The organism is Nodosilinea sp. P-1105, assembly GCF_012911975.1.
GTDB lineage: Bacteria > Cyanobacteriota > Cyanobacteriia > Phormidesmidales > Phormidesmidaceae > Nodosilinea.
This window is the reverse complement of record NZ_SMDQ01000039.1, coordinates 1-52,233: the sequence shown is the minus strand read 5'-3', so window position 1 is coordinate 52,233 and position 52,233 is coordinate 1. Positions and strand designations below refer to the sequence as shown.

At 56.4% G+C, this 52,233-nt stretch carries 41 protein-coding genes and 3 pseudogenes; 25 read left to right on the top strand and 19 right to left on the bottom strand.

What is annotated here, in order from left to right:
• Positions 1 to 294 precede the first annotated feature (294 nt).
• A complete protein-coding gene (locus tag E1H13_RS16445) occupies positions 295 to 696 on the top strand; it encodes a VOC family protein (RefSeq protein WP_169614612.1) in 402 nt (133 codons plus the stop codon).
• 56 nt (positions 697 to 752) lie between these two features.
• Positions 753 to 929, top strand: a pseudogene (locus tag E1H13_RS28035) (dihydrofolate reductase family protein); the annotation flags it as partial.
• Positions 930 to 990: 61 nt separating this feature from the next.
• On the opposite strand, the gene gghA reads toward E1H13_RS28035, so the two are convergent.
• From gghA to E1H13_RS16425, 3 genes are all read right to left on the bottom strand, one after another.
• The gene (gghA, locus tag E1H13_RS16435; RefSeq protein WP_169614610.1) at positions 991 to 3,516 is read right to left on the bottom strand and encodes a glucosylglycerol hydrolase; all 2,526 of its coding nucleotides are present in this window, start codon (positions 3,514 to 3,516) and stop codon (positions 991 to 993) included.
• A 138-nt stretch (positions 3,517 to 3,654) separates the two neighbouring features.
• Positions 3,655 to 5,904 carry a 1,4-alpha-glucan branching protein GlgB gene (gene glgB / locus E1H13_RS16430; protein ID WP_169614608.1) on the bottom strand — a complete coding sequence of 750 codons (2,250 nt, stop codon included), beginning with the start codon at positions 5,902 to 5,904 and terminating at the stop codon, positions 3,655 to 3,657.
• Positions 5,905 to 6,280: 376 nt separating this feature from the next.
• A complete protein-coding gene (locus E1H13_RS16425) occupies positions 6,281 to 7,693 on the bottom strand; it encodes an amidase (protein ID WP_169614606.1) in 1,413 nt (470 codons plus the stop codon).
• 181 nt (positions 7,694 to 7,874) lie between these two features.
• On the opposite strand from E1H13_RS16425, the gene mutS reads away from it, so the two are divergent.
• From mutS to E1H13_RS27330, 3 genes are read left to right on the top strand one after another with little or no spacing between them, the layout of a single operon-like run.
• Complete coding sequence (gene mutS / locus E1H13_RS16420) at positions 7,875 to 10,562, top strand: DNA mismatch repair protein MutS (protein ID WP_169614604.1); 2,688 nt, start codon at positions 7,875 to 7,877, stop codon at positions 10,560 to 10,562.
• Complete coding sequence (locus tag E1H13_RS27335) at positions 10,549 to 10,818, top strand: hypothetical protein (RefSeq protein ID WP_240966676.1); 270 nt, start codon at positions 10,549 to 10,551, stop codon at positions 10,816 to 10,818. The genes mutS and E1H13_RS27335 overlap by 14 nt, the downstream gene beginning before the upstream one ends.
• A gap of 52 nt (positions 10,819 to 10,870) precedes the next feature.
• Positions 10,871 to 11,134: a Uma2 family endonuclease gene (locus E1H13_RS27330; protein WP_347404174.1), complete on the top strand. Its 264-nt coding sequence runs from the start codon at positions 10,871 to 10,873 to the stop codon at positions 11,132 to 11,134.
• A gap of 266 nt (positions 11,135 to 11,400) precedes the next feature.
• Here E1H13_RS27330 and E1H13_RS27325 read toward each other — a convergent pair.
• Positions 11,401 to 11,511, bottom strand: a pseudogene (locus E1H13_RS27325) (IS1 family transposase); the annotation flags it as partial.
• A gap of 826 nt (positions 11,512 to 12,337) precedes the next feature.
• On the opposite strand from E1H13_RS27325, the gene E1H13_RS16400 reads away from it, so the two are divergent.
• The 6 genes from E1H13_RS16400 to E1H13_RS16375 all read left to right on the top strand — a co-directional run bounded on the left by E1H13_RS16400 (position 12,338) and on the right by E1H13_RS16375 (position 19,302).
• Complete coding sequence (locus tag E1H13_RS16400; RefSeq protein ID WP_169614600.1) at positions 12,338 to 15,064, top strand: glucosidase; 2,727 nt, start codon at positions 12,338 to 12,340, stop codon at positions 15,062 to 15,064.
• Between the two features lie 355 nt (positions 15,065 to 15,419).
• Positions 15,420 to 15,893 (top strand): hypothetical protein, encoded by a 474-nt coding sequence (locus tag E1H13_RS16395; protein WP_169614598.1) that lies wholly within the window; start codon positions 15,420 to 15,422, stop codon positions 15,891 to 15,893.
• A 96-nt stretch (positions 15,894 to 15,989) separates the two neighbouring features.
• Positions 15,990 to 16,649 carry a DUF1269 domain-containing protein gene (locus E1H13_RS16390; protein ID WP_169614597.1) on the top strand — a complete coding sequence of 220 codons (660 nt, stop codon included), beginning with the start codon at positions 15,990 to 15,992 and terminating at the stop codon, positions 16,647 to 16,649.
• 110 nt (positions 16,650 to 16,759) lie between these two features.
• Positions 16,760 to 17,836, top strand: coding sequence for a hypothetical protein (locus E1H13_RS16385; RefSeq protein WP_169614595.1), 1,077 nt, complete (start codon positions 16,760 to 16,762; stop codon positions 17,834 to 17,836).
• 13 nt (positions 17,837 to 17,849) lie between these two features.
• A complete protein-coding gene (locus tag E1H13_RS16380) occupies positions 17,850 to 18,905 on the top strand; it encodes a succinylglutamate desuccinylase/aspartoacylase family protein (protein WP_169614593.1) in 1,056 nt (351 codons plus the stop codon).
• Between the two features lie 52 nt (positions 18,906 to 18,957).
• On the top strand, positions 18,958 to 19,302 hold the full coding sequence (locus E1H13_RS16375; protein ID WP_169614592.1) for a hypothetical protein: 345 nt from the start codon (positions 18,958 to 18,960) through the stop codon (positions 19,300 to 19,302).
• A 178-nt stretch (positions 19,303 to 19,480) separates the two neighbouring features.
• Here E1H13_RS16375 and E1H13_RS16370 read toward each other — a convergent pair whose 3' ends face one another.
• The gene (locus E1H13_RS16370) at positions 19,481 to 20,548 is read right to left on the bottom strand and encodes a hypothetical protein (RefSeq protein WP_169614590.1); all 1,068 of its coding nucleotides are present in this window, start codon (positions 20,546 to 20,548) and stop codon (positions 19,481 to 19,483) included.
• 126 nt (positions 20,549 to 20,674) lie between these two features.
• On the bottom strand, positions 20,675 to 21,019 hold the full coding sequence (locus E1H13_RS16365; RefSeq protein WP_169614588.1) for a PadR family transcriptional regulator: 345 nt from the start codon (positions 21,017 to 21,019) through the stop codon (positions 20,675 to 20,677).
• Positions 21,020 to 21,322: 303 nt separating this feature from the next.
• Between E1H13_RS16365 and E1H13_RS16360 the strand changes: the two genes are divergently transcribed.
• From E1H13_RS16360 to E1H13_RS16325, 8 genes are all read left to right on the top strand, one after another.
• Positions 21,323 to 21,637, top strand: coding sequence for an NfeD family protein (locus E1H13_RS16360; RefSeq protein WP_169614586.1), 315 nt, complete (start codon positions 21,323 to 21,325; stop codon positions 21,635 to 21,637).
• Positions 21,638 to 21,641: 4 nt separating this feature from the next.
• Positions 21,642 to 21,866 (top strand): hypothetical protein, encoded by a 225-nt coding sequence (locus E1H13_RS16355; RefSeq protein ID WP_169614585.1) that lies wholly within the window; start codon positions 21,642 to 21,644, stop codon positions 21,864 to 21,866.
• 112 nt (positions 21,867 to 21,978) lie between these two features.
• Positions 21,979 to 22,875 (top strand): DUF4230 domain-containing protein, encoded by an 897-nt coding sequence (locus E1H13_RS16350; protein WP_240966675.1) that lies wholly within the window; start codon positions 21,979 to 21,981, stop codon positions 22,873 to 22,875.
• 56 nt (positions 22,876 to 22,931) lie between these two features.
• A complete protein-coding gene (locus tag E1H13_RS16345; RefSeq protein ID WP_169614583.1) occupies positions 22,932 to 23,729 on the top strand; it encodes a glutathione S-transferase family protein in 798 nt (265 codons plus the stop codon).
• Positions 23,730 to 23,738: 9 nt separating this feature from the next.
• Entirely contained in the window at positions 23,739 to 25,049 is a 1,311-nt protein-coding gene (locus tag E1H13_RS16340) for an FAD-binding oxidoreductase (RefSeq protein WP_169614581.1), read from the top strand.
• Positions 25,050 to 25,127: 78 nt separating this feature from the next.
• Entirely contained in the window at positions 25,128 to 26,351 is a 1,224-nt protein-coding gene (locus E1H13_RS26940; RefSeq protein ID WP_206070601.1) for a YbaY family lipoprotein, read from the top strand.
• A 176-nt stretch (positions 26,352 to 26,527) separates the two neighbouring features.
• The gene (locus E1H13_RS16330) at positions 26,528 to 27,238 is read left to right on the top strand and encodes a PAP/fibrillin family protein (protein WP_206070599.1); all 711 of its coding nucleotides are present in this window, start codon (positions 26,528 to 26,530) and stop codon (positions 27,236 to 27,238) included.
• 144 nt (positions 27,239 to 27,382) lie between these two features.
• On the top strand, positions 27,383 to 27,886 hold the full coding sequence (locus tag E1H13_RS16325; RefSeq protein ID WP_169614579.1) for a cupredoxin domain-containing protein: 504 nt from the start codon (positions 27,383 to 27,385) through the stop codon (positions 27,884 to 27,886).
• Positions 27,887 to 28,347: 461 nt separating this feature from the next.
• Here the strand turns inward: E1H13_RS16325 and E1H13_RS16320 are convergent, their stop codons facing one another.
• The 4 genes and pseudogenes from E1H13_RS16320 to E1H13_RS16305 form a co-directional block, all read right to left on the bottom strand.
• Entirely contained in the window at positions 28,348 to 28,689 is a 342-nt protein-coding gene (locus tag E1H13_RS16320; protein ID WP_169614577.1) for a DUF4870 domain-containing protein, read from the bottom strand.
• A gap of 71 nt (positions 28,690 to 28,760) precedes the next feature.
• On the bottom strand, positions 28,761 to 30,665 hold the full coding sequence (ftsH, locus tag E1H13_RS16315) for an ATP-dependent zinc metalloprotease FtsH (protein WP_169614575.1): 1,905 nt from the start codon (positions 30,663 to 30,665) through the stop codon (positions 28,761 to 28,763).
• A gap of 261 nt (positions 30,666 to 30,926) precedes the next feature.
• A pseudogene (locus E1H13_RS27320) lies at positions 30,927 to 31,022 on the bottom strand (DUF1232 domain-containing protein); the annotation flags it as partial.
• A 185-nt stretch (positions 31,023 to 31,207) separates the two neighbouring features.
• Positions 31,208 to 31,594: a hypothetical protein gene (locus E1H13_RS16305; protein ID WP_169614572.1), complete on the bottom strand. Its 387-nt coding sequence runs from the start codon at positions 31,592 to 31,594 to the stop codon at positions 31,208 to 31,210.
• A gap of 245 nt (positions 31,595 to 31,839) precedes the next feature.
• Here E1H13_RS16305 and E1H13_RS16300 point away from each other — a divergent pair, with 245 nt between their 5' ends.
• Positions 31,840 to 32,421 (top strand): DUF721 domain-containing protein, encoded by a 582-nt coding sequence (locus tag E1H13_RS16300; RefSeq protein WP_169614570.1) that lies wholly within the window; start codon positions 31,840 to 31,842, stop codon positions 32,419 to 32,421.
• Here the strand turns inward: E1H13_RS16300 and lipB are convergent.
• Positions 32,393 to 33,100, bottom strand: a complete 708-nt coding sequence (gene lipB / locus E1H13_RS16295; protein ID WP_169614568.1) for a lipoyl(octanoyl) transferase LipB — start codon at positions 33,098 to 33,100, stop codon at positions 32,393 to 32,395. The two genes, E1H13_RS16300 and lipB, sit on opposite strands and share 29 nt — an antisense overlap.
• A 159-nt stretch (positions 33,101 to 33,259) precedes the next feature.
• Between lipB and raiA the strand changes: the two genes are divergently transcribed.
• Positions 33,260 to 33,904 (top strand): ribosome-associated translation inhibitor RaiA, encoded by a 645-nt coding sequence (raiA, locus tag E1H13_RS16290; RefSeq protein ID WP_169614566.1) that lies wholly within the window; start codon positions 33,260 to 33,262, stop codon positions 33,902 to 33,904.
• A 328-nt stretch (positions 33,905 to 34,232) separates the two neighbouring features.
• On the opposite strand, the gene prfC is transcribed toward raiA, so the two are convergent.
• The 4 genes from prfC to E1H13_RS16270 all read right to left on the bottom strand — a co-directional run bounded on the left by prfC (position 34,233) and on the right by E1H13_RS16270 (position 39,833).
• Positions 34,233 to 35,879, bottom strand: coding sequence for a peptide chain release factor 3 (gene prfC / locus E1H13_RS16285; RefSeq protein ID WP_169614564.1), 1,647 nt, complete (start codon positions 35,877 to 35,879; stop codon positions 34,233 to 34,235).
• A gap of 141 nt (positions 35,880 to 36,020) precedes the next feature.
• The gene (locus E1H13_RS16280) at positions 36,021 to 36,638 is read right to left on the bottom strand and encodes a Uma2 family endonuclease (RefSeq protein ID WP_169614562.1); all 618 of its coding nucleotides are present in this window, start codon (positions 36,636 to 36,638) and stop codon (positions 36,021 to 36,023) included.
• Positions 36,639 to 36,885: 247 nt separating this feature from the next.
• On the bottom strand, positions 36,886 to 37,605 hold the full coding sequence (locus E1H13_RS16275; RefSeq protein ID WP_169614561.1) for a hypothetical protein: 720 nt from the start codon (positions 37,603 to 37,605) through the stop codon (positions 36,886 to 36,888).
• A gap of 101 nt (positions 37,606 to 37,706) precedes the next feature.
• Positions 37,707 to 39,833: a pentapeptide repeat-containing protein gene (locus tag E1H13_RS16270; RefSeq protein WP_169614559.1), complete on the bottom strand. Its 2,127-nt coding sequence runs from the start codon at positions 39,831 to 39,833 to the stop codon at positions 37,707 to 37,709.
• A gap of 275 nt (positions 39,834 to 40,108) precedes the next feature.
• Between E1H13_RS16270 and E1H13_RS16265 the strand changes: the two genes are divergently transcribed.
• On the top strand, positions 40,109 to 43,771 hold the full coding sequence (locus E1H13_RS16265; RefSeq protein ID WP_169614557.1) for a CAAX protease: 3,663 nt from the start codon (positions 40,109 to 40,111) through the stop codon (positions 43,769 to 43,771).
• A gap of 68 nt (positions 43,772 to 43,839) precedes the next feature.
• Positions 43,840 to 44,655, top strand: coding sequence for an FkbM family methyltransferase (locus tag E1H13_RS16260; protein WP_169614556.1), 816 nt, complete (start codon positions 43,840 to 43,842; stop codon positions 44,653 to 44,655).
• Between the two features lie 16 nt (positions 44,656 to 44,671).
• On the opposite strand, the gene E1H13_RS16255 is transcribed toward E1H13_RS16260, so the two are convergent.
• On the bottom strand, positions 44,672 to 45,256 hold the full coding sequence (locus E1H13_RS16255; RefSeq protein ID WP_169614554.1) for a hypothetical protein: 585 nt from the start codon (positions 45,254 to 45,256) through the stop codon (positions 44,672 to 44,674).
• A 520-nt stretch (positions 45,257 to 45,776) separates the two neighbouring features.
• Between E1H13_RS16255 and E1H13_RS16250 the strand changes: the two genes are divergently transcribed.
• Positions 45,777 to 46,187: a hypothetical protein gene (locus E1H13_RS16250; RefSeq protein WP_169614552.1), complete on the top strand. Its 411-nt coding sequence runs from the start codon at positions 45,777 to 45,779 to the stop codon at positions 46,185 to 46,187.
• Between the two features lie 4 nt (positions 46,188 to 46,191).
• Positions 46,192 to 47,448: an aldehyde dehydrogenase family protein gene (locus tag E1H13_RS16245; protein ID WP_169614550.1), complete on the top strand. Its 1,257-nt coding sequence runs from the start codon at positions 46,192 to 46,194 to the stop codon at positions 47,446 to 47,448.
• On the opposite strand, the gene E1H13_RS16240 is transcribed toward E1H13_RS16245, so the two are convergent.
• The 3 genes from E1H13_RS16240 to E1H13_RS16230 form a co-directional block, all read right to left on the bottom strand.
• Entirely contained in the window at positions 47,445 to 48,401 is a 957-nt protein-coding gene (locus E1H13_RS16240; RefSeq protein WP_169614548.1) for an RNA polymerase sigma factor, RpoD/SigA family, read from the bottom strand. The two genes, E1H13_RS16245 and E1H13_RS16240, sit on opposite strands and share 4 nt — an antisense overlap.
• 220 nt (positions 48,402 to 48,621) lie before the next feature.
• Positions 48,622 to 48,759, bottom strand: coding sequence for a hypothetical protein (locus E1H13_RS16235; RefSeq protein ID WP_169614546.1), 138 nt, complete (start codon positions 48,757 to 48,759; stop codon positions 48,622 to 48,624).
• 275 nt (positions 48,760 to 49,034) lie between these two features.
• Positions 49,035 to 52,043, bottom strand: coding sequence for an SMC family ATPase (locus tag E1H13_RS16230; protein WP_169614544.1), 3,009 nt, complete (start codon positions 52,041 to 52,043; stop codon positions 49,035 to 49,037).
• Positions 52,044 to 52,233: the final 190 nt, after the last annotated feature.

Below are 52,233 nucleotides of genomic sequence, written 5' to 3'. Positions count from 1 at the left end.
TCAACTTCCCGGTGAGTATTTACACTCGGCTGGGGCCAGAATCTGAGGAACCTCCTTAGAAATGAGCGAACCGGGAGTGCTGGCTACCGGCGACATCAACAGGGATGGCAGAGTATCCACGAACATATTTCGGTGCCCATCGAGCCAGAGGCTGACTGAGGACAGAGCAAACCTACAGTGGACGTGACTATTCCTGTCGAGATCCAGAGAACCACCTGTGGAATTTTGGCACCTACAACCCCTGGAATCCCCATTCATTCTCTGAAGTTACTCACTAAATCAAAGGAGACCATCATGCAAGTGAATCCCTATCTTTTTTTCGATGGCCAATGCGAAGCGGCCTTCAAGTTCTATCACCAGACCTTGGGGGGCCAACTCGATGCCATGATGCCCCATAAGGGTTCACCCATGGAAAATGAAGTCCCCCCTGAATGGGCCGATAAAATCATGCACGCTCATCTCACCCTGGGTGATTGGGGTCTGATGGGGTCTGACTGCCCCCCCGGCACCTATGAAGTTCCCAAGGGTTTCTCGGTTTCACTGCAACTGTCTGACCCCGCTGAGGCTGAGCGGATCTTCAACGCTCTAGCCGCAGGCGGCACCATCCAGATGCCCCTAGAAGAAACCTTCTGGGCCAAGCGCTTTGGCATGGCGATCGATCAATACGGCATCCCCTGGATGATCAACTGCGGATAGGTCTGAACAGATATTGTTGGGAGGGAAGCACCCCTATGTGAACTCTAAAACTTCAGATCCAAATGTCGATTGATGGTTATATTGCTGGCCCCAACGGCGAAATGGATTGGATGATATGGAATTGGGACGATAATTTGAAGCGGTACGTTGATCAAATTATTGAACCTATTGACTGTATTATTCTTGGCCGCAAGCTTGCTGAAGGCTTTATTCCTCACTGGGCTGCCGTGGCGGCAGATCCAAACAACTCGGAAGTTGGTAGTGCATTAATGCACGGGACAGAGGAAAATCAGGCTACGCCACCACCCGCTCTAACAACACCGCCTGGCTGTCGGTCAACTCAAACGCCTTAAGCGCATCCCCAGGGCTGGTCAGCGCTACCCCGGGCGAACACACCGCCAGGCGCCAGCTATCATCGTCCTCAAGCTGAAGCCAATCCCCTAGGGTCACAGTGAGTGGATCGCCCCCCATGTGGGTCACCATGGCCACCTGCATGGCTGTACCCGCCTCAGCGGGGGCGGTGCGCAGACCATAGAACACCGTCTGCTGCTCCGTATGGATGCGGTTAAACCGGTCTAGGGGAGATAGATTGTGACGCAACCAGGGATGGGAGCGGCGAAACCGGCGCAGGGCTAAGTTAAAAGCAACGCGATCGCGACTCAGATTGTCCTGCTGGAGCCACACATTGCACATCTCGTGGGTGTCTTCCATAAAGTTTTTGGCCAGTTCTTTCAGCTTAGCCACATCCAGTTGGGCCAACACCTCCGATTTATCCGCTACATTCAGTGCTTTCAGGGTCTGAGCCGATTTACGCTGGGTGATCTCCTCTGGCAACGTATCGGCGTCATGGGTGAGCAACGTCTGGCACAGGTGAGCCACCTCATCAAGGTCATAGTCGGTCTCATTAATGGCATCATGGAGACCCTGCATAAACTGGCGCAACTCCCCCAGCTTGGTAAAGCCCATCGCCTTCAACCGAGGAAACAACTCGGGCCAATCGTAGGTTTCTGGAATAATCTGCCAGTCGAGAAAGCCTACCGCCTCTTCCGCCACTACCTTGACCCCGTAGCGGTCATCGGTGTTGCGCAAAAAGCCCCAGGGAGCATGCATGGTGCAGTTAATGAAGTCCATTGGCAACCCGGGGCTAAAGCCATAGGTCATCAGGTTAATGGCCGGATTATCGTAAGCATTGTTCAGCACCTGGGGCAGACTATCCCCCAAGTTCCAGTTGATATCGAGGCTGGGATCCACCTGGGTACCCCGACGCAGGGTGTCGTGGTTGCCGCAGCCGGTGATCCAGCATTCGCCGGTATGCATTTGTTCCACCACCCGTCGCCATTTGCGATCCCAAAACCGCTTTAGGCTGGGGGTATTGTGGGCAAAGATCAGCGGCCCCCACTGAAACGCGTCGGGCTTAAATTCGACAATATCTCGATAGGTGGATACTTCTTCCCAGTTTTCCGCAGGCCAAGGACGACCATCCTCAAAAATCGAAAACAAACGGCGTTTGCCATCACCGATGTGTTGCAACACCTCGGCCATGTCGCTGAGGTAGTTATCGTCGTACTCCACCTCCCCTGACAGGGGGTTAAAGAATTTGAAATCCTGGGCTCCATCGACGCGAATGCCATCGACGCCAGTGTTGTTCTTGCGCCGCTGCATTTCCAGCAAAATGGCCCGCACGGTGGGATTTTGATGGTTAATGTCTTGGCCGTACATGTTGGGGCCTTTCATAAAGCGCCCATTCAATAGCTCAATCGCCTGGTTGTCGGCATGGCCATAGACAATGTCAAAAATCACCTGAATCGGCCCGGTGGGAAAGTTGTGCAGGGTGGCGATAAAGTCTACAAGCTCTTGAGGCCGAAGGGTTTCAAGCACCGCAGGGTTAGTGGCAGAGGAGCCAAAAATGACAATGTCGTAACCCCAGTTTTGGGTGTCCGGCTTTTTCAAGGCCACCTGCACATCGTCGGCTTCGCGATCAATTTCTTCGGTTTCCGGGTCCATCTCAGCCATGTCATCATCCCGCAGGCTAAAGAAGCCATGGCCCACATCATGCTGCCCCAGATATTCCACCGTGGGTTCGATGGGTAAGAGCTGGACCGCGTCGTAGCCCACGAAATTTTGCTCGGCTAAGGTCAAAGGCTGTTGAGCTTTTAGCTTCTCGGCAATCCCCTGATACAGGGCGGTTAACCCACTGATATAGCCATTGGGGGAAGCGGTGTTGACATGCAGCTGCAAAATATTGCTAGGGGCATGAACTTGCACCACCCCCTGGTCATCCACATCCCCCTGGGTGAAGTAGTCTAGGTCAGCCCGATCGCGCTGCAAGCTGTTCATGTCATAGACCTCAGCTGGGGCATAGACCCCATAGGGCAGCGAATAGGCTAAACAGTCGCCAATCACTCGCACCTCGTCGTGAGCATCCAGATAGCGCAGCCAGTAGAAGGAACCCAACTCGTCTTTGGTGCCCGGCTTCAGGCCCGATAGCACTCCCCAGAAATATTCGCCCTGCTTCGCGAGCTCCACCGTGTCGCGGCGAAAGCGTGCCCTTTGGCTGGGTCGGGTGGGATCTATAGCCTGCTTTGGGGTAAAGATTTCCAGATAGATGTTTTTGGGCTGTACCATATCAGCCCCTAGCTCAGGAGCCCAAATGCCAATTTCAGTCAGGCCATCGGGCCGATAGTGAGCCCCTAGCCGAGTCGCCAGGGTTTGGGCTTTATGCAACAAGGTTTCTTCTGAATGATCTACCTGGTCAGCCCAGTCCAACAACGCCTGGGTTTCACTGTCCAGTAGTTGAATACGAGCAGCGGTGGCAACCATAAGGGGGTAGTTTCCTTTCTTTGCTATGGATTACAAGGGGAGGGTGGGGAAGATGGGAAGATGGGGAGATGGGGGGAAGGGGTAGATCTTTGGGTCTTTACCTCTTTACTCCTTCACCCTCTTCACTTCTTCACGCCTTCACGACTCCAACTTCAGCACTACCACACCCAAGGGCGGCAGTGTCAGACTTAGGGCGTGGGGCCAGCAGGGGTTATCCCAGTCATGGCTCTGTTGACCGCCATCGTTATCAATCCCACTGCCGCCGTAGGCGGTGGCATCGCTATTCAGCAGTTCTCGGTAATAGCCAGGTTGGGGCACTCCCACCCAATAGTCATATTGGGGTTGAGGCATGAAATTACACACCGTCACCACAAACTGATCGGAGTGTTGATCCCGTCGCAGGAAGGACACCACACTGTTACCAGCATCGTTGCAGTCGATCCACTCAAAGCCATCGGTGGAAAAGTCGTCAGTATACAGGGCCGGTTCTTGCTGATAGAGGCGGTTGAGGTCGGCCACAAACTGCTTCAGCTGCTGGTGGGGTGCGTATTTGAGCAAGCCCCAGTCAAGATCTAGCCAGCTATTCCACTCGGTGGTCTGGCCAAATTCCATGCCCATGAACAAGGTTTTCTTGCCGGGGTGGGTGAACATGTAAGCATAGAGGGCGCGCAGGTTGGCCATCTTTTGCCACTCATCCCCAGGCATTTTCTGGTACAGGCTGCCCTTGCCATGTACCACCTCGTCGTGGGACAGAGCCAGCATAAAGTTTTCGCTAAAGGCGTACCAGATACTAAAGGTAATGTTGTTCTGGTGGTAGCGGCGATAGATTGGATCCTGGCTAAAGTAGTGGAGCATGTCGTGCATCCAGCCCATGTTCCACTTGAAGTTAAAGCCCAGGCCACCTATGTAGGTAGGCCGTGACACATTGGGCCAGGCGGTCGATTCTTCTGCTACCGATAGCACGCCGGGATAGTAGCCAAAGATCAGCGTGTTGAGCTGGGTCAGCAGGTCCACGGCTTCCAGATTTTCGTGGCCGCCAAACTGGTTAGGGACCCATTCTCCGTCTTCGCGATCGTAGTCGAGGTAAAGCATGGAGGCGACGGCATCCACCCGAATGCCGTCAATGTGGTATTTGTCGAACCAGAAGAGGGCGTTGGCAATCAAGAAATTGCGCACCTCGTTGCGGGAGTAGTTGAACACCAGGGTGCCCCACCCTTTGTGCTCCCCTTTGCGGGGATCGGCGTGTTCGTACAGGTGGGTACCATCAAAGAAGGCCAGCCCATGGGCATCTTTAGGAAAGTGGCCGGGTACCCAGTCCACAATTACGCCAATGTCGTTGGCGTGGCATTGGTCCACAAAATACATAAAGTCTTGGGGGCTGCCAAACCGGGAGGTGGGGGCAAAGTGCCCGGCCACCTGGTAGCCCCAGGACCCGTCGAAGGGGTGTTCGGCCACGGGTAGCACTTCGATGTGGGTATAACCCAGTTCTTTGACGTAGGGGATCAATCGGTCCGCCAGCTCTCGATAGGTGAGGAACCGGGCATCGGGCTTTTGGCTCACCCGCACGGCGGTTCCAGATGCGGGGGGGTTCTCCATGCTGTCGTGCAACCAGGACCCCAAATGCACCTCATAGACCGATACCGGCTGCTCTTGGGGATCGCTGTGGCGACGCTGGTCAATCCAGGTCTCGTCCTGCCACTCATAGCTTAAATCGGTCACCACCGAAGCGGTGTCGGGGCGGACCTGTTGCTGAAATCCGTAGGGATCAGACTTGAGATAAACGTGACCTTCTGGGTTCTTGATCTCGTATTTGTAAATCTCCCCCTCCCCTAGCTCGGGGATAAACAGATCCCAAACGCCGCCCTGGAGTAACCGCATTTGGTGCTTACGGCCATCCCACTGGTTGAAGTTGCCCACCACTGAAATATTGCGGGCGTTGGGGGCCCAGACGGCAAAGTATACCCCTGTTACCCCGTCCACCTCGACTAGATGGGCACCCATCTTTTCGTAGATGACGTGGTGATTCCCCTCATTAAATAGATGAATATCAAAGTCGGTCAGTAGCGGCGACCTAAAGGCATAGGGGTCACGAATCACCCGCTCATGGCCATTCTCCTTGATCTTCAGCAAATAATTTCTATCGGCTGACCCAGTCATCCGGCACTCAAAAAAGTGGGGATGGTGAACGGCCTCCATGGCATACTCTTGCTGATCCTCAGGTCTGACGACCCAAGCGGCTTCGGCATCAGGAAGGTAAGCCCGAATCACCCATTTGGGGTGACCATTAACCTGCTCTAAAAGATGGGAACCTAAAACTTCAAACGGGTTGTTGTGCCGATTTTCGACGACACGGTACACCTGGTCAGAGGAAACTGTGGCTGAAGACATAAGAATTGAAATAGCGTCTGGTCAATTCTGCCACCTAGAACTCAGGGAATCTCTAGAAAACTTTCTCCCCAGCGATGGGATATGCCCTACTGCAGCTGCGATCGCTGGCTGAACGTGAGGATTCGCTTTCTCCGAAGTTTCCTGGGGTTAGATGGTAGCAACCGAATCTATGGCTAAACCTAGGGGATGATTTGCCATTTAAGCATCTATCTCAAGAGAGAAGTGCAACGGTCAGCCCCCTAGAGATCCCGCCAGCCAGTGCTTTGGCCATCTACCCTAGTACTGGCTGGCAACCATGCGGCGACCTTTCAAGTACTCGAAAAGGGTTGGCCGACCGATGGCCTAACGAATTAGGGGGCCGTCAATGTCAAATGCCTTAGCTGTCTGCCAGGGGAGGACGCTGATGGTGCCAGGGTTTGGCGGATTCTAGTTGAGCCGCTAAGGCTAACAGGGTGGCTTCAGCAGCAGGCCTGCCAACCAACTGGACTCCCACGGGTAAGCCATTGTCATCGAAGCCCGTAGGGATGGCCAATGCTGGCTGACCACTGGCATTGAAAAGGGGACAGGGCGCCACCCAGTTGATCACCTTATCCAACGTCTTAGCGGGTCTCAGCCGCTTCCATGCCCCCACTGGAATCACGGTGTGCATGTAGACGGGCAGCACCATGACGTCATAGGGGTAGCAGAACTGGACAACTTGGCGGGCTACCTGCTGCAATTGGGCCACCGATCGCAAGTACGACCCGCTATTGATCCAACAGGCTCGCCAGTATAGCCAGCGGTTCATTTTGTCTAGGGCAAACCAGGGGACTCCCAGTTCTGCAATCACACATTGCCAGACCACAATAAACGGCTCGATTAAATCACTTAAATCGGGAAAATCAACGGCTTCGATCTTATGGCCCAGATCTTCGAGGGCCTGTACCGTTGCCTGGACCGCCTGGCCACAGGCAGTATCCGCCTCACCAATGGGTTCAAGTCGGGTGGTATAGCCAATGCGCAGGGGTGGCGGCGCTTGGGATAGCCCCTGCAAGAAGGAGGGGTCTGGGTCCGGTAACCAGTAGGGATCGCCCAGCTGATACCCACTGAGTAAATCGAGCATGGCGGCCGTATCAGCCACAGTGCGGGTGAGGGCACCATTCACCGCTAACCCGTTCAATCGCTCCCCCAGGGGAGTAAAGCTAATTCGTCCCCGGGCCGCTTTCAGGCCCACTAAGCCACAGCAGGCCGCAGGCCCCCGTAGCGAGCCACCACCGTCAGAGCCCTGGGCAATGGCACAGAGGCCGGCGGCTAGGGCAGCGGCCGCCCCCCCACTGGACCCACCGGGGGTATAGTTTGGGTTCCAGGGATTGCGGGCGGGCGGAAACCCCGGCGGCTCTGTATAGGGCAGAGAGCCCAGTTGGGAGGTGGCGGTTTTCCCCAGAATGACCATGCCCCCCTGGCGTAACTTGCGGACAATGTAGTCGTCTTGCTCGACCACGCGATCGCGAGCAGCTTTAATACCGTAGGCACAGGGCACCCCAGCCACGGCATTTAAGTCTTTGACAGATACCGGCACCCCAAATAAAGCAGGCAGGTCGTCGGGATGACTGGCTAACTGCTCGGTCTTAGCCTTCGCATCGGCTAACGCCTGGTCGGCCATGACGGTGACATAGGCCCCAAGCTTGGGGTTGAGTCGCTCAATCCGCTCCAGATACAACTCCGTTAGTTCTAGGGGTGAAATGTCTTGGTCACGAATCAGCTGAGCTTGGTCTAGGGCGGGCAAAAAGGCGATATCGACAGGCGTCATAGAATCGCTGGGGCAGAGGGGTTGAACCCAGGATATCGCAAGACTTGCAGGAGATTGGTTGAGGGATTGAGGATTTTTGGGGTGTTTGATCGATAAAATATGCAACGATGTCGAAACTGCCTGGCTCCGTCAAGTTAGGAGGCCATGGGACAACGCTGAACGCTAACCTCGCACGCCATCCATGTCTGGTTCTTCCCCCGCCACCGACGGTCAGCCGCCAATTCCCGAGCGCCTAGCTAAGCATACGGTGCGCTACGCTGATCACCACTCCGTCAATTGGGATGACCTCACCCCAATGATGCGGCACTATGTGGAGATGAAGGAGCAGTACCCCCACGCTCTGGTGCTGTACCGGGTGGGAGATTTCTTTGAGACCTTTTTTCAAGATGCGATCGCGATCGCCCGGGAGCTAGAACTGGTGCTCACCAGCAAAGACGCCGGTAAGGCCATTGGCCGGGTGCCCCTGGCGGGTATTCCCCACCACGCCCTCGATCGCTACTGCACCCTGCTGGTGGAAAAGGGATTTGCGATCGCCATCTGCGACCAGGTGGAAGACCCGGCCGTTGCCCAAGGTTTGGTAAAGCGGGAAGTCACCCGGGTGATTACCCCCGGCACGGTGATCGAAGAGGGCATGCTCAGCGCCAGTCAGAATAACTTTCTGGCCTCGGTGGTGGTGGCGGGGCACCACTGGGGCTTGGCCTACGCCGACGTGTCCACCGGAGAATTTCTCACCACCCAGGGGGAAGACCTGGATCAGCTCAGCCAGGAGTTGTTGCGTTTGCAGCCCGCCGAGGTGCTGTTCCCGGTGGATGCGCCCAACTTGGGGGCGATGCTGCGGCCCGGCGATCGCTCGGAGCAACTGCCCGATTGCCTGCCGCGCCAGTTTTGCTACACCCTGCGGTCCCAAGGCCCCTATAGCCAAAGCGAGGCCCGCCAACGGTTGCTGCAACGGTTTCGGCTACGCTCTTTGGAGGGGCTCGGCTGCGACCACCTGCCTCTGGCGGTGCGGGCTGCTGGGGGGTTGCTAGACTACGTGGAAGATACCCAAAAGACGGTCCAGGCCCCGCTTCAGCCCCTCTGTACCTACACCCTGGCCGCCTATCTGGTGATCGACCACCAGACCCGCCGCAACCTGGAAATCACCCAGACCCAGCGGGATGGCACCTACAATGGCTCTCTGCTGTGGGCGCTGGATCGTACCGTCACCGCCATGGGCGGGCGCACCCTGCGCCGCTGGCTGCTGCAACCGCTGCTGGATGTGAAGGGTATCCAGGCCCGGCAGGCCACCATTCAAGAACTGTTGCAGGACGGCAACCTGCGGCAATTGCTACAGCACAAGTTGAAGCAGATCTACGACCTGGAGCGGCTGGCGGGACGAGCCGGGTCGGGCACCGCCAATGCTCGGGATTTGGTGGCCCTAGCGGACTCTTTCTGGCGCCTGCCGGACTTGGCGGCCCTGGCAGAACAGGCCCAATCCCCTTATCTTCAGGCGCTCCAGTCTGTACCGCCAGAGCTGGAACAACTGGGCCAACGGCTGCGATCGCATCTGGTGGAAACCCCGCCCCTCTATCTGACCGAGGGCCACCTGATCCGCGACGGGGTCAACCCCCAGTTGGACCGTCTACGCCAGCAGGCCAAAGACGACCAGACCTGGATTGCCGAACTAGAGCCCGCAGAACGCCAGCGCACGGGCATTCCCACCCTCAAAGTCGGTTTCAACAAAGCCTTTGGCTACTACATCAGTATCTCCCGGGCCAAAGCTGACCAGGCCCCGGACGACTACATTCGCAAACAAACCCTGACCAACGAAGAACGCTACATCACCCCCGAACTGAAGGAACGGGAAGCGCGGGTGTTCAACATTGAGTCGGAAATCAATGCCCTGGAGTACGAGATTTTCAATCAACTGCGGGACACCGTCGGCGAGCAGGTGGAACTGATTCGCAAAGTCGCCGCCGCCGTCGCCGCCGCCGATGTGTTGTGTGGGCTAGCGGAAGTGGCGGTGTTCCAGGGGTACTGCTGTCCAGATATGGAGGACAGCCATATGGAGGACAGCCGCGCGATCGCCCTTACTGACGCCCGCCACCCCGTGGTCGAGCAGCTCTTGCCCGCCGGGTTCTTTGTGCCCAACTCCACCTACCTGGGGACCATACCGGATGACCGCCAGGCCCCTACCCGCCAGGACCTGATTATTCTCACTGGCCCCAACGCCAGCGGCAAAAGCTGCTACCTGCGCCAGGTGGGGCTGATTCAGTTGATGGCCCAAATGGGCAGCTTTGTACCGGCCAAGGCGGCGCGGCTGGGGGTCTGCGATCGCATCTTTACCCGGGTCGGTGCCGTGGATGACCTGGCCACAGGCCAATCCACCTTCATGGTAGAGATGAACGAGACGGCCAATATTCTCAACCATGCCACCCCCAGATCCCTGGTGCTGCTGGATGAAATTGGTCGCGGCACCGCCACCTTCGACGGTCTCTCCATCGCCTGGGCTGTGGCCGAGCACCTGGCCGTGGATATCGCCGCCCGCACCATCTTCGCCACCCACTACCACGAACTCAACGAGCTCGCCGCCCTGGTACCCAACGTGGCCAACTACCAGGTCACAGTCAAAGAAATGCCGGACCAGATCATCTTTCTGCACCAGGTGCAGCCCGGTGGGGCCGACAAATCTTACGGCATCGAAGCCGGTCGCCTGGCCGGACTGCCTCCCTCGGTGATCCAGCGGGCCCGAGACGTCATGCAGGAAATTGAACGCCACAGCACCATCGCCGTGGGCCTGCGGGGCGAGGTGCCCAAGGCCAGTCGGCCTCGCCGCCGGGTTAAGGAAACCAACCCCGCTGACCAGCTCGATTTATTTGGCAAGTCGTGAGCTGGGGAAAGAGCAGGGTGGGGCGATCGCCTACACTGACAGTAGAGTGTCTTGCTACAATCCCATGGTTGCTATTGCCCCCGAACCCAAATCAGACCTGCGCCCAGTGGGAGAACAGCGGGCGGTACTGCATAGCTTGTCGTGGCACGGGTATCTGCAAATTTTAGACGCCCTGCCCTCCTGTCGTGGGTCACGACTCACATTCGACGATGGGCTCCACTACCATGATCTACCCTCACCTGCGCCAGAGGGCTGAGCCTGACAACGCCTACTAAATTCAGAATTAACCACTGGTAAAGGGGCGCAACGTGGTGTTTGACGAAGACCCACCCCCCGACCTGGTGGTGGAGGTGGACATCACCCACACCGATATTGCCAAAAACCAGTTCTATGTCAGCCTGAGGGTGCCCGAGTTTTGGCGTTTCAACGGCCAGGTGTGGCGGGTGTATGTGCTGCGAGAAGGCGTCTACCAGGAGGTAGAGAGTAGCTCCACCCCACCAACCGCGCCCCACCGTAACCCACCGCCCACCCATACCGAGGAACCCGATGATCGCTTGTGCCCACGCTGGTGAGACGCTCCTGCGACTGGTGGGGCCGGGGCGCAGAGCGCCAGAGGCGGCGTTCCCACGCGGAGCGTAGGGACGATGGGAAGACAAGGCCACACCGAGAAACGCGCGCACATTATCGAACCTTGATTCAAATGGGCGATTGCCAGAGTGACCGCCCTGTAACAACTATCAGAGACGTCGGTGGCTCTGGCGATGCCGGCTAGGGGAATCTTCTCTAGCAGCAGCAGGTCGACCAAAGACCGAGTGTCTTTGTCTTTCGGCTTCCACTGGGGATCCTCGACGAATTGGCGGTTACAGTCTCGGCACTTGTAGTTTTGCTTACCGCGTCTGGTCGTGCCGTTCTTGGAGATGTCGTGAGACCCACAGGTTGGACAGGTCATCTCGATTGTCATGGATCCTACTCCCTTAGAATCTAGAAATGCGACGGCGATGCCTTGTTTTTCTCTATCCTTTACACTAATCCACTACCTAATTTGGATCAACACTTAGAGTGCTGATTAAACTCTCAATAGATGAGTCAAAGGATGGATCGAATTCATATTCTCCATGAAAAATATCCAATTCCTTTCTCTGATAATTGGGTGAATTTCCTCACGCGAAGTATCTCTGTAGTAAATCTGTAGTAAATAGGAATAATACGCTTGCCGAACCTTGCTGCATTTTCTACATCATTCTCTAGAAAGCCTGACTTTACAGAATCTGGGCTAATAATAAAAACTAGATTGTTTGAGGAAATGATTCCTTCTAGTATTACTCGCTTCCAGTCCGAGCCAGGAGGAATATCTTCCCAATCAACCCAGACGCTAAAGCCGAAGGATTTCAATTGTATACACCAGGTTTTGCGGCGATCGCGCAAATTAACGAAAAGCTTAAACCCGGCGCTGTTGCCAGGGTAGCCCTGGGAATAGGCGCACAGCCATCCTCTCGATCATAGGTGGGGCTCAAAGTCAGGTCGGCTACCATACCACGGTTAACATTTGTGGATTGCCTGGGCTGGATTCCCCGGCTAGAATGCTCAGAATTCTAGATCGCTACATTCCCTAGTGGTCTGTCAAGCCAGCAGTGACGGGTCAACAGGGCTGCGGTGCAAGGTTGGTCGTGAACCGCAAACCGTGAACCGCAAACCGTAAACCCCAGGTCACAGATCCCACCATCATCAGATTGACTGAGCACTAGGCATCCACCCATCCCCGGTATGAGGTACTTATGACCACAGAAGAGCAACGGTTGGCCGCCACCCGCAGCGGCCAGGTAGATTGGTACAAGTGGGGTCCCTACCTGAGCGAACGCCAGTGGGGCACCGTGCGCGAAGACTACAGCGCTGACGGCAATGCTTGGGATTATTTTCCCCATGATCAGGCCCGATCGCGGGCGTATCGCTGGGGGGAAGACGGTTTGGGGGGCATCACCGATAATCGCAATCTGTTGTGCTTTGCCTTGGCCCTGTGGAATGGCCAAGATCCGATCCTGAAGGAACGGCTATTTGGCTTGACCAATAGCCAGGGCAACCACGGGGAAGATGTGAAGGAGTACTACTTTTATCTGGACAGTACCCCCACCCACTCTTACATGAAGTACCTGTACAAATATCCCCAGGTGGCGTTTCCCTACAGCGACCTGGTGGAAACCAACGCCCACCGCAGCCGCCACGAGTTGGAATACGAACTGCTGGATACAGGCATCTTTGACGACGATCGCTACTTCGATGTGGTGGTGGAGTACGCCAAGGCCGACGCCGAGGATGTGCTAATCCAGATCACGGCCATCAATCGGGGACCCGAAGCCGCCCCGCTACACCTGTTACCGACCCTGTGGTTTCGGAATACCTGGTCCTGGCTGGATACTGGGTCGAAGCCGGAAATGAAGACGTTAGGGCCTGGGGTGGTGCAGGCCCATGTGACTAACCCGGCGCTGACCCCCTATCTGCTGGACTATTACTTTTACTGCGACGCCGGAGTGCCGCTGCTGTTTACCGAAAACGAAACCAATCAGGAGCGCCTCTTCGGCCAACCTAACCCCAGCCCCTATGTCAAAGATGGCATCAACAACTATGTGGTGCATGGCCAGACCGAGGCGGTTAACCCGGAGGGCGTGGGCACCAAGGTGTCGCCCTACTTTCAACTGACTATCGGCCCCGGGGAAACCCAGGTGGTGAAGCTACGCCTGACCAAGGCGGCGCCGGATCAGGTGGGCGATCCTTTTAGTGCTTACTTTGAGAACAACTTTGCCGCTCGCCAGCAAGAGGCTGACGAATTCTACGCCACGGTGATGCCCCCTAAGGTGTTGGCCGATGGCGATCGCGCCAATGTGATGCGTCAAGCCCTGGCTGGCATGATGTGGACCAAACAGTACTTTTACTACGACCTGGATCAGTGGCTACGGGAGCGAGACGTCACCCCCTGGACCCCGGTGGCGGAGAAGAGCCATGTGCGTAATAGCGAGTGGTTCCACATGGTTAACGATGACATTGTGTCAATGCCTGACAAGTGGGAATACCCCTGGTATGCCGCCTGGGACCTGGCGTTTCATGTGATCCCCATTAGTTTGATTGACCTGGGCTTTGCCAAGGATCAACTGCTGCTGATGCTGCGGGAGGACTATCTGCATCCCAACGGTCAAATTCCGGCCTATGAGTGGAACTTTGGCGATGTCAACCCGCCGGTCCATGCCTGGGCCACGTGGGAAATTTATCTGCGCGATCGCGATCGCAACGACGGCCGAGGAGACCTGAACTTTCTTAAATATGCCTTTTCCAAGTTGCTGATTAACTTCACCTGGTGGGTCAACCGCAAAGACGAAGGGGGCAACAACCTGTTTGAAGGGGGCTTTTTGGGCCTGGACAACATCGGTGTGTTTGACCGCAGCTCAGAGCTGCCGACCGGTGGGCGGCTAGAACAGGCGGACGGCACCGCCTGGATGGTGTTCTTTAGCCAGCGGATGTTCCAGATCGCCATCGAGCTGGCCCTACACGACCACCTGTACGAAGACCTGGCCATCAAGTTCTTTGAGCATACCATGTGGATTGCTGGAGCCATGGACCGCATCGGCGATCACCAGGATGAGCTGTGGGACGAAACAGATGGCTTTTTTTACGATGTGTTGCGCCTGCCCGACGGCAATGCCACCCGGCTGAAGGTGCGATCGCTGGTGGGGCTGCTATCTCTGATGGCGGTGGCCGTCTTCCCCCGAGAAGCCTTTGATGAGTTGCCGCGACTGCGGGAACGGGTGACCCTCTTTATCGATCGCCACCCAGAGCTATGCGGTAACGTGCACCTACCGATCAAGCAGGGGATCAAACACCGGCTGATGCTGTCTATTCTGGACGAGACTAAGCTGCGACGGGTGCTGGCTAGAATGCTGGATGAAAGCGAATTTCTCAGTGACTACGGCATTCGCTCCCTCTCCCGCTATCACCTGGAAAATCCCTATGTGTTCTACCACCAGGGGCAAGAATACAAAGTTGGGTATGTGCCTGGGGACTCTACTTCGGCCATGTTTGGGGGCAACTCTAATTGGCGAGGGCCGATTTGGATGCCGGTGAATTTGCTGCTATTGCGGGCACTGTTACAGCTGTACAGCTACTACGGTGACGACTTCACCATTGAGTACCCGACCGGCTCTGGGGAGCACCTGACCCTGTTTCAGATTAGTGAGAAAATTAGCCAGCGGCTGGCCAGTATTTTTCTTAAAGACGAGGCTGGGCGTCGGCCCATCTATGGAGGAGCCGAGAAATTTCAGACCGACCCCCACTGGCAAGACCTGATTCTGTTTTACGAATATTTCAATGGGGACAATGGGGCTGGCATTGGGGCCAGTCATCAAACCGGTTGGACCGGCTGCATCGCCCGGATTATTCAGGCCCTGGGCTATTTTACCCCTGAAACTATGCTTGGTGCCATTTCCCCAGCTCCGTACAGGTCAGAGGAGGCTTGATCGTCATTGGGGCCAGTCATATGAGTTTCATATCTTCTTGTCATAGATTGAGAACAGTTCTGGCTCAATTCCAAGCTTAGGTCACTTCTGGGAAATATGCTCCCCAATGGTGGGTGCAGCCCTACAGGGGCCACAGTCACTGAATGAAGCGGAGCCTATTGTTCCAGAAACCTGTCTAAGGCCTTGGTGTTGTGATCGGAATATCGCCGCATCAATGTCAATGCCGTGGTTGTAACTTAGCTATTCAAAACCTTGGGCGTAGATAATTTCGCTAGGCCTTCAGGTGTTTTCTGTGATTTTGACGGTTTTATTTAGACTAACAATGATTAGATTTCAACGTCTTTTTGCCGCAACCTTGGGTGTTGCTACGAGCCTGGCTCTGTCCCCTGGGATGCTCGTACCCTCGGTGGAGGCCAGTTCTGAACCGCTGATGGCTCAGGCTGACGCTATGGATAGTCCTTGTGTCAAGTTGCAGGAGGTGACTACTGGGGAAACCGAAGTGCGCAAGCGGATTGAAAATCGAGTAGTGGCCAGAAACAACTGGCATACCGATTTTTTGGTGCCCAACAGCCCAGAGTTTGATTACTATGTGGCCCTGGTAACCGTGGAAAACACCGGCCCTTACCATCTCGATATCAACCTGCGCCTACCCCAAGGGGGCTCAGAACCTGCCTTCACGGGTCGTGCTGATGTGGAAGCTGGTACCACCTATGTGATCCCGTTTCAGTCCCCGACAGGTCGTCACCCGGCTGTGGTTAATGCGCGGTTAGGGGGCGTCAACGGTAATTTCTACTCCATTTCGGTTGCCGCCTGCGAAAGCGAAAACTAACAGGACTACTTGGTGTGTTAATTAACGTGACAACCGATGTCAACAAATCCTGGTTGACATCAGTTGTACGGATTGTTGTGTTTGGAAGGAAAAGTTATGAGTGATCGCCCAATTCAAATTATTGTTGCTGCGTTCAACAACCCTGATCAAGCCACCACGGTGATGGCTGACCTAAAGCAGGGTAAGAAAGTCGGACTGATTGGCATTATCGATGCTGCAGTGGTGGTGAAAGATAGCAATGGCAAGCTCAAAATTACCGATGCCAAGCGTCGGACTCGCAAAGGGTTAGTCACTGGGGGCGTCGTTGGGGGATTGATTGGGCTAGTGATAGCTCCACCGGTCACCGCGATCGCCGCTGGGGGTGGCGTTATCGGTGCCCTGGTCGGTAAGCTCAAGGGGGCACCCCTCAGGGCTGAAATGAAGGATCTGGGGTCGGTCCTGCAACCCAACACCTCGGCTATTATTGCCGTGATTGAGCACACCTGGGTTGAGCAAGTTGAGGCTGTCCTAGCCGAAGCTGGGGCTCAGCTCATCCGTGATGCGATTAAGGCGGATATTGCTGAACAGCTGGAAACAGGAGGCAATGTGCTATACACCGCTGGAGGAGGCTCCGACGCCATGGGGGCCGCCCGTATCACCCAAGCTGATAACACCATGACCGCCAGTGGTATTCTCGCCACTGACGACGGCCTGTTCCTTGATCAAGCCGAAATCAGCCTGGAGCCTGCAGCAGCAGAGGACACCCCTAACGCTTGAATTCCTGAATGTGGTCATTATTTGCCAAACTATGCGTATAGGATCACGACAATCATGAAGGTTTAGGGTGGGCATGCCCACCCTTTTTGCTCTCTATAAGGAAAGACCCCATGCTGACTCGTCACGACCTGAAGGAACTACAGGCCCTGACTAAGGTTCCGGCCCTGTCGATTCTGCTGCCCACCCACCGCACCTCCCCGGACAATAAGCAGGACCCAATTCGGGTTAAAAACCTGGTGAGGGAGGCCAAAGATCGCCTGTCCCAGGAGTTTTCGGCCCGCCAGCTAGAGCCCCTGCTGAAAAACCTAGACACCCTGGCCGATGATATTGACTACACCTATGCCCTGGATGGGTTAGCTCTGTTTGTCAGCCACGACATCGCTAAAAAGTTTTACTTGCCGTTCCCTGTGCCCCAGCGGATTATTATTGACCAATCCTTTGCCACGCGGGATCTGGTCTATGGTTTGCACCGGGCCCAGCGCTACTGGGTGTTTCTGCTGAGTCAGGGGGCGACCCGTCTGCTGGCTGGTACAGGGGAAACCCTGGAAGAAGTCACTGACCAGAACTTCCCGATGGAAATGACTGGCCCCGGTGCTACCACTAACCTGCCGGATAAAGCTGACTCGGCCTATATGGACGATCGCCACCGCCGCTTCTTCCAACAGGTGGACCGGGCCTTTACGGAGTATGCCGAAGGGGAAGCGTTGCCCCTGGTTCTCGGGGGGGTGATCCGCCAAATTTCCTTCTTTCAGGAAGTGTCAGCCTACACGGCCCAGGTGGCTGGCACCACCACTGGCAACTTTGATAACGCCACCGTGGCCGAACTGGTGCCCGAGGTGTGGCCCATTGTGCAAAATGTGCGCCAGCAGCAGCGACAAGATGCGCTCAAGGATCTCGATAAGGCCATGGGGGAGAAAAAAGTTTCCACCGCCCTGGAAGAAATCTGGCAGTTGGCCAACGAAGGGCGAGGTAAGCTGTTGCTGGTGGAGAGTGACTACCATGTGCCCGGCGTGGTGGACGAAAAAGGTGGCTTGCAGGTGGTGGACGAAAAAGGTGGCACCGAGGTGATGGATGATGCGGTGGACGAAATTATTGAGGCGGTGCTGGCCATGGGGGGAGAGGTGATGCTGATGGAGAACGGCTCCCTGGCTGATCACCATGGTATTGTCATGACCCTGCGCTATTAGTGCCCTCGGCCCGATGGCGATCCCGTTTTCCCAACCATCACCTGCGCCTCAGACCCTCTACACTGGCGATACCCTGCAGGGCATCCCGGTGATTAGCCACTTAGGGGTGGCGGATCTGCCGGGGGGCGATCGCCATCGGTTTTACTTCCAGGGGGTACAAATGGGCACTGGTCAGTGCTGGTATGTGCCGGTGGTGGTGGTCAAGGGCCGCCACCCTGGCCCCTGCATTGCTCTGGTATCTGGGATTCACGGGGATGAGGTCAGCGGTATCGATACGGTGCAGCGGCTGATCGCCCAGTTGGACCCGGCCACCATCAGCGGTGCAGTGATAGCGGTCTTGGGGGTATCGCGACCAGCGATCGAATACAGCCGCCCCTTTTGGCCCATGGCCATGCAAGGGGGCCAATCCCTCGATCCGAATCGGGTGTGGCCTGGGGATGAAGCTGGTGATAATCCGGTTGCGCGCCAGGCGGGGCTACTGTGGAACCGGTTGTTGATGCCCAATGCCCTGACGGCGGCGATCGATTACCACACTATGACCACTGGCAGTGCCTTCCCCCTGTTGCTATTTGCCGACCTGAGGCAGCCGGAGATTCGGCAAATGGCCGAGCTGTTTCCCGTCGAACAGATCAAGGATGACCCTGGCCTCACCGGCACCCTGGAAACCGCCCTGGTACAGGCAGGGATTCCCTCGCTGACGGTGGAAATTGGCGAGGGGCGCCGGTTTGAGCCTGACAAAATTGCCCTGGCGGTGGAGGGTAGCCTGAATCTGCTCAAGCACCACGGGATTGTGCCTGGCCCCCTGGGGCGCACCGCCGCCGAGGTGGGCACCGTCTTTGGCAATTCTCTGGAGACCATCCGGGCAACAGGGGGCGGTTTTTTAGAACTGCTGGTGGACCTACGCGATTGCGTTATCCCCGGCCAGACCATTGCTCGGCAGCGCAATGCCTTTGGTGATGTGGTGGCCGAATACCAGGCCAGTGTCACCGGGGCGGTGGCGGTGGTGGCCCGCGATGCCCTGTGCGAACCGGGACGGCGCATTGTACAGATTTTGTACACCAGTAAGTGAAAGCCTCCCATAACCGGCTACCCTACTGGAAAGTGTTACTAGCATTCGTCCCATGCCAGAACCCGATAACTTCAACGAGTATTTGCCAAAACAGCAGCCCGAAGAGTACTCTATCGAGGTCCCAGCGGATCAGCGTCCCCAAGACTACAATCGCATTCCCTCCGGCGATAGCCCCATGGGTCGCATTGAACAGCGGGGGATGGCCTATAGCAATCTGTCTCGCGGTCGTGCCCCCTGGTGGCTCTTGATCATCGGTCTGATCCTCTTTGGCAGCATCGCCTTAGGGTTGCTGGCCATGGGGTTGGCCGGTTCCCTGGTGTCGTGGGTGCTGTTTGTGGTGTCGCTGCTACCCCTGGTGATTTTGCTGCAAGGGATTCTCGCTAAAGTCGGAGGGTAACCTGTGGCGACCCAGCAGTGGTACCGCTGATATCAACGTGCTACTGGTTAGGCTAGAGCATCGGTATAGTATGGCCAGATCCTAGGGGACTTGGACTAGTTGCCGACTAATTGCCTATGAGTGGTGGGGCACCCCCAGCCAACACTCTGGGAGCTGTAGAGTAGATCGGCTACCGTGACTAGTGAAGCACGCAGTCGCGATCGGGGGGCAATAGGTCAAAGCAGCCTTCCGTTTGCTTCCAGACCAGCATTTCTGTATCGCTGGTGGTGCGCCAGTGGTTATCTTCGGGGGGATGGCCAAACCGGAAATGTAGGGTGACCAGGTTTTCAGAGGATCGATTACTAATCTGATGGCCAACGCCACGGTCAATTAGCACAAGATCGCCAGCGGTAAATACTTGAGCGGGTCCTTCATAGCGCTTAGATCGCGAGAACCCTTCAAAGGGTACATCCCCCTCACAATCCCCAGGGGAAACCGTCCAGTGGGTCATTTCCCCACGAATGACTTTGATGGCATCGAGGGCATGGCCATGGTGGTGCAGCCAGGATTCTTGGCCCGGCATCCAACTGATTACATAGACCGCCAGGGACCAGGTGCGGCAAATTAACTGGCGACCATAGCTTTGGCGGTCAAAGGCCACATAGCGCTCTAGGAAGGCATCGGTCAGGGGGACGTCTTGAACCAAGGCCTTAAAGGCTTCTAGGTTGACCTGGTGAGGGGGAGCCGCCTCCAGCTTTCTAAGTAAGTTGCTCAATATAAAACTATTGACGATGGCTTCAGTATCAATACTGTTATGGCCGCGCTTCTGGCATTGTTCGATGATGCGATCGCACTGCCTGATCCAGTAAATATAGGGGGTAGGGGAATCATTTAAAAGTCTGCGACTGAGGGCAGGATTGTATAGTCGACGAGCCTTGCAATAGCGTCGGACCTCAGCGATCGCCTCTGGAGTTAGCACTTTACCCTGCAGACTACTGTTTGTATCATTAGCGGTTAGATCACGACCTAAATTATCACGACTGCGGCTAGCCTGGATCAGGGGGAAAATTTGCTCCTCAAAAAACAAAATCACTGAGGCTCTAATGATTTGCAAAAAGTTCCATAGAGCCTTAACCAGACGAATTGGTTTGGGGGTTTGTTCAGCTTTTAACCGATAATCAATTTCCCACAGATCCCCTAGAGACTCATCTCTGATCGGCTCGTAAACTAAAAACTTAGCGGCGTTTTCAATCAGTTGTACAAACATGGTGACTTTACCTGAGGCCAGTCCTCAAATGAGCAGATATTCAGTATGAAAAAGTGTGAAACTAAAAATGAAGCGACGATTTCAATGAGACAATAGCTAGATATTTAACCCAATATCTGATATGAATCAAGTCACAACTTCAAGCGCTTCATCATATTTTTTTATTTGATGGCGCATGGCTTCTAAATTATTCAGCACCTCTCGTCCCTGATCCGTAACGGCATAGTAGCAGCGGTTATGCCCCCTGCGGACAACCAGATTAGCCTCAGACTTTTCCGATCTGATAAAACCACGACTTTCCAAGCGCCTCAGGGCTGGATAGAGGGTGCCACAGCTAATTTGACAGGTGCCATTGCTGGCAGCACTGACCACCTCGACAATGTTTTGGCCAAATCGAGGCCGCTCCAGAAGTGACAGCATAATCGCCTCCTCCAACACCGTTGGTAACGATGGCGGTTTCAGGTTTCCCATGGGCCCTAGCTTCCCCATAAGCTAAAGTGCTCTCCTTGATAAGTCAGGCTTTATACCAAGGCCAGCTCGGGAACTGGACTTTTCCCACAGGCAGAACTCCAGGTCTGGACTTGGACTTGGTTCAAAGGGGATTTTATCGGAAGTCGATCAAGAGTGTTATCTGGTTTTCGATAGCGATCGCCGTTATCGACCTTCTATAGCTATTGTCGCTAGCTATTATCGCTATCGATCAGAGGATTGCCACAGCTCTAAGTAACTCCCAAAATCCATATAGATTCAGCTATACCAGGGAGGGCGTTAACTATGGCAATTCGTTGGACATCGGTCTTTGAAGCTATCTTTTTGGGCGACACATCCCCTATGGATGACAACCCACTGCTGAGGACATCCCTTGACTACGCTCTGAATGCTTCAGCCATTCACCATCCCTATCTGAATAAGCGGGCGGTTGTGGTTGAGCCGGTTCTGGTCGGTCAATCAGGGCGAATTTACTTGGAAAACACCTGGTGGACCGCCCGATGTCTTACCCCTGTGTCCTTGCCGGTAGGGACTCGGGTGAGGGTCAGGGGCCGTGACAACCTGACCTTGATCGTTGAGCCAATCATCTCGGAGGGCTAGGGCTATGTTGCAATCCCATAGTCTGTTGTTTCGTTGGGCCTGCCGCTTAATCAAGCTCTTGTTTCTGGTGACGGTGGGGCTGGTGGGGACATGTCTCTTAGCCACCATTTTTGGCCATGGGGAGCGGGCCCTGGCGTTGATGCAGGCGGTTTATCTGTGGTGGCTGCGGTTGGCTCTCAGTAGTGGTTTGGTGTGGAGCTGTGCTGTGATGGTTGAATCCCTGCGATAAAGTATGCCGGGGGTTGGGGTTGCCCCCTGTGCTATCGATAGCATCGGGACTTATCCTAGTACTAGGCTATTAAGCCATTTTGCTAGGGTAAGACCAGTCCTTTGGGTAGACCATGCGCCACGCCACACCTCGCCAGACATCATCCCGCCGCCGATCCGCCGATGCAGGCTCCGGAACGCCCAATTCTGAGCCCGCAACTGAGCCCGTAGAGCCATTGCCCCCCCGCTATCGCGATCCGTATCACGATATCTACACCAGCCAGCCCGAGCTCCGTCCTCAACGGCGGCCCTCGCTGTTAAACCCGTTTCGGCTGGTGCAGGGGATCACCAACGCCATGATTGGCGCTGCCGTGATTTTAGGTCTGGCGGCGGGCATCGGGTTTTGGCGCACGGGCGATCGCTTCCTGGAAGGGGCGCGGATCATGTTTACCGCTGAAGCCCCAGAGCCCGAAGTCGACGTGCGATCGATCGTGGTGCAGCAGTTGCGGGGGGCCAGCGAACTGACGACAGCCATTTTCGCCATGGAGGCGGTGGTGCCCACCCGCAGCGATCGCACCCTGGCTGGCTATGTGATTGGTTCGACCCAGTTGCTCTACGTCGCCTATGGGGAAGTGCGAGCTGGGGTTGACCTGTCCCAAATTACGGTTACCGATGTGCAGCTTGACGGGGAAACCGCCATTCAAGTCACCCTACCGCCGCCCCAAATTTTAGACAGCAAACTCGATCTCAGTCGCTCCAACGTGTACGACTACAACCGGGGCTTTTTGGGGCTCGGCCCTGACACCGCCCCTAACCTGCAGGAACTGGCTCAGCAAGAGGCGCTCACCAAGATTGAGGCCGCCGCCTGTGCGGAGGGATTACTCGATGAAGCCAATCGGCGGGCGGAGATGGCCGTGGGCAAACTGTTATCTACCGCTGGCTTTGAAACCGTTCAGATTGTGCCCCAGTCCCCCAATGGAGCCTGTGCAGACCTGGCAAATAGCGATACAGTGATACCGGGTTCAGAGTAACCTGCATGGATCTGATCCAACGCTCACTCGGATGCTAACCAGGACAGAGGACGGTCATGTTAGAGCTTTATCAGTTTGAAGCCTCCACCTTTGCAGAAAAGATTCGCCTGATTCTCGACTACAAGCAGTTGCCCTACAAAAAAGTTGAAGTGACCCCTGGGGTAGGGCAGGTGGAATTGTTCCAGATGTCGGGTCAGCGCCAGGTGCCGGTGCTAAAAGACAACGAGCAGATCATTCCCGACTCGACGGCAATTGCCCTGCACTTGGAGCAAACCTACCCTAATCGGCCGTTGTTGCCCGTGGACCCCAAGCAACGGGGGTTGACCCTGGCCCTAGAATCGTGGGCTGATGAGGCGATTGTGCCCAATGCCCGTAAAGTGATGATTGGGGCGTTCAAGCAACATCCCAACTTCCGCACCGCTCTGTTGCCCACGGCTACCCCAGAACTGCTGCGGAACCTGGTGGGGGCGCTGCCCGGGGATGTGTTGAACCTGATTGGCACGGGGGTGGGCTATGGCCCCGATGATATTAAGGTGGCGGCCACGGCTCTGCGCCAAGACTTGGATGCCCTGGTGCTAATGTCGCAAGCGAGCCCCTACCTGCTGGGGGATCAGCCCACCCTGGCGGACTTTGCGGTGGCGGCCGCGACGATGTATATCAAGTTTCCGGCTCAGCGCTATGTGGACTTGCCAGAAGGGATCTGTGCTAAAGGGGTGCCTGGGTTAGCCGATGTGCCCGAGTACCAGTCCTTCTTTGACTGGCGCGATCGCCTGTATGCCGAGTTCCGCACCATTCGCACTGATATGCCCCCCAGTGCCCCAACCACTGGCCCCACCGCCATTAGCATTGACTAAGTTACAGCGATGAGCGATGTATTGGCGGTACTGGCAGATATCCTCCCCCCCGACCGGGTGGTAAGTCCGGCGGTTTCGCCCCTGGGAGCTGCCTTAGACCAGGTAGTTGCTGGGCCAGACCGGTCCCAGGCGATCGCGCTTCCCCAGACTGAAGCCGAACTGGCCCAGGTGATCGCCGCGGCCCATCAGCGGCAGTGGCGGCTGTTGGCCTGTGGTAACGGCACTAAGCTGACCTGGGGTGGCCTGGCCCAAGGACTGGATCTGGTGGTGAGTACCGCCCGCCTTAACCAGGTGATTGACCACGCCATTGGCGATATGACCCTGACCGCCCAGGCTGGCGTGGTGGTGAGCCACCTGCAAAGCCAACTAGCCCGCCATCAGCAATTTTTGGCGGTGGACCCAGCCTATGCTGCCCAGGCCACCCTGGGGGGAATCGTGGCCACCGCCAATACCGGTTCCCGACGGCAGCGCTATGGGGGACTGCGGGACATGCTGATTGGCATTTCCTTTGTCCGCTACGACGGTCAGGTCGCTAAAGCCGGCGGCCGCGTGGTGAAAAATGTGGCGGGCTACGACCTGATGAAGCTGTTGACCGGCTCCTACGGTACCTTAGGGGTGATCTCGCAGCTCACCTTTCGGCTCTACCCGGTGCAGGAAAGCTCTAGCACGGTGGTGCTGTCTGGGCCAGCGGTGGAGTTGCGGCCTCTAATGGCGACCCTGGGGCGATCGCCCCTGACCCCGGTTGCTTTTGACCTGCTGTCTCCCGCTCTGGCTGCCAGCCTGGGGCTCAAGGCTGAATTTGCCTTGGCGATTCGGTTCCAGGCCATTGCCCCCGGTGTGACAGAGCAGGTGGAGCAGCTGCAAACCCTGGTACCTGAGCCTCTGACTCCGATCCTACTGACCGACCAGGATGACCAGGCCTTTTGGCCACAGATCCAGGCGGCCCTGTTCCCAGATCCCCCGACAGATGCTGCCATTGTGGTCAAACTGGGACTACGGCCGACGACGGTGGTAGACAGCCTGGAACCCTTGGAAACCTTGGCCCCTGACTTGGCCCTGGGTTGTGTTCATGCCACCAGCGGCATCGGCACCGTGCGGCTAACGGGGGAGCTGGCGACGGCGGCTGTGGTTCAGGCACTGCGATCGCGCTGTCAGGAATTGGGGGGCTATCTAACGGTCTTAGAGGCTCCCAAAGCTCTCAAACAAACTCTGGATGTGTGGGGCTATAGCGGCAATACCCTGCCCCTGATGCAGGCCCTCAAAGATCAATTTGACCCCCACCGTCGCCTCAGCCCAGGCCGATTTGTGGGCGGATTGTAGTTGCTAAAACGGTAACCCAAGCCGATTTCATATCAGTCCTTGGTAGGGTCTAAGTATTGTTTGGTGTGAGATAACCCAATGAAGACGCCTATTTTAGTCCTGATGACTGGTTTGGGGGTTGCCGTCACCACCCTGGGCAGCGGCCCGCTAAGTGGTCCATTGATGGGAGGTATTGCCATGGCCGACATGCAGCCTGAATGGTACAACTGCCTGACCCGGGAAGTGTTTACCGCTGAAAAGCAAGCCTGGTGCGATCGCTGGACGACCCTGCAAAACGGCACCTATACTGTGCCCGCTGGCTTTGGCCCAGAGGCCGAGATGGTGACCGTCACCCTCGAAAACGGCCGATACGAGCAACCGGGTCAATTTCGGGTCGAACTCGTGAATGAGCCCATGTGGATGGTCTTTGGTGACCTGAATGGGGACGGTAACGACGATGCGGCGGCGGTGCTTGGGGTTGGCGTCTCCGATGGCAGCGCCGTGGTCACCGTGCTGGCTGCCGTCATGGACATTGACGGTGAAGCCCAGGCCTTGAGCCCAGTGGTCTTGGGGGAGCGAGTGATGCTCAACGGCCCTATCACCATTGACAATCAGCGGATTGTGGTGCCTCAACTAACCCAAACAGAGGTGATTAACCGAGCCTTCGTTACCGACAATAACCGCCTCAGCGAATTGGCCCAACTCCCCACCCCAGAGCGGGTTGAGGGCGTTCCTGACGGCACGGTTGTACTCTCCCAAACCCCTGACTATGCGGTGCGGGTGTTTACGGAAGCAGGGCAGCCGTACATAAATTTGTTCAACAAGTCGACGGCTATCCTTGATGTGGCACGGGGACGGGCCTTGGCGATCGCCTCTGTTGACGGCATCCGCTACCAGTACACTGGCCATGACGGCATTCCGTCGGTGCAGGTGCATGTGGCCCCATCTGGAGCCCAAACCATTCAGGTGAACGATCAGAACCTGGACACCGAAACCACCGTCACAGGCACGGTTTCCTATCTACCGCGCATTGCCATGCCCCCCCATGCCGTCTTGGAGGTGGTGCTTGAAGATTCCAGTCGGGCCGATGCCCCAGCGATTACCCTGGCCTCCCAACAGGCCATCTTTGGCGATCGCCAGGTGCCCATTCCCTTTGAATTGGTCTATGACGCCGAGCAGATCAACCCTCGCCATACCTATACCCTGCGGGCACGTATTCTAGTCGATGGCGAATTGCGGTTTATCAATACCACCCATACTCCAGTGATTACTGACGGTAACCCTACCCACCTAGAGGTGCAGGTCGATCCAGTGGGGACCTAGAGCCTCGGTACAGGAGGTCAAGTACGTCAAGACCCCAGAGTTCTTGGACTCATTGGCCACGAGTTTTGGGGCATCCCAGGGTTCTGCTCTGGGATCTGTACCGGCGTTCTAGGGTCGCTGTGAGTCCCACGCCCCACTCAGGGGTACCCTATTACATAGACCAAATCAGATCCAGGATGGTGGGATCGTTTATTGTGCCCCTTCAGACTGGCTTTGATTTGGCTTGTGTTTGCGATATCGCTATCGATGCCATGTCTTTGTCTTCCCTTCAACGCCAGCGCACTCAGCTCAAGCATCAACTGCTTCAACAGATTCAGGCATTACCGTCCCTAGAGGCGCTACTACCGTCCCAGCATCCGACCATTGACCAACTGATTGCTGATTTAGAATACCTCAACCCCATTGATCAACCCCTAGATACCCACCACCACTCGGTATTGCTAGGAACCTGGGACTTAATCTACGCTTCTCGGGGCACAGTGGTCACCCGCAACCTGGGATCAGGCTTTCCCTGGTCGCTGCCCATTCAGCGGGTGTGGCAGCGGCTAGCCCGCAACGACCAGGCCGATGCACCCATCGCTACTGAAAATGGCGCTACTTTTTTACTTCCATTTTTTGGAGAGCTAACGGCCACGGCCAAGGGCACCTGGCAACCCTATGCCGAGGCGGAAAGCGCCAAGGTTAGCTTTGGCACCATTGGGGTACAAGCCACCCGCCTCCTGGGGATTGCGGGCCTACACCTACCAAAGCTGACAGTGCCAGTACTAGAAGGGCTGCGCCGTGAAGCCCTGTGGATTACCTCCTACCTGGACGATGACCTGCGGTTTGGCCGGGGGGTGACGGGAAATTTGTTTGTCTTTCAGCGATCGCCCCTGCAGATTAGTTAGCATTTTTTGACGTTAAGTTAACCCCGATGCCATAACTCCACCGTAGGTAGGATTGCCGACTTTGTAACACTTCATGTTAAATGTTACCTAGATCACGTTAAATGTTATCTGGATCACAATTTTTGTTTCTTACTAGGTGTGAGTATGGCTAGCAAATTTACCAATCGACTGATGTTCGCTGCAGCCCCGGTGGCCGCCCTGATGCTGTTTACCGCTTGTAACGGTCAGCCTGGGGAGGTGGATATAGCTCCGCCTGACGAAGAAGTGGGCGTGGTTGATACTGACGCAGACGAAGCAGTGGAAGAGGCTGAAAACGGCGAAGTGGTTGAAGTTAGTTTGACCGCTGAAGGGCGCGAGTTCTTCTTCGACGGGGAAGATGAAGCCAACCCCGACATTGTGGTGCAGCAAGGGGACACTGTTGAAGTTACCCTTTGTGTGACCGGCGGTACCCACGACTGGACGGTGGATGAGTTTGATGTGGCCACCGACACCCTCAGTGAAGGGGATGAGTGCAGTACGGTTGAGTTCGTGGCGGATGAAGTGGGCGAATTTGAGTACTACTGTAGCGTGGGCAATCACCGTGACGAAGGCATGGTGGGCATGCTGATTGTGGAAGCAGCTGACGACGAAGACGAAGCAGCCGAATAGGTTGGCTTGATTAGACTGAACCTCCCCCTAGTCTCCTCAACGGAGGCTAGGGCATCGTCAAGTCTTGAATTTAGGATGGACAGATGTAGAGATTTGATAGCTTCAAGGTCCGAAATCCCCTCCTTGGGAGGCCTGCGCTGAGCCTGTCGAAGTGGGTAGGGGTGGGTCAAACAAGCCTGAAGAGACCCACCCCGCCCTTCGGGCACCCCTCCCAGGAGGGGATCACCCCGCCCTTTCCTGCGGAACGCTTTTCCTCGGAACGCTTCGCGAACGCGAACGGGCACCCCTCCGTGGGAACTACTGTGTACACAGTACCCTTTGGAGAGGACGGCAAGTTTTACTGTATTGAGGCAACCTCTCTGAGACTAAACATCTCTTGAAAAGCACTTACCCTAGTTTTTAGCTTTGACAGCCCACTAGAGAGAGATCTTATTGATCTGGTTTAACCTCGGTGCTCAGATCTACAGCAGCCGTAAAATCAGGGGGTAGCGGTACACCGTGTCGCTGGTCAGGCTGTGGATAATGGCCAGGATGGGCATGACGAAGTTGACGATCGCCAAAATCACCAAAAACGGTAGGCCAATCAGCACCCAGGCCAGGGTGCCAAAGACCAGGTACCAAAACCACATGTTGATGTGGAAATTAATCGCTTCCTTGGCACTTTCTTTGGTGATGGTGTCGTCCGAGACCAGGTAAATGACGATAGGAATCCCCACCGCCAAGATCAGGGTATTGAAGAAAATTGAACCGTGGCTCACGGCTGAGAGCAGTTTGCGACTACCGCTATCTGGGGTGGATTGCATATAACCTCCGAAATTAAATCATCTACTTGATACTTTAGGATTGGGCTGCCAGCCCAACCCTAAAGCCCAACTTATACTGTGGTCACCGCCGCTGGCGGAACCCCCTCTAGGTCTAGGGGAGCTTCGGGGAGCATCACCTGTTTCAGCTGTTCCCGCAGGGAGTCTCCCTCGATCACTTCAGATTCCAGCAGCTGTTGGGCCAGGCTTTCTAGCAACGAGCGATTGGTCTGCAAAATATCCAGGGCTCGCTGGTGACCTGCTTCCACCAGGGTTTTCACTTCGGTATCGATTGCTTTGGCCGTATCTTCGCTGATCGGGCGACGGGCATTGCCCATACCGTTATCTAAAAACATATTCCGCTGGGCGCGATCGTAGGCTAAAGGGCCTAGCACCTGGCTCATGCCGTAGCTGGTGACCATTTGCTCGGCCAGGTCTGTGGCCCGCTGTAGGTCATTGGAGGCGCCGGTGGTAATGTTGCCAAAAATCAGTTCTTCGGCGGAGCGGCCCCCTAGCAAGGTGGCAATTTGTCCCTTCAGTTCTGCCTCATCTCTGAGAAATCGATCTTCGGTGGGCAGTTGCAGGGTGTAGCCCAGGGCGGCCATCCCCCGGGGAATGATGGAAATCTTTTCTACCCGGTCGGTGCCAGGCATCACAGACCCCACCAGGGCGTGGCCCACTTCGTGGTAGGCGACAATCTCTTTTTCTTTGTCGCTTAGGACTCGACTCTTTTTCTCCAGCCCGGCCACTAGCCGTTCAATCGCCTCACTGAAGTCAGCTTGCTGCACCTGGGTATGGCCCCGGCGGGCAGCCAGCAGCGCCGCTTCATTCACCAGGTTGGCCAGGTCGGCCCCCGCAAACCCAGGGGTACGGGTCGCAATTTGCTGTAGGTCAACGTCGTCTGCCAGCTTCACCTCTTTGGCGTGGATGGCAAGGATGGCTTGACGGCCCTTGAGGTCGGGGCGATCGACCAGTACCTGGCGGTCAAACCGTCCGGGTCGCAGCAGGGCTGGGTCTAGGGTTTCCGGACGGTTGGTGGCGGCCAACACAATCACTGTCGTGTCGCTGGCATCAAACCCATCCAGTTCCGTCAGCAATTGGTTCAGGGTTTGCTCGCGCTCATCGTTGCCACCGTAGAAGCTGCTGGAGGAGCGAGACTTGCCAATGGCATCCAGTTCGTCAATGAAAATGATGCAGGGGGCCTGCTTTTTGGCCTGCTCGAACAGGTCCCGCACCCGAGACGAGCCCACCCCCACAAACAGCTCGACAAATTCAGAGCCAGAAATGCTGAAGAAGGGTACCCCGGCTTCCCCCGCCACGGCTTTGGCCATCAGGGTTTTGCCAGTACCGGGCGGTCCTACCAGTAGCACCCCCTTGGGAATTTTAGCCCCCAGGTCGGTGAACCGCTTGGGCGTCTTGAGGAAGTCAACAATTTCCACCAGTTCGGCCTTGGCTTCTTCGACCCCAGCCACATCTTCAAAGGTGATTTTGCCCGCTTCCCCTTCCACATAAACTTTGGCCTTACTTTTGCCAATGGACAATGCTCCCTGGGGACCACCACCATTGCGAGTCAAAAAGAAACGCCACACTGCAATGAAAATCAAAGGCGGAATCACCCAGCTTAAAAGACTGCCAATCCACTGACCTTTGGGAGGTGGCAGTGCGGCGAACTCAACCCCATTATCCTCTAGCAGTTGGGGTAACTGGAGGTCAAAAATGGGGGTGGTGGTGTAGATTTCCCCGGGTTGACCATCGGTGGTTTTCACCTGGTAGCGAATTTCATCTTGACCCACTGAGGCTTTAAGCACCTCCTGGTCTTGCACCCGGTGGATGAACATGCTGTAAGGCTCTTTGGCGGTCTGGGAACCGGAGAACCCGGTAAAGGCAATGTTCAACAGCAACAGGCCGGTAGCGACCCACAGCACAAGGTTGGCAATGGTGCGCGACCGGGGTGGCTTTGGATCTTTGTTAACAGGCATAGGGCAATGGCATTGTCGGCGATGGACTTGATTTGGCTAGGGTGAGGTTGCTGTGCTAGGGCTCCCTGATCGCTGAGGATACATGGGGAGCCGGGCAGGTCATGGGCTTAAAAGAAGCTAGCCCAACCGCCTATCAACCTACTCGGGGTTGACGTCAACGGTGGTTTGGGCGGCATTGAAATCGTCAGATTGCAGGTTAGACGGTCGTTTGGTCAACCCAGATAGCAAAATGTCAGACATGGACGCCACAAAGATGGACGCCACAACGGCATCATCAATCCAGCCGATGATCGGGATAAAGTCGGGGGAAATGTCGATGGGGCTGAGCAGGTACAGTAGGGTGCCCGCCGCCAAGACCCAGCGGTACTTGGGATGCTTTAGGGTGTTTTTATACCAGGTGTAAAACGATTGTACGAACTGGGGCATGGCAGGGGGTTGAACTCAGTTCCTTTATGGTGCCACGTTCCTAGGTGATGCCCTAGGGCAATAGCCGCCCGCCCCATGGGGCAACTGCCGTACCCTGGGCTGTGGCGATCGCGCCTTTAGCGATCGCCGTCAACCGGAGCCAGCAACATCAGGCCTGGGCCATCTTCAGCCAGGGCGGGGCGCACCAGATCCCACAGCTCAGGGTACTGTTGGGCCAATTGCGTTGCGGTCAGAGCCGCAGAGAGGGTACTGTCATCGTCGTCGTCGTCGGCCACTAAGTAGCGAAATCCATCAGGGGTGGAAGTGATGATTAATAGGCGATCGCCCACCACCAGCTGAGCCACCACTGGCTGAGGGGTAGGGTCAGGGGTGGTTTGAGCTAGGGTGGGTGCGATGCTCATCCCGGAGCTGCCCAGGGACAGAGCCAGGCTCCAAGCTAACCAGCGTCCAGGACGCTGGGATGGTCTTAATCGATTGAACGGGTGGCTGAACTGACGATCCACGGCACACTCCTCAAGGTGGAAACTCCATATTAAGATGCTAAGCTGGCGGCTATAGTTCCAGGGGTTCACCTTGGACCAGCCGCCAGAGGCGGAACTGATGGGCACGGGCAAGGCCCTTTGCCCATCCTACATAAAGGGACAATCTTTTCTAGAGATCAGCTTACTTCTGCCTACTGCGCCCAAGCATAGCTCTTCTGCCTTCTGCCTTCTCCCTTCGCTAGCTCCACAACTAGGGGATTTTTTCTATGGCGCTGGACCCCATTGGCCATGTTTTTCACCAGCTGGAGCAACAGCCCCGCTGGCGTAATCGAGGACAATTTCGTCAGATCCTCAATCGCTGGCCCCAGATTGTCGGCGAGGTGGTTGCCCTTCAGGCGGCCCCCGTGCGACTCGATCAGGGGGTGTTGCATGTGGCGGTGTCCAACCCCATGTGGGCCCAAACCCTAACGCTGGAACGGTTGACTATCCTCACCAAGGTTAATGACACCGTTCAGCTTGGCCTCAAAGACATTCGCTTTTCTAGTGGCGACTGGTATCGCCGCCAGGCCAGCCCTAAATTGAAAACACCGACCCCTGCAACTCTGCCCGAGTGGCTGCGTCAGCATCCTAGCTTTGAGCCCAGAGCGGTGCCCCTATCTTTGCAACGGCCCCCCACCCCTGAAGCGAGCTTTCAGCGGTGGTCTAGCCTGACCCAGCAGATGGCGGCCCAGCAACCTCTGTGTCCCCGTTGCCACAGCCCCTGTCCCGGTGGCGAACTGAAACGCTGGGGGCGATGCAGCCTCTGTGCGGCCCAGGGGTTTAAACCAGCCAGGGGAGGTCGGTTTTAAGCACAGGGTTGAGGTGGAACCGGTCGGCAAAGGCCGCGATCGCCACCGGACGCACCTTTTCCACCGTCACCCCTGGACAAAACTGGGCCATAGACCCTACCGCTTTGTGGTCAATGCCACAGGGTACGATCGCCTCAAATCCGGTCAGGTCAGGGCATACATTCAGGGCAAAGCCGTGCATGGTCACCCAACGGCTGACTTTAATGCCAATGGCTGCCAGTTTCACATCTCCCACCCACACCCCGGTTAACCCTGGTTGCCGTGTGCCGTCAATACCGAACTGGGCCAGCACTTGAATTATCACTGCTTCAAGCTGGCGCAGATACCAGTGCAGATCGGGCTGATGCTGTTTTAAATCGAGGATGGGATAGCCCACCAACTGCCCCGGACAATGATGGGTCACCTCTCCCCCTCGCTCGGTGCGAAACAGGGGAAAGGGAGGGGCATCCGCTGAAAACTTAAGATTATCTAAAGTCGATCCCTGCCCCAGGGTGTATACCGGCGGATGCTCCACCAGCAGCAGGTAATCCTGTGGGGAAATACTCCCTTGCCGTTGCTGCAAACGATGGGCCACCAGGGATCGTTGCCTGGCCCAGGCCTGATCGTAGGGCATACAGCCAAGGTCGTAAACATGGCAGTTTGGCCTTGATCCCTGGGGTTGTGACCTGATGGTTACCATGCTTTAAGAAACATCCGTGAATGTGCTGGATTAGCCTAATTTTCGCGTCTTGGCAATCAAGAATTATCAACCCATGCAAAGGATTCTAACGGACAAGGTTGTGCAGAATACAAGGTGCTACGGTGAAGACATGAGCCGACGTTTCAAGGAGTCCGCTTTATGAAGCTGGTTATCCATGGCAAAAATATCGAGATTACGGATGCGATTCGGGACTATGTGGAGCAGAAAATCCTTAAGGCGGTCAGCCACTTCAAGCACCTGACCAATGAAGTAGATGTACACCTCTCCGTAGCCCGCAACCCCAGAATTACAGCCAATCAATCTGCAGAGGTGACCCTGTTTGTGGATGGGGCCGTGGTCCGGGCTGAGGAAAGCAGTGAAAGCCTGTATGCCAGTATCGATCTCGTTGCTGATAAGATCAGTCGCCAACTGCGCAAGTTCAAAGAAAAGCGCAATAGTCGCAAGCACGACTTGCAGGGGAAAACCACTGAGGTTTACCTGAACGAAGAACCCACCACTGACGTCACCCACGTGCTTAACAACCACACCCCCCAACTTCCCGATGGGGTGGTGCGGACCAAGTACTTTGCCATGGCCCCCATGACCGTGGAAGAAGCCCTGGAGCAACTGGTGCTGATTGACCACGACTTTTACATGTTCCTGAATGCTACTACCCAGGAAATCAACGTGGTCTATGAGCGTAACCACGGCGGGTATGGGCTGATTCAGCCCCGCAAGCCCAATGGCAATAGCCTAAACGGCACCAGCGCTGAAAAGACTTCGTCCCCAGTGGCAGCGTCTTAGGGTTGAGTCAAGTCTCGCATTTAGGGTTGGCAGATGTAGAGATTTGGTAGCATCGAGGTCCGAAATCCCCTCCTTTGGAGGCCTGCGCTGAGCTTGTCGAAGTGGGTAGGGGTGGGTCAAGCAAGCCTGAAGGGACCCACCCCGCCCTCCGGGCACCCCTCCCAGGAGGGGACCACCCCGCTCTTTCCTGCGGAACGCTTTTCCTCGGAACGCTTCGCGAACGTGAACGGGCACCCCTCCGTGGGAGGGGATGGTAGGTTTTGCTGTATTGAGGCAACCTCCCTGAAAATCCAGGGCTTTTGTGCAGAGCGTCTACCCTCTATCGCCCCTACAGAGCTTCTGGCTCCTTGCCTGAAACCACTGGGGCCGTGGTGCTGAGCTTCAGCTCGGGGTGATCGGCCTGGACCTGCTGGCAGTTCCACTCGTTGCGGAATAGCAGCACCGGGCGGTCCCAACTGTCTTTGACAGTGACAGTATTGAACAGGCGGCCCACTTTTTTCAGAGCCTCCCAGCCGCCATCCACCCAGCGGGCCACAGAGTATGGCAGAGCTTCCAGACGAGTATCCACGTTGTACTCATTCTGTAGCCGGTACTGCACCACCTCTAGCTGAAGTTGGCCCACCGCCGCTAAGATCGGGTCTCGCTTTGATTCGTCAGCAGAAAACATAATCTGCACGGCCCCCTCTTCCCGCAGTTCCGAGACCCCTTTCTGGAACTGTTTGTACTTGGAGGGGTTAGGATTTTTCAGGTAGGCGAAGATTTCCGGCGAAAAGCAGGGGATGCCTTCGTACTCCAGGCGCTGACCCTGGTAGATGGTGTCGCCAATGGCGAATACACCGGGGTTGTTGAGGCCGATCACATCGCCGGGGTAGGCTTCTTCCAAAGATTCACGGCCCTGGCCAAATAGCTTTTGGGGATGGGACAGGCGCACGGACTTGCCCGATCGCGCATGACTGACCACCATATCTTTTTCAAACTTACCGGAGCATACCCGCACAAAAGCGATGCGATCGCGGTGTTTGGGGTCCATATTCGCTTGCAGCTTGAACACAAACCCGGAAAAATCTTCGTGGGTGGGGGGAATCTCTCCCTGGGTGCTGGGGCGGGCAGAGGGCTTCAGGGCGTAGTCCAAAAAGGCATCTAGAAACAGCTGCACCCCAAAGTTGGTCATGGCGCTGCCAAAGAAGACGGGGGTTTGCTGCCCGGCGTGGACGGCCTCTAAGTCCAGCTCGGGGCCCACTTCTTCGATTACTTCCAGCTCTTCTTTGAACTGGTAATAAAGGTCTTGCTCCAGCAAATCTTCGATCTGGGGGTCCCCCAGGTCGATCACCGTGTTTTTCGCTGCTTTTTTGCCATGGATGCTGCGCTCGAACAGGTGAATCTGGCGGTGACGCCGGTCAAACACCCCTTTGAAGCGATCGCCCATGCCAATGGGCCAGTTCACGGCATAGGTTTGCAACCCCAGCCGCTGCTCGATTTCATCCAGTAGTTCCAGCGGTTCCCGGGCCGGGCGGTCCATTTTGTTGAAGAAGGTGAAGATCGGCAGCGATCGCATCCGACAGACTTCAAACAGCTTCAGGGTCTGGGGCTCCAGCCCCTTGGCGGCGTCTTCTAGCATCACCGCATTGTCGGCGGCGGCCAGGGTGCGGTAAGTGTCTTCGCTAAAGTCCTGGTGACCTGGGGTATCCAGCAAATTGATCGCGTAGCCGCCATAGGCAAACTGCAACACCGTCGAGGTAATGGAGATGCCCCGCTGCTGTTCCAGCTCCATCCAGTCCGAGGTGGCACTGCGCTGGGCTCGCTTCGCTTTCACCGCCCCCGCCTCCTGGATCGCACCCCCGTACAGCAACAGCTTTTCGGTCAGGGTGGTTTTACCGGCGTCGGGGTGGGAAATGATCGCAAAGTTGCGTCGCTGCTCCACCGCATCGGCGATCGAGGCGGCAGGGGCAACGGTGGAAACAGCGGTGTCAGTCATGAACGGGCGATACTCGCGAAATGGGTGTTGTTATCCATTGTAGAGGCTAGTACAGAAAGGCAGAAGCAGGAACCCACCCCGCCCTCCGGGCACCCCTCCGTGGGCAGGGAAGGAAACTGGCTCGGTCTGCTGCACCCTGAGTCATTGCCCAGGGTTAAACACTTGATGAACCGTCAACCCCAGGTCAGGAAAAGTGGGAGAGAAAATAGGATCACACCCCCGAAATTGCTGTAGCTCGTATTCTCCATCCACCAAGCTACATACCGTCAAGGTCGGTTGTTTAGGGTTGCCAATGTAGCGTCGTCCCCCCAAACCTAAATAGTCCACAATCCAATATTCACCAACGCCCATCCCTTCGTAATCGACCATTTTCAGGGCATAATCATCTCGCCAATTGGTTGAGACGACTTCCACCGCTAATAGCGCCGATTCCCCCCGCTCCAAAACCGAAGCCGATTCCCAACGGGGCTCATCCGACAAACTGGGCCGAGACACCACGGTAACATCAGGTTCATAGCCTGTATCTTCAGAAATCTTGAGGATGCATTCTTTGGGAATAAATGCTGGTCGTTGACTGCGATCGATCGCCTGGTTCAGAACTTTCGCTATGAACCCGGCAATTTCAGAATGCTTACCTTTGGGCTTTGGCATCTCAATAATGGTCCCCCGGCGCAATTCATACCGCTGCCCTGGGGTCTCTGGGTACCAGGCCAGAAAGTCATCAATAGAAATGGGGGGGCGATCAAAGACAGCAATCATACTAGTGCAGCGTCAAGTCTTGAATTTAGGGTTTCCAGATGTAAAGATTTGGTGTCATCAAGGTCCGAAATCCCCTCCTTTGGAGGGGTAGGGGTGGGTCAAGCAAGCTCGAAAAGACCCACCCCGCCCTCCGGGCACCCCTCCGTGGGAGGGGATGAAAGGTCCTGATGTGTTGAAACAACCTCCCTGAAGATCAAAGGCTTTTGCAAAGCGCTTACCCTAATTTTTAGTCTTGACAAACCACTAGTCATCGCTTTTTCTTTTTCTTTTTCTTCTGACTTGCCGTCCCCCCATCGTCGCCAGAGCCAAATCCTTTGGTTTTGGGTGGCTTTTTGGGCTTTGATTTCTTTTTGGCCGGTAACCCCGTGGTGCCACCGCTGGATAGCTGCTGCAGTGCTTCCCCTAGCTGTGAAAAGGGGGAGTTGCCCTCTCGCTCTGCCTGCAGTTGAGCGTTGTAGGCCATCTGGTAGGCGGTGGCACCTTCCTGAGTGGTCATGTCAAACCCAGCCTGCATGCCCCCCATCATAAAGCTCTTGGCCATGCCAGCCCTGGCCGGATCAACCATCCACTGGGGAAACTTGGTTTTGATGCTGTCCAGGTAGGTGAGGATGTCGGCGGCATTTTCCAGGTCATATTCCCGCTGCAAAAATGACCAAAACGCTATCAACTCAGGCACTGTATCTGCCGCCTCGGAGGCGTCCATCAAGGTGATTTTGCGGGGTAGGAGCTCACCCATGACCAGATCCACACTGGCTCTGGTCATGGACGTTAGGGTGAACCCTTCGTAGCGGTAGGCGTAGCTGATAAATGACGCAGTCCACCGACCGAAGCCTGGGTTTTCTTCCCCATAGGCCTGCCCTTCGGGAGACTCGACAAAGGCCTGAATCACCTGATTGATGTAGTCATCGAGCTGGATCTCAGCTTTTTCATATCCCAGGTTATCGAGCAAGTAAAGATCAAATGCCATAGGTCTACTGGCTTTTTAGCTACAGGCTACCGTTTTACCATAGCCCGTAACCCAAGCTGGCGTCCCTACGAGACCGGACCACCGCTCGGCCAACCGCCCGGTTACACCAGGGCAAACAGGCTGGCAAGCTTGGGTAGCAGGGTCTTACAGGCAGTGGCTAATTTGGAGGCATCGGTCAGGGTCTCGGCCATGCCTTTGAGGGTGGCGGTGGCGCGCTTTACCAGGCCTTTGGTTTTGTCGTCGGGCTGGGGGGCGGTGCCTGCGGCGGCAAGGCGGCCCACGGCTTGCAGGGCTTCGGCTTTTTCGTCGTCGCTGAGTTCGCTGTCGGTTTCCACAGCGGCCTGGAGCTGGGTGAGGATGTCCTTGAGGCTGGGTTGCTCGGCGGTGGCGGTGGCGGGGATTTGGTTGATCTGGTTGCTCACCTGGCCGCTGATTTCGCCCAGGTTGATTGTGCTGCCCGAGAGGTTGACGTCGCCGCCAGCGTAGAAGCTGCCGTCGCCGGTAGACACATTGGGGTTTTGGCTGTGGTTCATGGCGGTGTTGTGGATGGTGAGGTTAGAGAGAACGCTGCTGATGCTGTCGATGCTGCGGTTGGCCAGTTGAATGATGTCTTGCTTGCTGCGGCGCTCGGCCTCTAGCAGGGCCTGGGCGGTGGCGGCGGGCAGGGCGGTTTCGTAGGCGCTGTCGAAGGTGCGGGCGACCTCGGGCTTGGCCGCCCCGTCAGGAATGGCCACATCGATCAGCACATCGCCGTCGCGTCTGGAGATGCTGCGCACGTCCCCAGGGACAATGGCGTGGTTTTCCATCAGGGCTTGGAAGGCGGTTTTGAACGCCTGGGGATCGACGCCGCCGCGAATCAACAGCCGCACTTCGTCGAGCACTTCGCGGAAGTATTTTTCAAAGTCGCCAGGGGCAAAGCATTTGTCGGGGTTGTGGGGCAATCGCTCACGCCAGCCCAGGGCGTTGGGCTGGGCTTTGAGAAACACGTACTGGCAGTCGATGGCTTGCAGAATGGTGGTGTCGTCGTAGTTCCAGGCTTCCAGGCAGGCTCCGGTGATCTGGGCGGCGGTGAAGTCGGTGCCGACGCAGTTGGCCTCGGTGAGAATGGCCCCCTGGAGTTCGGCGTTTTGCAACGTGGCCCCGCTCAGGTTTGCGCCAGTGAGGTTGGCCCGGTGCAACTTGGCCCCGGCCAGGTTGGCCCCGCGCAGGTCGGCGTTGGAGAGGTTTTGGTCGATGCCGTTGAGGGTGGTGAGTAGTTGGCGCACCCGGAGGTCTTGCAGGTTGGCGGTGCCGAGGCGGGCGCGATCGAGCTGTTGGGCCTGGTGCCAGCGGACGTGGGTGAGAATGGTGGACCGCTGGTGGAAGTCGGCAAAGTTGGTGCTTTTAAGGGTGGCCTGGGCAACGGTGGTCTCGGTGAGGTCTGCGCCGCTGAAGCTGGTGCCGCCCAGGGCGGCAAAGGCCAGACCGATGATGCGAAGATTTTCAAACCTGGGGTCGTATCTATGGATTCTTCGGTTAAGATAGACTCCAAGCAATAAGCTTGCGACAGCGACAGCGACAGCGACAGCGACAGCGACAGCGACAGCGAAAGCGACAGCGAAAGCGACAGCGACAGCGAAAGCGACAGCGAAAGCGAAAGCGACAGCGAAAGCGAAAGCGCCAGCGAAAGCGACAGCGAAAGCGAAAGCGACAGCGAAAGCGACAGCGCCAGCGCCAGCGACAGCGACAGCGAAAGCGACAGCGCCAGCGACAGCGACAGCGAAAGCGACAGCGACAGCGACAGCGAAAGCGACGCTCCCCAACGCTCTAAGAGTGAAGCCTTGGCGGGCGATCGCCCAGAAGGTAACCCCAAATACAAGCAAACCGGCAAGGCCAGCAATTAGTTCTTCCGAGGTTCCTTCTGTGAGAAGAACCCCGATTAAGGCTCCGGCAAATCCTTGCAAAAAACCGGCGAGGGCAGCAAGGATCACCACCAGAACTAGCTGACCTATCATCCACCGCCGCTGTAATCCAGCCCTGGCATGGCTAAAGTTCACCCCCCGCAGGGTCGCCTCCACAAACCGGGCGCTGCGAATATCGGCCCCGCTGAAGTCGGCCCCCGACAGGTCGGCCCCGCGAAAATTGCAGCCGCGCAGTACGGCACCGCGAAAGTCGCGCTCTCCGGCGGCGTAGAGGCGGGTGACGTCTGTGGCGCTCAGACGTTTGCCTTGGTACTTGCCCTGGCTCAAAGGTGCAAACCTCGCGTGGGTTGTCCCTAATTTAAGCGCAACTCACTCTAAACGGCACTACCCACGCGGGTACGCTGCCTTACATGGCTTAGGTGACTTCTAGGAAACTGTCTACCGAGTGGTGGGCATTGCCCACCCTACGAAAGTTGCGATCGCTAGCTTAACGTGGGGATCTTCTTGCTTGAAAATCACCCTAAACATTGAATTAAGCTAACAGCCCTGAACGCCAGCCGCTGGCTGACGTAGAATTCCATCAATAGTTTTAGGCACACCCCATGCTAGATCGGTTCTGGGAAGTACTGGGTTACGTGTTTACCCTGAATGCAGAAGCCTTTCGCATTGCCACCACGGTACCGACTGGCTTGCAGTTGGCCCTGGTGGTGGTGGTGCTGGCGGGGTTGTCCCAGGGCATTGGCCAGGGCATCGTGCTGTTTCTCAATCAGGTAAAGCCCATCCGGTTTGCCATTAGCCTGGCGATCAACGCCCTGCTGTTTTCCTGTGGCGTTTTGGCCCTGGTGTTGAGCACCTGGCTGGTCACCCTGGCCCCCTGGTCCGAGACTGTCTCCTTTTCGGCGCTGGTGACGGTGCTGGGGTTGGCCTATGCGCCCCTGTTGTTTAGCGTTTTGGGGGCGCTGCCCTACCTGGGGGTGCCGATTTTGACCCTGCTGTCGGTGTGGCACTTGCTGGCCCTGGTGGTGGGGTTTGGCGCGATCGCCGCTCTACCCCTACCCGACGCCTTTAGCTATGTGGCCATCGGCTGGATTTTGCTGCAGGTACTGCAAAACACCGTGGGTCGCCCCATTGCCAACCTGGGCAAGCGCATCGCTAACCGGGCCGCTGGGGTCGACCTGATCACCAGTCGCCGAGCTATCGCTAACTCCTTCCAGGCCCGGCTAGAGCAAGCCCCCACTCGCTGGCAAGAACAACTGGCCCAACAAACCGAGGCCCTGAACCGGGGGGATGTGGTGGCCGCCGCCACGGGGGAGTCCACTGCCCTGGCGGGGGCCAGCCAGGGGGGCAGTGTAATTGCTGTGACCAACACTGGCCAGAGCCAGCCGCGCGGGCTCCACGGGAGCGTGGTCACGGTGCTGGGTTTGCTGGCGATCGCCCTGGTGACGGCCATGGTCATTGCCCTACTGCAGCCCTTGCGACACTGGTGGTTTGGCTGGTTGGCGGGGCTGCCCCCCCTGGGGCGGCTGGTGCTGAATTTTGCCTGGATGGGGGCGATCGCCCTGGTGGTCGCTGGCTTATTGGCCCCCCTGGAAACCCTGGGCTGGTGGGCTGGCTGGTACGACGACGAGGTCAACACCAGCGTCAACGTTGGTAAATTGGCCGCCTCGGCCCCAGATGGCGATGGCTTTAGCCGCTATGTGGTGTATTTAGACGGCATTGGTATTTCTAGTTTTGAATATCTGCCTGATATCGAAGAATTTCTCGATACCCTGGCCCCCACCCTGCCCCCCGACATCGCCCTAATTCGCGGCATTATTCCCTACTCAGTGATGAATGCCCCCCTCGATCAAGACCGACCTCTGGCCTTTTTCTGGCGCTATGCCGACAAGCTGCGGTTTGCCAACCCGGCCAGCCTGCTGGGGCTGATGGTGAACATCCGCAATATCTTAATTGTGGGGGTATCGGCGGACAAGCGCTACGGCCCCCTTTATAACCAGGGTATTGCCCAGGTGGTGTTTAATGGCCTGGTCAACAACGGCTATCCGTTAGATAGTGGCATTCCCGTCACCTTTATTGGCTATAGCGGCGGCGGCCAGATGGCCTGCGCCTGTGCCCCCTACTTAAAGCGGGCGATCGGCGCCCCGGTGGATACGATTTCCCTGGGGGGGGTGATCAGCGCCAACTGCAACATCTTGCAGCTGGAACACCTTTACCACCTGGTCGGCCAGAAGGACGGGGTCGAGCGTCTGGGGCCGATCATGTTTCCAGGGCGTTGGCCGCTGTTTCCCTTGTCCTATTGGAACCGGGGCAAACGCCGGGGCAAACTCACCTTTGTGTCTTTGGGGCCTGTCGGTCACCAGGTGCCAGGGGGGATCATGGACCCCAATTTACTCCTACCCGATGGTCGCAGTGCCCTGGGGCAAACCCTTGACACCATCAATGCCATTCTGAAAGGAGGGCTCTTAGAAACTAACCTGGTTCAAGACCGGCCACCTAGCCATTACGACATTTTTCAGGCCAATCCCCTGGTGCAGTACCAGCACTATCCATTGAATCAGCAGCCCGATCGCGATCGCTATGTACCCCTGGGCGACTGGATTGGCCGCCTGATTTTGCCCCAAAAGCACGAGCGGTTTGGCGGGGTATGGTACGAAATTCACCATGCCCCAGCGGCACATTGGGGATTAGTGGGGCAAGTGGTGAAACTCTGCTGGTCTGACCATCCCCTCACCCAAAAGCTGGTGCAGGCGGTGACCCATGATCTGCACTTTAGTGCCGACGCCGACTATGCCAGCCGATTTAAGGGGGCGATTCACCCGGTGCGGCTGAACCACTGGCGACAGGTGGACCCCCTGGAGTCGTTGGCGGGTTCCCTGCCGGATGACGTGATGATCGTGATGGTGGAAGCCCCCCAGGTGGTCACCCAGGCTGGCCAAGTCACCCTGCTGATCAGCACCCAACCCGTGGAGGTGACAGGACGGTACTATGGCCTGGTGCAGTTCATCGGCCCCGGCCCCCAAGACCACTGGCGAGTCCGCCACTTTAACCGGGCTAGCCGCGCCTTTGATGGCGGTGAAGAGCAGGTGCGGCTGCCCCCGGTGGCGGTGATGGATCAATATGGCAGCGCTCCATCCACCACCCAGGGGCTAGAACAGTCCCCCTACAATGAATCGGGCTGGTATATTTACGGCGCACCCGACTGCAATGGCACCTTTGTGGTGCAATCCCTGGGGCCTCGGGCCCTGTTTCGCTTGCAACCTAATCGGGTGGTGTTTGGCGGCCCCAGAGCGGCCTACCGTTACATTCGGCGAGACGCCTGGGCCGATGTGGCGGCCCAGAAGGGGAAGGTCTCGTCGGTGCTATGTACCGACCAGGACAACAGCCACCCCAGGGCGATCGCGGCCGCAGTGGCAGACTGGCAGCAGGGCGATCGCGCCTTGCTGCTCCATACCTATGGCGGCATTGGCGGCATCCACAGAGAGCCTGCTGCCGCTAGCCCGATTTTCTTTGGCCACTTTGCCTATGGTCGGGCTGACGTGGTGCATGATCCCCTGGCGGACGAACTGCGGTTCGATATTCGCTACTACCAGGTCTATTGCCACAACATCGATGGCTTGATTGCTGGCACCATCCACTGGTCTCGCTATCAGGGGGATCGCCAGCGGGGGTGGCTGGGGACCCGTCCCACCTGCGACATTGTGGTGAAGCTGGATATGTTTAGCCGTCAGTACCGGTTTGAAGACCATCTGCGATCGCCCCTCAGCCGCATGGAAGCCCACCTGCAAGCGATGACGGCCCGTTACCGCATTGGCGATGGTACTGGTGGCACCTTCGTCGGTCCTGCCAACAACTGCGCCCAAGACTCTAACCAGGCCCTATTCGCCAGCTTACAAAGTACTGGGCACAGCCTGCGTCGTCACGCCGACACCCTACAAGCCTGGGCTGACCAACATCCGGAACAGGCGGCGACCCTGCGTCAGCTCACGGCCTTTGGCCAAGACCTGAAACGTACCCTACAGCCCCTGGGCAATCTGCGCCCTGACTGGGAGCGCAATGAATTCAACCTAGGTAGCTCCATCGAAGACGAACCCATCCGCAACCTGATCATGGGCCTGGGCAGTTGGCGTACGGTGCTGCCCCGCAAAGCCAGCGATGTGGTAGTACACCAATTTCTCCATTATGGGGCGGCCGCCTGGGTACTCCGCACCAGCCAGGTGGGGGGCCATGATCCCGACATCGCCCCGATCGCCCCGATGACATTTTAGAGACGCCCTCAGCCGATCTGCTATGAATCGTCTACCCTGGGGGCATCACTCTCTTTAGGGCCGATCCTATGCGCGTCGAAGCTTGCTGCCAGGGCCTACTTGAGCATCTGTTGCCCGATCTCGATCCGCAGCGACAGGGACTTTGCCTAGACGTGGGAGTCGGTACCTTTGCCTTTTATTGTCAGTTGTTTGCCCGGTTGGGCTATGCCACTGTGGCGGTTGAGCCGACCCCCACTGATAAACTGAGGGCCATTTGCCAGCAGGACTCGATTCAACTGATTGAGCAGTGTCTGTCGGATCGAGTCGGTACTCAGACCCTGCACTTGGGTCAGTTTGCCCATGTTGCCAACAGCAACTTTAGTTCCCTTGCTGCCGACTGGTTTGGGGCCTCAACCCAGACCCGGCAAGTCCCCACTTTGGATGTGGCCACCCTCTTGCAGCGAATCAACGCCACCCAGATCACAGCCTTTAAGCTAGATATCGAAGGGTGGGAACCGGTGGTGATTCAGCAGTTTGCTGATCTCGCTGAACCACGGCTGCCGCAGGTTGTCATGTTTGAGTATGGAGGGGGGAGCAGTCGCCAAAAGGGCGAAAAGGGCTGGTCACCTAAGTTTTTGGCTGGCACAGTAGACTGCCTCAAGACGCTACAACAACGGGGCTATGGGGACAGCATCATGATTGACTATGCTCCCGGCACGGCTCCCAAGCTGTTTGACTTACAACAGCTCCGCTTAGACCAGGATCTGCCCTTCTATCCCAACGGCGTCTATGGCAACCTGATCTGCTTTTATCAGCATCGGGTATCCGCCGCCCGGGTGAATCAACTCTGTGCGCCTTACCAGGGGGGGCTCACTAATTGGATTGTGAGTAAAGTGGTGTCTTAACCGGTTTATATCTTACTCACGATACTGCGGATTCAGCCTCAGGCAGCGACGCCATAGCGACAGCGACGGTCGGTCGTTGAGCTGATCCTGCTAAAAAGGTAGAGGGATCAGCCCGGTAAGCCGCTAGCAGGGTTTGTTCCTCGCGCGAGAGATCGGGGGTGCCGTTCTGGTCTATTTCTAGGAAGGTGGCTTCCACTAGCTCCATCTGTTCTTCGGCGATGACCAGGTCTTGGTACCGCTCCGAGGTCATCAGACTTTCTAAGGGTTTTAGTTCGTCCAAATGTTGGGTAAGATCCTGTATTTTCTCTTCGTAAGTCCTGGTGAGGGCCTGCATCTCCTGGCGATGCTGATCGGCCAATTGGTTCAGTTGGTGTTGCAGCTGGGCATTGTGGGCGTTGACCTGCTGCACCTGGTCTTGTTTGGTCTTAAGAACGTTGAGCAGAGATACAGTTTGCCCCTTTAGGGTCATGTGATCAACATCCAACTGGTGGAAACGCTCCGCTAGTTGCACATAGGATCGGCAGAGACGGGTGTAGCGCTCCGCCAGTTGGTTCATATGCTGGAAATTTTTGACTGCCATGTCTAGCCGTTCTGTTGCCATCAATTCCTCCAGTCTTCCAGGGATGAGTTATCGGGGTGAGCTATCTAAGTGGCTTGATTGCGCAAGGAGGTATCAAGGGTGACCGAGTATCCTGCGACCGGGTTAGGGGCTAAGGGCTTGAGGGTTCAAGGTAGACCGTGTACCCTATCTCTTGAACCTTAAACCCTGCCGCTCTGTCATCTTTGGCTTGGCAGAGTACTAGGCTACCGGAGTGCATGCTGTTTGCCCTGCCTTTATTTCTGCATGTTTAGCCTAGACATGGCAAGCTACATTGGCTACATTTTTAACCCGATTTCAGAAATGGCTGAGGCCTTTACCCAGCAGGTGATCGCTCCGTTCAGCCCCTGACTTGATCCCAGCCTGGCTTGTCTTCCAGAAGAGGTTTAGCTAATGTGTCAGAATAAGGTTAAACCAGAGTGAGGGGGCAAAGTTACCTGAGGGAAATGTTCTAACCTTCAATCTGTTTGGTATTGTCTGTGGCCGCTGGCTCTATTCCTATTTATATATTTGTCGCAGTCCTGTGCGTACTTACAAAAGCCAAAAGATCGACCAGTCCGCCGATTATCCCTGCCCTTGTCGTCGCCACGGTCGCATCAAACCCATTGCACTTACCGAGGCGTTTGGCTGCGATCGCTGTCAGCAGATTTTTGTGGTGCAGGAGGATGGCTATGTGATTGAGCAGTTATCCACCCATTACCCTTACAAGCGAGCCTGGCGGTGGACGGGGCAACAGTGGCGACTCGATCGCTCTGCCATCAACATTAGCTACATGCCCCTGTTGCTGATGGTTTCGTTTGGGGTGATGGTTCTGTTTTTGTTGCTGGCTACCCTACAGTCGCCTGAAGGAGGGCAAGCGATCATCCGTTTATTGGCCACCCTAGCGGTATCGATATTGGTGGTGGTAATGTTCTGGCTGGCCTCTCGACGCTGATGTAATGGCACCTTTCGGATCTCAAACTGATTTTAGTGATGCCATCGCCCAAGTGGGCCAGGCCGGTCGCCAACTGACGGCCGCAGGGGCTGACGTTCAGAGTCAGCTCCTCGACACCATGGCCACCTACCTCCATGACAGTCAAGATCAAATCCTTGAGGCCAATACGCTGGACCTTGAGGCCAGCTTAGATATGGCAGTTCCAGAATTGGTCCTCGACTGGCTGAAACTGACCCCAGAGCGCCTACAAACCGCCTGTAAAATCCTTCATCGGCTGGGCTCCCTTGGGGATCCTCGAGTTCTGACCCCCCAGCCGATCAGCCGTCTCACTCAGGCTATGTCAGGCTATAGCCAAGTGGTGCCCCTGGGGGTGGTGGCCTTGATTTACGAAGCCTTTCCAGAATTGGCAGCGATCATGGCTGGCCTCTGTATCCGCACTGGCAATGGGCTGATCTTGAAAGGGGGCAACGAAGCTAGCCAAACCACCCAGGTGATTTTGCAAGCCCTGTATGCGGCTCTTGAGCAGGCCGATTTACCCGAAACTTGCATTTTATCCTTGACTGAAAATGAAGGGGATGCGGCGCGACAGTGGCTGCTACAAGACCAAGGGGTTGACCTGGTCATTCCCTATGGTCGCCCCAACCTAGTGCAGCAAGTTGTTCGCCAAGCGGCGATCCCTGTATTGCCCACCGCCATGGGCAATACCTATCTCTACTGGTCGGCCAGTGGTAGTTCAGAGACTGTATCTACCATGGTGATCGACAGCCATCGGGGGGAACCGGACGCCATTAATGCGATCGAGAAAGTGCTGATTCATCAGAGCCTGAGCCCGTCCAGCATCCTCAGGCTTTGCCATAGCCTTTGGGAAAAGGGCTTTCAGCTGTTGGCCGATTCAGCCCTAGGGGCTGACATACTTGACCTCCAGGTTGCCGATCCCAAAGACTGGTCTCGGCCGTTTTTAAGTCGCACCGTGGCCCTTCGCCAGGTGACAGATGCACAGATGGCAGCGACTCTAGTCAACAGCGATGGCAGTCACCATGCTGTCAGCATCGTCACCGAGTCCTACAGTGAAAGTAACCAGTTTACTCAGTTGGTTGATAGCGCGGTGGTTTACATCAACACGTCACCTCGCTTTGTGCGCAACTCGGCCCAGGCCTCAGCTATTGCCCTGGGCATGACCGAGCAGCGGGGGCGATGCAGCGGATTTATCGGTTTAAATGCGCTGTTAACCACCCAGCATGTTTTGCAGGGGTTGGCTTAACTGGCCAAGTATTCCCGAATGTCGGACTGGCGCTTGCGTAGCTTAGTCAGGGCTTCCCGTTCGATTTGCCGGACCCGTTCTCGACTAATGGCAAGCATGTCCCCAATTTTGGCCAGGGTCATGGTCTTACCGTCCATCAGCCCAAAGCGTAGGGAGAGTACTTCTTGCTGCTGGGGGGTTAGGTCTCCCAGTAAGCGGTGTATGTCTTGCTTCAATGAAGACTGGGTAGCAAAGTCTTCGGGAGAGGGGCCATCATCCTCTAGCAGTTCCACCAGTTCAGTGTCCTGGTTGTCGCCCACCCTTAGATCAAGGGAAAGGGGCTGACGAGACTTTTCTAAATAATCCCTGACCTGCTTAACAGTGAGATCGCACTCTACCGCCAGTTCTGCCACAGTGGCCGAGCGGCCATACTTTTGAGAGAGTTGTCGCTGGGCTTTCTTAAGCTTATTCAACTTTTCGGTGATGTGGATGGGTAAGCGAATGGTGCGACTCTTTTCCGCGATCGCCCGGGTAATCGCCTGACGAATCCACCAGTAGGCGTAGGTGGAAAACCGATACCCTTTCGTCGGGTCAAATTTTTCGACTCCCCGCTGCATGCCAATGGTGCCCTCCTGAATCAAGTCCAGCAGGTCAACATTGCGCTTGATATATTTCTTGGCCACAGACACCACTAGACGCAAATTGGCTTCCACCATTTTACGCTTGGCCAAGTTGCCCTCTTGCACCACCGTTTGCAACCGTGCTAAGGGCATATTCACGGCATCCGCCCAAGCCTCCAGGGTCAAGGGCTGATCCAAATCTTTTTCTATGGCTGCTTTCTTCGCTTCAAGCTGAACTAATTGCTGGACTTGCTTACCCAGAATGATTTCCTCTTCATGGGTTAAGAGGGGAACTCTACCTATCTCTTTGAGATAGGTGCGAACCATGTCGGTGGAATTTTGTGCAGTTCTCATCGTGTGGCGAAGCTAGATTAACAGGGGCCGGGTCAAAAACAGGGCCGCCCTGGGGCGGTTACTTGCTAGTAGCGATTAAAGCGATTAAGCTGCCATCGCTAGATGATATCTCTCAAAACCCTGACTGGAAAAGCCATTGACCTTCAAGGCAGAGAGCTAAACGTAGAAGAGGTTTGCCGCAGCTTACAACGACCGGTGGCAGCTAAAGCGGCAACCCAACTTATGACTGAGGGGTGCGATCGCGAACTGGTACCGGAATCAACTCTTCTTGCTCCACTGGAGCCTTGGCCAATTGGCCGAGGTAAACTCCTGCGGCTCCTGCGATAAGCAGTTCAAGTACAAGGGTTAAAGCATTCATGGGATTCACGTGGTTTCTATGTGAACTAATGTAACATTTATTAAAGCTGTCGTGAATGAGCGTTAATACTCATTAGCCCCTGACGCAAGTCTGGGAATAACGCCGCAAATGGTTTATAGGATAAAGCTTTCACTCCTTAGTTATTGCATTCCCTGAGACATATTTTTTAAGCTAAAACCGAAGAAAAGCTTAAAAATGCGTAGAAATATGAATCGCTACCGCCAGTCTTGTTCACAAAACGTCGTGATTAGTAATGGTCGGTTAGAATAGCCAGGCTAGGCGGATAGGGCAAGCTGGGATCCCTGACTGGTTTTGGTGACATCAATGCGGGCCTGAAAGGCATCCCGGAAGTGGGGAATATGGGTGACGGCCAGGATGCAAGCAAAGTCCACGGCGATCGCGTTGATGGCAGCAATCAGGCGATCGCACCCCTGTTGGTCTTGGCTGCCAAACCCTTCATCGATAATCAGCAGTTGCAGAGCGGTACCAGATCGCTGGGCCAAGAGTCGGGCCAGGGCCAGCCGAATGGCAAAGTTGATCCGAAATCCCTCGCCGCCGGAATAGGTTTCATAGGGGCGAGTCCCCTGGGCGTCGGCAATCACAATGTCGAGGGTGTCGATTAGTTTGGTTTGGCGGCTTTTGCTAGCCCGCTGGGTGACAAACTGCACATGCAGTTGGTGGTTGCTCAGGCGGCCTAACAGCCGATTGGTTTCGGCCTCCAACTGGGGCAGCAGGTTTTCAATCATCATCGCCTGAATGCCTTTGCGGCCAAAGGCATGGGCTAGTTCTTGGTAGACCCGCTGCTGTTGCCGGGTCCCCAGGAGTTGCTGCTGTTTTTGGCTCAGTTGCTGCTGCAGGGAGGCCAAATGCTGTTGTTTCTGGGCCAAAGCGCCCCCTTGGGCTAGTAGGGTCTCCCGCCGCTGCTGCCGCTGCTGCCGCTGGTTTTCTAGGCGAGGTAGTGCCTGGGGATCGTAACCCAGGTTGTCTAGTTGGCTGGTCAGGGTGGTTCGTTGCTCAGCCACGGCTTGCAGCTGCTGGTGTTGGGCCTGGTACTGGGCTTGCAGGTCCGTTAGCTGTTGGCTCTGCTGGGGCTGCTGCTGCTGCCACTGATGTAGTTTTTGCTGCCGCAGTTGCCAGGGCTGGGCCGCTTGCAGAGCCTGGCGCACCTGCTGATGGTGGTCGACGGCATAGTTGAGGTGGGCGATCGCCGCCTCTATCTGGTCTAGTGCTTGTTTCAGCTCGCTGGCCGCTAGGCTTTCCAACTCGCCATTAATCTGGCCCAGGGCCTCGGTCAAGTCTTGCTGCTGGCGTTGCAATCGCCCCTGGCGTCGTCGGGCCTGTTTGATCTCGTGGTACTTGATATCGGCCCAGCGCAGTCGGTCCACCTGACCTCGGGCCAGGGCATGGTCACGGTCGTCGTAGGCGAGCTGACTGAGGGTCTGGTCGATATGGCGTAGTTCGGCCTGAATGTCGGTGGCGTAGCTGTTGGCCTCTAGGCACTGCTGTAGTTGTTGACGCTCTGTTTCCAACTGTTGCAGCTTGGCCTCAACGGTGGCCTGGTTGGCCAATTGAGCGTCCAGCTGCCCTTGTTTGTGCAGTACTGGAGCATACAGCGCCAGTTCGGCTTCCACCGCTCGATATTCTTGGCGTAGCACCTGGATTTCCCGTTCTGACGCCGCCAGTTGCTCGCGAATCACCCAAATGTGAGCTTGGAGATCCTGCTGTTCCAACCGATGTCGTTCTTCCACCAGGGTGCGGTGGTGGTGGTCTAAGGGGCGATCGCATAGGGGACAAGCCGCTTCAGGTTGGGTCAGCAATTGTAGCTTTTGGGCCACTTGGGCCAGCTGTCCTTCACAGTTCCGCTGGGTGACTTGCAGGGCTTCCATAAAGCTGCGCCGTTCCAGCCCCTTTTCTCGCACCTGTTCTTGGTAAAGCCGCCGCCGCTCTAAATAGCTGCGGGTGGCTGATACATCTTGGACGGTGGCGACCAGTTGGGGTTGCTGCTGCTGTTGCTTGGTCAGTTGGGCGGCGGTGGCGGTCAAGTCTTCTAAGCGGGTTTTGAGCTGGGTCTGGGCCTGGCGCAGATCCCCCTGTAGTTGTTGGCGGCGCTGCAATAGAGGCTCTGCCTGGAGTTGCAGCGCATCCAGGTGTTTGAGGTGGGCCTTGGCCGCCGCCAGTTTTTGCCGAGCCGCTTTGACCTCCGCCTGCGGCTTGAGGATCTGATCTAGGTCCGCCAGTTGCGCGGCGATCGCTGCCAACTGACTTTCTTGCTGCTGCCGCCGGGTCTGGAGGGCCTGCTGCTGAGCCTGGTATTGGGCGCGCACAGGTTGGAGCTGTTGTTGCAATGTCTGGTACTGCTGGAACTGTTGATTGAGCTGGGCATCCTCTGCTTCTAAGGCTTGTAGGCGATCTATCCCGGCCTGAATGTCCGCCGCTTGGGCCAGAATCGCTTCCCCCTGGCGGCGTTGGGCTTGCGCTTGAGCCAGGGCCTCAGCGGTTTGGCGGCAGACCTGAGCCAGGTGGTCGTGCTGTTGGCTGACCAGTTCCAACTGTTGCTGTTGCTGCTGATAGTCCTGTTCTAGGGTTTTCAGGTGTTGCAAGCGTTGGCGATCGTCTGTTTGTTGCTGCTCCAGGGTCTCCAATTCGGTTTGCATGGCCTGCAAGCGCTGGACCGTAGCGTCATAGTCTTGTAAGGCAGCCTGCATATCGTCGATTTGAGCCTGGCCCAGGGTCAGCTCCGCCTTCAGTTGTCGGGCCTGCTCTTTAGCCCGGTCCGCCAGCTGATCGTAGTGGTCTAACTTTAGCAGGTCGGCCAAAATCTGCTTGCGATCGCTGGGCCGCTTCAACATAAAGTCATCCGTCCGACCTTGCCGCAGATAGGCGGAATTGATGAACGTATCGTAGTCCAGTTTGAGGTGACGGCAGATTAATCCCTGGGTCGCCCTGACCCCCCGCTGGGTCAGCACCCGATACCCCGCCTCGGTTTGTACCTGAAATTCGAGGCTGGTGCCCTGCACCCGGTGTCGGCCCCGCAGAATTTTATAGATGTGCTCCCCCTGGTGAAACTCAAAGGTGACCCGCGCCTCCATCGCCCCCTGGTGAATCACATCGTCATCGGCCGCCACCCGACTTTGACCCCAAATGGCCCAGGCGATCGCCTCCAGCAACGACGATTTACCAGCCCCATTGGGGCCAGCAATGCAGGCCACATGCAACCCAGCAAAGTCGAGGCTGGCCTGACGGTAGCTGAGAAAGTTTTGTAGAGTAATGTGCCGGGGAACCATCGAAGCTAAAGCACCAAAAGCACCACTGTATCAAGGGTACAGTACATGCGAACTCTAAGTACACCTGATCTTTAAAGATTCTGCAACCTCCCACCTCCCCATCTCCCCACCTCCCCATCTCCCCATCTCCCCATCTCCCCACCTCCCCATCTCCCCATCTCCCCATCTCCCCATCTCCCCATCTCCCCAC

Excerpts from the sequence above, each read along its gene's own strand:
- raiA (WP_169614566.1), top strand. The coding sequence starts at position 33,260 with ATGAAGCTGGTTATCCATGGCAAAAATATCGAGATTACGGATGCGATT.
- E1H13_RS16340 (WP_169614581.1), top strand. The coding sequence starts at position 23,739 with ATGAGCGATGTATTGGCGGTACTGGCAGATATCCTCCCCCCCGACCGG.
- E1H13_RS16390 (WP_169614597.1), top strand. The coding sequence starts at position 15,990 with ATGAGTGATCGCCCAATTCAAATTATTGTTGCTGCGTTCAACAACCCT.
- gghA (WP_169614610.1), bottom strand. The coding sequence starts at position 3,516 with ATGGTTGCCACCGCTGCTCGTATTCAACTACTGGACAGTGAAACCCAG.
- E1H13_RS16400 (WP_169614600.1), top strand. The coding sequence starts at position 12,338 with ATGACCACAGAAGAGCAACGGTTGGCCGCCACCCGCAGCGGCCAGGTA.
- E1H13_RS16330 (WP_206070599.1), top strand. The coding sequence starts at position 26,528 with ATGGTGGGATCGTTTATTGTGCCCCTTCAGACTGGCTTTGATTTGGCT.
- E1H13_RS16350 (WP_240966675.1), top strand. The coding sequence starts at position 21,979 with ATGCGCCACGCCACACCTCGCCAGACATCATCCCGCCGCCGATCCGCC.
- E1H13_RS16300 (WP_169614570.1), top strand. The coding sequence starts at position 31,840 with ATGGCGCTGGACCCCATTGGCCATGTTTTTCACCAGCTGGAGCAACAG.
- E1H13_RS16385 (WP_169614595.1), top strand. The coding sequence starts at position 16,760 with ATGCTGACTCGTCACGACCTGAAGGAACTACAGGCCCTGACTAAGGTT.
- E1H13_RS16260 (WP_169614556.1), top strand. The coding sequence starts at position 43,840 with ATGCGCGTCGAAGCTTGCTGCCAGGGCCTACTTGAGCATCTGTTGCCC.
- E1H13_RS16360 (WP_169614586.1), top strand. The coding sequence starts at position 21,323 with ATGGCAATTCGTTGGACATCGGTCTTTGAAGCTATCTTTTTGGGCGAC.
- E1H13_RS26940 (WP_206070601.1), top strand. The coding sequence starts at position 25,128 with ATGAAGACGCCTATTTTAGTCCTGATGACTGGTTTGGGGGTTGCCGTC.
- E1H13_RS16380 (WP_169614593.1), top strand. The coding sequence starts at position 17,850 with ATGGCGATCCCGTTTTCCCAACCATCACCTGCGCCTCAGACCCTCTAC.
- mutS (WP_169614604.1), top strand. The coding sequence starts at position 7,875 with ATGTCTGGTTCTTCCCCCGCCACCGACGGTCAGCCGCCAATTCCCGAG.
- E1H13_RS16425 (WP_169614606.1), bottom strand. The coding sequence starts at position 7,693 with ATGACGCCTGTCGATATCGCCTTTTTGCCCGCCCTAGACCAAGCTCAG.
- E1H13_RS16320 (WP_169614577.1), bottom strand. The coding sequence starts at position 28,689 with ATGCAATCCACCCCAGATAGCGGTAGTCGCAAACTGCTCTCAGCCGTG.
- E1H13_RS16355 (WP_169614585.1), top strand. The coding sequence starts at position 21,642 with ATGTTGCAATCCCATAGTCTGTTGTTTCGTTGGGCCTGCCGCTTAATC.
- E1H13_RS16375 (WP_169614592.1), top strand. The coding sequence starts at position 18,958 with ATGCCAGAACCCGATAACTTCAACGAGTATTTGCCAAAACAGCAGCCC.
- glgB (WP_169614608.1), bottom strand. The coding sequence starts at position 5,904 with ATGTCTTCAGCCACAGTTTCCTCTGACCAGGTGTACCGTGTCGTCGAA.
- E1H13_RS16345 (WP_169614583.1), top strand. The coding sequence starts at position 22,932 with ATGTTAGAGCTTTATCAGTTTGAAGCCTCCACCTTTGCAGAAAAGATT.
- lipB (WP_169614568.1), bottom strand. The coding sequence starts at position 33,100 with ATGGTAACCATCAGGTCACAACCCCAGGGATCAAGGCCAAACTGCCAT.
- E1H13_RS16240 (WP_169614548.1), bottom strand. The coding sequence starts at position 48,401 with ATGAGAACTGCACAAAATTCCACCGACATGGTTCGCACCTATCTCAAA.
- E1H13_RS16255 (WP_169614554.1), bottom strand. The coding sequence starts at position 45,256 with ATGGCAACAGAACGGCTAGACATGGCAGTCAAAAATTTCCAGCATATG.
- E1H13_RS16370 (WP_169614590.1), bottom strand. The coding sequence starts at position 20,548 with ATGTTTGTACAACTGATTGAAAACGCCGCTAAGTTTTTAGTTTACGAG.
- E1H13_RS16235 (WP_169614546.1), bottom strand. The coding sequence starts at position 48,759 with ATGAATGCTTTAACCCTTGTACTTGAACTGCTTATCGCAGGAGCCGCA.
- E1H13_RS16280 (WP_169614562.1), bottom strand. The coding sequence starts at position 36,638 with ATGATTGCTGTCTTTGATCGCCCCCCCATTTCTATTGATGACTTTCTG.
- E1H13_RS16265 (WP_169614557.1), top strand. The coding sequence starts at position 40,109 with ATGCTAGATCGGTTCTGGGAAGTACTGGGTTACGTGTTTACCCTGAAT.
- E1H13_RS16365 (WP_169614588.1), bottom strand. The coding sequence starts at position 21,019 with ATGGGAAACCTGAAACCGCCATCGTTACCAACGGTGTTGGAGGAGGCG.
- E1H13_RS16325 (WP_169614579.1), top strand. The coding sequence starts at position 27,383 with ATGGCTAGCAAATTTACCAATCGACTGATGTTCGCTGCAGCCCCGGTG.
- E1H13_RS16245 (WP_169614550.1), top strand. The coding sequence starts at position 46,192 with ATGGCACCTTTCGGATCTCAAACTGATTTTAGTGATGCCATCGCCCAA.
- ftsH (WP_169614575.1), bottom strand. The coding sequence starts at position 30,665 with ATGCCTGTTAACAAAGATCCAAAGCCACCCCGGTCGCGCACCATTGCC.
- prfC (WP_169614564.1), bottom strand. The coding sequence starts at position 35,879 with ATGACTGACACCGCTGTTTCCACCGTTGCCCCTGCCGCCTCGATCGCC.
- E1H13_RS16445 (WP_169614612.1), top strand. The coding sequence starts at position 295 with ATGCAAGTGAATCCCTATCTTTTTTTCGATGGCCAATGCGAAGCGGCC.
- E1H13_RS16275 (WP_169614561.1), bottom strand. The coding sequence starts at position 37,605 with ATGGCATTTGATCTTTACTTGCTCGATAACCTGGGATATGAAAAAGCT.
- E1H13_RS16230 (WP_169614544.1), bottom strand. The coding sequence starts at position 52,043 with ATGGTTCCCCGGCACATTACTCTACAAAACTTTCTCAGCTACCGTCAG.